This is a genomic window from Streptomyces sp. PTY087I2 (genome assembly GCF_001687325.1).
Lineage (GTDB): Bacteria > Actinomycetota > Actinomycetes > Streptomycetales > Streptomycetaceae > Streptomyces.
Window position 1 is genome coordinate 55,983 of sequence record NZ_LZRD01000016.1, and the last position, 57,671, is coordinate 113,653.

The window sequence follows — 57,671 nt, forward strand, 5'->3', positions numbered from 1 at the left end:
CCCGGGACCCCGCTGCCGGAGTGAGCGCGTGCGGCCCGCCGCCGGGATGCGGCGGGCCCCGGCCCCGTACAGCGTGGGGGAGTGGTGCAGCAGCGCAGAGCCAAGTGGATCCCGTTGGGGGTCATCGTGCTGGGCGTCGTGCTGGACCTGGTGACCCCGACGGACGTCACCTCCGCGCCCCTGCTGATGGCCGCCCCGGTCGCCGCCGCGCCGCTGCTCGGCCTGCGCGGCATCGTCGCGATCGGGGCGCTCGCCATGGCCGTCCACGCGGTCCTCGCCTGGAACGACGGCACCTTCGGCTGGCAGCGCGGCGTCGCCAACCAGCTCACCCTTCTGGCCGTAACCGTGCTGGCCGTCCTCATCAACCGCTCCCTGGAGGGCCGGGACGCCCGGACCCGGCGTGCCCGGCATATCGCCGCCGTGGCCCAGAGCGCCGTCCTGCCCCGGCCCCCGTCGCGCCTCGGGGAGCTCAGGATCGCCGCCCGGTATGTGCCCGCCGAGGACGAGGCCATGATCGGCGGCGACCTCTACGTCGTCCAGGACACCCCGCACGGCGTGCGCGTGATGGTCGGGGACGTCCGCGGCAAGGGCCTGGGCGCGGTCAGCGCGGTCTGCGCGGATCTGGGGGCCTTCCGGTACGCGGCGGACGAGGCGGAGGACCTGCCCGGCCTCGTCGCCGCGCTGGAGCGGGCCCTCCTGCGCGAGGGCGGCCGGCGCGGCGGCCAGGAGGAGGACGAGGGGTTCACCACCGCGCTGATCGCCGAGTTCGCCGATGACCTCGGCACCGTACGGGTCGTCAACCGGGGACATCCGCCGCCGGTCCTCCTGGACGCCCAGGGCCGGGCCACCGTCCTCGAACCCTCCGAGGAGGCGCCCCCGCTCGGCATGAGCGGCCTGGGGACCTGGTCGTGCCCGGTCGACACGTTCCCGTTCCCGCCCGGCGCCACCCTCATCTGCTACACGGACGGGGTCACCGAGGCCCGCGACGAGTCCGGGGTCTTCTACGACGCGTCCGTCCGGCTGCCCTTCCTCGTCCACCACCGCGCGCTGGTCGGCTACCCGGCCTCCCCGGCGCAGATCCTCCACCTGCTGATCGAGGACGTCGGCCATCACACCGGGGGCCGCATCCAGGACGATCAGGCGCTCCTCGCCCTGCACCGCCCTCCGGTCCCTCCGCACGCGTAGCGTCCGTCCCTGTGCGCTTCGGCGTCCGGTACGTGTTTGAGGCGTCGATCGTCGGTCACCCGCACGGAAGACACGTACGGCAACCGACTTACGACGTCACGACATCGGGAGTGAGCAGAGTTGAGCAGCACGGAGAACTGGCGTCTGCACGCCGCCTGCCGCGAGGAGGACCCGGACCTGTTCTTCCCCATCGGGAGCACCGGCCCCGCGGTCGTCCAGGCAGAGGAGGCCAAGGCCGTCTGCCGGACCTGTCCCGTCCGGGCCGCCTGCCTGGAGTGGGCCCTGGAGAACGGCCAGGACTCCGGCATCTGGGGCGGTCTGACCGAGAACGAGCGACGCGCCCTGAAGCGCCGCAGCCGCAGGTGGGCGGAGGCCCGGGGACGCGGCACGGCCTGACGCGTACCGCCGTGAGGCCTCTCCGCCGTCCGGAGCCGTGTTCGTGATCCGGGAGCGAATGGGTACACGATGAGCCATGGACACCACCGTTTGGCTCGTTCTCGGCGCCGTGGCCGCGCTGATCATGCTGGCCCTGGCCGTCGTGCTGCTGGTGCGCGTCTTCCGGGCCAGGAAGCTCCTGGTCGACGCCGGGATCCCGCTGCGCAGCAAGGCGCTCGTCTGGGCCGCCGTCATCTACACCGTGTCACCGGTCGACCTGCTGCCCGACCCGATCTACCTCGACGACATCGGCTTCCTGCTGGTCGCCCTGCGCTCCCTGCACGCGGCCGCGTCGGCCGCCGGAGTGCGTACGGGAGGGGGTACGCGGGCGAAGACCCCGGTGGCCCCGGCGAATCCGGCGGAGGGCCGCCCCGACGCCGTGGGCTGAGAGGACGGTCTTTCCTCGCCGGCTACCGGCTCAGCCGAAGGCGGGGGCGCCCGGCGGGGCCGTTCCCGCGCCGGGATCCTCCGGGGCCTGGGTGTCCGGGGCGGGCGGCTGCGGGGCCGACTGCGAGTCGGGCGAGCCCGGCGGGTCCTGCGGCGCGGGCTCGGTCCCCGGGTCGTCGGGCGGCGGCTCCGAGGTCGCCGGGTCGTCCGGCGGGGGTTCGGAGGTCGCCGGGTCCTCACCGGGCTGCGACGTCCGGTCGTCCGGCGCGGGCTCCGACGGGGTGGTTCCGGACGAGTCGGGGCAGGGGTCCGATCCGGGCGGGCACGGAGACTCGGAGGCGTCCTTCGGCGGATCCGTCTTCTTGTCGCCCTTGCCCGTGTCGCCGGCCGGCCGCTTGAACCAGTCGCCGTTCTCCGGATCGACCATCACGAACTCTTTCACCGGCTTCTCCGACGGCTCCACCACGACCACGTCGGAGGCCCGGTAGCCCGGCCACGCCTTGCCCGTCTGCCGCGGATCGTCCTGCGCGACGGGCGGCAGCAGCGGGTTCCCGCACGCGCACCGCACCCTGGGGACGCCCCGGTCGTCGACGAGGACCGCCGTACCCGCCTGGAGCACGGCCTGATAGGCGTTGGCCTCGCCGTCCCGGTAACCGTGGTTGGTGACCCGGGTGTCCAGGCGCAGCGTCACGGGGGTGAGCCCGCGCAGATAGCCGGGGACGGCGGACGGCTCGATGTCCTGGACCGAGGCGAACGCCCGGTTCTTGTCCGGCGCCGCCCGCAACACCTTGACCTGCTGCTCCACATCGCAACTGGAGACCTTCTGCGTGCCCCCGTACAGCCCCGGAGCCGCGCCGTCCACGCCCCGCGTCACCTGCGCGCCGGTCTTCGACGGGCTCGGCGCGACGGAGGGGCTGGCGGTCCCGGGCTCGGGGGCGTCGCCGTCCGCCGTGGACTCCGTGAACGGATCCGGCCCGGACTCGCCCGCCGCCTGGAGGAAGACCTCGCCGCCCTCCTTCGACCCGCCGCCGTCGTCGGGCCGGGTCAGCACGACCACCAGCACCACCGCGGCGACCAGGGCCGTCGCGATCGCGGCGATCCGGGGCACCGAGCGCCACCAGGGGCGGTCGGGGCGGGGACCGGGGGCGGCGCCCGAGCCGCCGCCCGGGCCGCCGGGACCACCGCCGGAGCCGCCCTCGCCGCCCCCGTCACCCGAACCGCCCGAGCCACCGGGGCCGTTCGGCCCACCGTGGTCGCCGCCGCTGGGCGGGCCGGGCGGCGGGCCCGAAACGGTCGGCGGGGGCGGGGTGGGGCCGGACTCCGAAGGGCCCGAGAGCGGGCCGGACGGCGGTCCTGTGGGGCGGCCGGATGGCGGCGGTTGGACACTCACGGGCTCTGCTCCCCGTTGTCGGGACCACCCCGGAGGCTCCCGCCCGACCCGGTTCCGTACCGGAGCCATAGCGTGACAATCCAGGGCATTTCGCACCATTGTCTGCTCTGCCCCGGCGGTCCCCGCAAGCGGAGGGAGGACCCGGTTCCCCGGGGAGCGGAGCGTACGGTCCCTGCTTAGCGTGGCAGGCGTGAACGTCCGCGCGAGCAACGACGAGAACAGCGCACCCGCCCCGCACGGCTGGCGCCACGCCCTCCTCGCGGTCCTCACCGGCGTACTGGCCATGGTGGTGACCGCGGCCCTCGGCTTGTGGGCCGCCGGTGCCGCCGGGCTGCCCGGCGGTGCGTTCCCGGCCGTCGTCGCCGCGGTGGTGGTGATGGCGGCGGGCGGCTCGGTAGGGCTGTCCGGGGACGCCGGTTCCCTCGTGGGGACGCAGGCCGACCTCTCGGTCCTGCCGCTGTCGGTCACCCTCGTGGGCGCGCTCCTCGTCGGCCGGGGCTTCCTCCGTCCGCTGCACCACCGGGCCGTCGCCGGAGGCCGCGAACTGGCGGGCTGGGCGGGCCGTGTCGCCGCCCTGTGGATCGTCGCGCTGATCGTCCTCTCGCTCATCGCCCGGCACACCTTCACCCTCTCGGCCGATGACCTCACCGGCAGCGAAGCCGGGGATCTCCTCGGCGCGGACCCGAAGGTCGGATTCCGCGCGGAGATCCCCCTCACCCTGGTCTTCGGGCTGCTGTGGCTGGCCGGGGTCCTCGTGCTGGCCCTGATCGTCTCGCGCCGCGCCCCGCTCCCCGGCCGGCTGCTGCGCTTCCAGGAAGCGGTGCGCCCGGCGGCGTACGCCATGGTCGTGCTGCTCCTCGCGTGCGTCGCGCTGGGTGTCGTCGCCGGGATCATCGTGATGATCACGCGCGGACACCCCGCCGAGACCGCCGCCGTTCTCCTCCTCGGACTGCCCAACCTGGTCTGGCTCGCGCTTACCCTCGGCCTCGGCGCGTCCTGGGAGGGCAAGGTCGAAGGCCCCTTCGGGCTGCCCATGCCCCAGGTGCTCGACACCGTCCTGCGCACCCCCGACCTCTCCACCCTGAACCTGAGCACCCTCGCCGAACAGGACGGACGCGTCCGCTGGCTCGTTGTCGTCGTCGCCGTGCTGGTGCTGGCCGCCGCGTTCCTCATGGCGGCGAGGTCGCCCGCCCGGACGCGGCTGTGGCAGCACGCGGTCCATATGGCGGTGGCGCTCACCCTGACGGTGCTGTTCATCTGCCTGACCGCCCGGGTCTCCGCCCACTACGGGCTGTCCCTCCTGGGCCTGGGAGACCTGGGCGGCGGACTCGGCGGGGAGGTGTCGCTGCGCCCGAAACTGTGGACGGCGCTCGGGTTCGCGGTGCTGTGGGGCCTGGTCACCGGCTTCCTCGGCGGCCTCGCGGCCACGCGGGTGCGTCGGCGCGGCGAGGTGGTGGACCCGGAGCCAGGACCTGGCTCCGGCTCCGGCACTGGCTCCGGCTCCGACGCCTGAACGGCCGCCGGTCCTGGACGTCTGAACGGCCGTCGCTCCTTCGCTCAGCCGCTCCCCGGGAAGACCGGGGCGGCCCAGCGCGGCGGGGCGGGCGGTGGTTCGGGGGTGGCCGACCAGGAGCCGGCCGGTGCGTCCACCCGGGTCGCCGGGTGCTCGCCGGGCCCGATGCCCGCCGCCGCGGCCCGCAGCGCGGCGACGAACCGCAGGCAGGTCTCGTAACGGTCCTCCGGCGACTTGGCGAGCGCCTTCGCCAGTACGCCGTCGACGGTGGCGGGCAGCCCGGGCCGCAGCCCGCTCGGCGGGGTGGGCGGGTCGTACTGGTGGGCCCAGAGCAGCGCCATGTCGTCGTCCCGCTGGAAGGGCGGCGCCCCGGTCAGGGTCTCCTGCACGACACAGGCGAGGCTGTACACGTCACACCGCCCGTCCACCGGCCGCCCGGAGATCTGTTCCGGCGCCACGTAGTCGAGGGTGCCGACGAACTGGCCGACCGTGGTGAATCCGGTCAGCGACAGCGACTTCTTCGTCAGCCCGAAGTCCGTCAGATACACGTGCTCCGGATGGTCGCTGTCGGTGCCCGCCGCCACCAGGATGTTGCCGGGCTTCACATCCCGGTGCACCAGGTCGTGGTCATGGGCGGCGTCGAGCGCGGACGCGACCTGGGCGGCGATCCGGACGGCGGCGGTCAGGTCCAGCGGCCCGCGCCGGTCGATCAGGACGCGCAGATCCGCGCCCGCGACGAACCGCATGGCGATGTAGAGCAGCCCTTCGGTCTCGCCCGCCTCGAACACCGGCACGATGTGGGGGTGGTCGATCGCGGCCGCCACCCGCGACTCGTGCGTGAACCGCTGCCGGAAGGTGTCGTTACGGGCCATCTCGGGGGCGAGCAGCTTCAGCGCGACGATCCGGTCGAGACGCAGGTCCTTGGCGCGGTAGACCACGGCCATGCCGCCGCGCCCGATCTCGGCCTCCACGAGATAGCTCGCGATCCGCTTGCCGACGAGATCGTCCCCGCGCCCGGTGGGCAGCTCGGCATCGTGCGACGGGGGAGGCGGCGGCGCCATCGCCCGTCACCGCCCGCCATCGCCGGACGCCCCGCCGCCGCCGGACGGTTCATCGGGCCCGGCGACGGTGATGGCCCGGGTGGGTTCGGGGCCTGCGGGCGGCGCAACGGGTGTGCGGTCCGCTTCGTCGGGGGTGACCACGCGGGTCGGTTCCGGCCCTGTGGGCGGTGCGACGGGGGCGGATGCGGCTTCGTCGGGGGTGACGAGGCGGGTGGGCTCGGGCCCTTCGGGTGGTACGACGCGTGTCGGCTCGGGCCCGTCGGCGGTGACGACGCGGGTCGGTTCGGGGCCGTCCGGCGAAACCATACGAGTCGGTTCGGGACCATCAGGCGAAACCGCACGGGTCGGCTCAGGGCCGTCCGGCGGAACCATACGGGTCGGTTCGGGGCCATCAGGCGAAACCGCACGGGTCGGTTCGGGCCCCTCGGGCGGGACCACGCGCGTGGGCTCGGGTCCCTCCGGCGGGACCACGCGCGTCGGTTCGGGCCCCTCCGGTGGCACCGCACGTGCCGGTTCGGGACCCTCACCTCCCGCCACCCGAAAAGGCTCCGGCGTCTCCGTCTCCCCGGACGCGGATGCCGGTGCCGCCGCTCCCGGGCCCGCCTCCGCCGCGTACGTGCTCAGGCGGGTCCCGTCGCAGAAGACCCACCGCTCGTGCTCGGCGTCGTACAGCCACACCGACTCCCCGTCCACCACCATCCCCACCCGCAGCCCCCGCGTCCGCTGCCGGAAGCCCTCGCCGTCGCTGCGGCCCTCGGCCAGGTCCTGGGCCGCCCGGCGGTACTGGCTCAGCGACTCCTCCGCCCTGGCCAGCAGCGGTCGCGGGTCCGCGGTGCGGGCTAGCGGCGCCCCGGGGGCCGGCGGCGTCTGCGGTACGGAGACGAGGAGGCGGCCGTCGACCCAGGCCGACCAGCCGTTGGAACACGCGACGTACGCCCAGTCCCCGCGCCGGTCCTGCACCTGGACAGGAAGCAGCGCGTCCAGCGGATCGGTGGGGCGGGCGACATCGGGCGACTCCCACGCGGGCAGCCCGTCCGGCGGGACGACGTGCGTGGGGCGGAATTCCGGGGTCGGGGTCGCCATGGAACCACCTCACTTCCGCATGACCGCGGGCTCGTGCCGCCTCAGCAGTTTCGCGACCACGTATCCGAAGAGGAGCGAGAGAACGACCATCATGCCCATGTTGAGCAGCCAGACCCCCGCCGAGTGATCGAAGAGCGGATCGGAGGTCAGCTCGCCCGGCACGATCCGCGCCAGATCGATCGTCCCGGCCATCGCGCCGAGCGCCCACCGCGACGGCACCAGCCAGGACAGCTGCTCCACACCCGGGACACCGTGCAGCTTGAGCAGCGCGCCGCAGAAGACGACCTGGACGATCGCGAGGAGGACGAGCAGCGGCATCGTGACCTCCTCCTTGCGGACCAGCGCGGAGACCAGCAGGCCGAGCATCATCGCGGTGAAGGACAGCAGGGCCACGGCCAGCGTGATCTCCACGAGCGGCGGCATGAACACCCCTTCGCCGCCCGGCGCGCCGAGATCGACGCCCACCAGACCCACCAGGGTCAGCACCACGGCCTGGAGGACGGTGATGGTTCCGAGCACCACGATCTTCGACATCAGATACGCGGATCTGGACAGGCCGACGGCTCTCTCGCGCTGGTAGATCACCCGTTCCTTGACCAGCTCCCGTACCGCGTTGGCCGCTCCGGTCAGCACTCCGCCCACGCACAGGATCAGCAGGGCGTTCATCGCCGTCTCCTGGGTGAGCCGGCTGCCCGCCAGTGCGCGGGCCATCGCGCCCATGACGAACGGCAGCGCGATCATGATGATCAGGAACGTCCGGTCCGCGCTCAGCGCGGAGGCGTACCGGCGTACCAGAGTGTGCAGTTGCGCGCCCCAGTTACGGGTCTTGGGCGGTGGCGCGACCATCGCTCCGGGCGCGGCGGCCGGCAGATGCGGCTGGGCCGTGGCGTTGTCGATGTACTGCCAGCGGAAGGGCGAGCCGGCGTAGGTGGCCGCCCAGTCGCGGTCGCGGTCGTTCTCGAACGCCTCGAACGCCTCCGGCCACTCCTCGAAACCGAAGAAGGCGAGGGCGTCCTCGGGCGGGCCGTAGTAGGCGATGCGTCCGCCGGGCGCGAGGACGAGCAGCCGGTCGCAGACCTCCAGGCTCAGCACGCTGTGCGTCACCACGATGACGGTGCGCCCGTCGTCGGCCAGTCCGCGCAGCATGTGCATGACCGACCGGTCCATGCCGGGGTCGAGCCCCGAGGTCGGCTCGTCCAGAAAGAGCAGCGAAGGCTTCGTCAGCAGTTCCAGGGCCACGCTCACCCGCTTGCGCTGGCCGCCCGAGAGCGAGTGGATCGGCTGGTCGGCGCGCTGTTCGAGGCCGAGTTCCTGGATCACCTCGGTGACCCGCGCCTGCCGCTCGGCCTTCGCGGTGTCCTGCGGGAAGCGGAGCTCGGCGGCGTAACCGAGGGCTTTGCGCACGGTCAGCTGCGCGTGCAGGATGTCGTCCTGCGGGACGAGGCCGATGCGCTGGCGCAGCTCGGCGAAGTCACGGTAGAGGTCACGGCCGTCGTAGAGCACCGTGCCCCGGTCGGCCGGGCGCTGGCCGGTGAGTGCGTTGAGCAGCGTGGACTTGCCCGCGCCGCTGGGGCCCACCACGCCGAGCAGGCACTTCTCGCCGACGGGGAAGGAGACCTTGTCCAGCAGGGTCTTGCCGTCCTTGCCCGCGCGGCCGACCGTCACCTCCAGGTCCTGGACGTCCAGCGACACCTCACCGGTGTCCACGAACTCCTGGAGCGAGTCGCCGACCAGGCAGAACGCCGAGTGGCCGATACCGACGATGTCTCCGGGACCGACGGGGCCCCGGGCGACCGGCTGACCGTTGAGGAAGGTTCCGTTGTGGCTGCCGAGGTCGACGATCTCGTACGTGCCGTCGGCCAGCGCCCGCAGCTCGGCGTGGTGGCGCGAGACGACCAGATCGTCGATGACGAGGTCGTTCCCGGCGTCGCGGCCGATCCGTACGGTCTTCGCGGGCAGCGGCCGTACCGTCGTCGGCTGCCGGAACGTGCCGGTCGCCCCGGGCATCGAGACGGAGGAGGGACGGTCAGCCGCGGCGGAGGGCGCGGGAGGTTCCCGGCCCAGCAGGAGGGCGCGTGGTCCGTCGCTCGGATTGCCGAAGCGGATCTCGCTGCCCGCGCCGACGTCCGAGGCGTGGATGCGCCGGCCGGCGGTGTACGTGCCGTTCGTGCTGTCCTCGTCCTCGATCGTCCAGTGGCCGTCCTCGGGATGCAGGATCGCGTGGTGCCAGGAGACCCGGTCGTCGTCGATGACGATGTCGCTCCCGGGATCGCGCCCGACATGGTAGTCCCGGCTCGGACTCATCACCGTGGAGCCCAGATCGGTCTCCAGAACGAGTTCGGGCGCAGTCGGCGTCGCGGGCCGCTCTCCCATGCCTGAATTCTATCGATACGTACCGATCGCCGCCCGCCGTCGAGGTTTTCGCCGCCCCGGACTGCTTTGAATTCAGCGCGGCAGGGCTTCTGTGTGGCTCGTACGCCGCTTCGGCCTCCGTGTGGCACGTACGCGCTTCGGCCTCAGCGCGGCACGGTGGCCAGGATGACCTTCCCGCCGCCCACCGTCTCGCGGACCCGTACCTCCTGGGCCAGCCGCTGGACCATCGGCCAGCCGAATCCCCCGGTCCGGCCGGTCAGGTCGGGCGTCCGGTCCTGCGGGTGCGCCGGGCTCGGGTCGGTGACCCGGACATGGACGCCCCTGCGGTCCGCGGTCAGCCACAGCGCGGTGACGGCCCCCGCGTGCCGGACCGCGTTGGTGACCAGCTCCGAGACGAGGAGCAGGAGGTTCTGGACCGTGTGCGAGGTCGGCGCGGGATGCAGCCGGGTGACGAAGGCGCTGACGGCGTCCCGTGCGTCGGCGGCCTTCTCCGGCCGGCAGACGAAATCGGTACGGGTCTCGCCGTCCGGTGAAAACGTCATCAGAATGCGGTCGTTCATAGCGTTCACCCCGTCGCGTGAGCTTTCTGGCTGGAGTTCGGGTACCCCCGGAACGGCATTTCATGAAACCGGCGGCGGAAGGTCATGGAAACCAGCGGCGGAAGGCACGCGCAGCCCCGCTTGCACCACCCCGACCGGCTCAGTCCTCGCTTCCGAGCCGGTCCCGCTGGATCCGGCGCGCGAGGGCCCGGCGCACCGCGGCGGACCCGGTGCCGGCCGCCCCGGTGGCCGCCGTCTTCGCCGGTACGTCGAGCCCGCGGCCGATCGCGTCGTACGCGCTCCGGTGGCTGCCGGGCAGTTCCGCCCGACGCTCCCTCAGATCCTTCTCGACGAGGCGGCGCAGCGCGTCCACGTTCTGCGGCGTGAACCGCTTGCGGCCCCGGCCGAGCGCGTCGGTGAAGCGCGTGCAGTGCGCGCTGTCGTCCAGGGTCGCGGAGATCTCCTCCGCCAGGCCCCAGAGCCGCCCTTCCAGCCAGGGGGTGTCGTGCTGCTCCAGGGCGATGTCGGGTGGGGGAGTCGGCCCGCCCGGCCGGGCCTTCGCGACCTGCTTGGACACCGCGGGCTGGCTCATGCCGGTGAGCCGGGCGATCCGCTCCTGGGTCCAGCCGAGACCGGCGAACAAGGTGATCATCTCGCTGCGCAGCCGGCGCATCTCCTCGCCCGCGAGGATGACCTCGTTCATGTCGGAGAACAGTTCCCGGGCCTGTTCCTCCGTCAGGAAACCGGAGGGGTGAAGCGCGTCTTCCTCGTCTGTCATACCACGGTTATACCGCACCGCGGCAAGGTCTTATAACCTAGTTGTATAACGTGGTTATGGGGCTTAGGGTGGCCGCCATGCCCACCTTTCGCGCCCCTGACGGAACCCTGCTCGCCCATCGCGCCATCGGCGCCGGAGGGCCCATGATCTGCCTGCCCGGAGGGCCCACGGGTGCCGACTATCTCGGCGACCTGGGCGGGCTGGCCGCGTACCGCCGGCTGATCCTCCTCGATCCGCGCGGCACCGGACGCTCCGCACGCCCCGAGCGGGCCGGCTCCTACCGCTGCGACCGCCAGGTGGGCGACGTCGAGGCGTTGCGCGTCCACCTCGGGCTCGATCGGATCGACCTCCTGGCCCACTCGGGCGGCGCGAACCTCGCGATGCAGTACGCCGCTTGCCATCCGTGGCGCGTCGGCAGGCTCGTCCTGATCGGCCCGGGCGTCCGGGCGGTAGGCGTGCCGATCGACGGCGACATGCGCCGCGCGCTCGCGCTGCGCCGCGAGGGGGAGCCGTGGTTCCCGGCCGCCTTCGCGGAGCTGGAGGCGATCATCGACGGGGGAGACGGCGACTGGGAGGCCGTCGCCCCTTTCCTCTGGGGCCGCTGGGACGCGGAGGCCCGGCGGCATCACGCGGCCGCGCGCCCGGACAACGCCGAAGCCGTCGCGGGATTCGCGGCCGACGGGGCCTTCGATCCTGCGGCCACGCGGACGGGGCTCGCCGGCTTCGAAGGGTCCGCCCTGCTGCTCGCCGGAGAGTTCGACCTGAACAGTCCGCCGCGTGCGGTGGCCGCGTGTGCGGAGCTGTTCCGCCGTGGAACCTTCGTCGAGCAGCCCGGGGCGGGGCACTGTCCGTGGATCGACGACCCCGGCCGCTTCGTGGCGGCGGTCGCATCGTTCCTGGTGTGAGGCCCGTCGTTTCTATCGTTGAAAATTCCGCGTGCACGACCGTTGTGCAGTGTTTGGTGTTGTGGCTCAATGTTCGACTATGTGCAGTGCCTCGCAGGTTGGAGGCACCCCCGGCTCTTCGACGAGGACGACGCCTTGAGACGACAACACCCGCGCCCCCGTGCCCTGTTCAGGGCCCTGACCTGCGCTGCGGCGCTGCTCATACCGGTCGGTGCCACCCTGGTCCCGACGGCGGCCGCCGCACCCGCCGTACCGGCCGAAGCCACCGCGAAGGCCTTCACGGCCGACGACCCGGTCACCGATGTCCACGGGCTGAAGGGCGAGTACTTCAGCATGTCCGCCCCGGGCGCCCGTGACTTCGCCGAGCTCGGCGCCACGACCCTCGACCCGGACGTCAACTTCCCCGGACTCACCGGTACGTTCGAGTCGGCGACCGGGAAGACCGAGCACACGACGGCCCGGTGGACCGGACAGATCGAAGCCCCCGAGACCGGCGAGTACACCTTCTCCGCCATCGGCGACAACGGGTTCCGGCTCTTCCTCGACGGCAACGTTGTCATCGATCACTGGGAGCCGGACTGGGACAAGGAGCAGCACAGCGAGCCGATCGCCCTGAAGGTGGGGGAGAAGCACGACTTCAAGCTGGAGATGTTCCAGGACACCGGCGGCGCCAGCATGTTCCTGCGCTGGCGGAGCGACACGATCGAGAAGCAGATCGTCCCCGAGTCCGCGTTCACCCCGCCCGCCGACTTCGAGGTCTACCCGGTCGCCCTGAGCGTCGCGCAGAACGGCAAGCGCCTCCAGGCCACCTTCAGGGACCGGGTCGCGGACTACCGGAAGGTGAAGGAACACCTCAAGATCGAGGTCGACACCTCCCCGATGCCGGTGAAGTCGGTGAACCGGGCCTCGGGCAACCCGAACGCGCTGATCGTCGAACTCGCCGCGCCCGTACAGAAGGACCAGCGCGTCAAGGTCGCCTACGACGGCAAGGGCGGCCTGAAGTCCGGGTCCGAGACCGTCCCGGAGATCGGCCGCACCGCCAAGAACCTCTCCACACACCGCCTCACCACCACCTGGGGCGACAAGCTGGACAAGAACCACCCGCTGCCCGAGTACCCCCGGCCGCAGCAGATCCGCGACCAGTGGAAGAACCTCAACGGCCCCTGGGAGTTCGCCGGGGCCACCGAGGGCGAGCAGCCGGTCTTCGGCAAGAAGCTCGACGAGAAGATCATCGTGCCGTTCCCGGTCGAGTCCCAGCTCTCCGGCCTGGAGCGCGACGAGGACCACATGTTCTACCGCAAGCTCGTCACCGTGCCGAAGAACTGGTCCATCGCCAAGGGAGGCAAGGACAAGAACGGCAAGGACAAGCGGCTGAAGCTCAACTTCGACGCCGTCGACTATCGGTCCACCGTCTGGGTCAACGGCACCAAGGTCGCCGAACACACCGGCGGCTACACCGGGTTCAGCGCCGACATCACCGACGCGCTGAAGGGCAGCGGCCCCCAGGAGATCGTCGTCGCGGTCACCGACACGACCGGCCCGAACCAGCCCAAGGGCAAGCAGTCCACCAACCCCGGCGGGATCGTCTACACCCCGACCTCCGGCATCTGGCAGACCGTGTGGATGGAGCCGGTCGCCCCCGCCGCCATCGACTCCCTGACCACCACCCCGGACATCGACACCGACCGCCTCGCCATCACCGTCAACTCCGCGAAGGCGTCCGCCGACGCCCGGATCACCGCCGTCGCCCGCGACCGCAAGGGCAAGGTCGTCGGCACGGTCAGCGGCCCCGCCAACCGCGAGCTCGGCCTCCAGCTCAAGAACCCGCACCTCTGGTCGCCCGACGACCCCTACCTGTACGACCTCGACGTCTCCCTCACCGACGGCCGCTCCAAGGACAGCGTCGAAAGCTACTTCGGCATGCGGCAGTTGAAGGTCGACAAGGTCGGCGGCTACCAGAAGCTCGTCCTCAACGGGAAGCCGTTCTTCTCCCTCGCCATGCTCGACCAGGGCTTCTGGCCCGACGGGCTGTACACCCAGCCCAGCGACGCGGCCCTCACCTTCGACCTGAAGGCCCAGAAGGACCTCGGCTTCAACGCCGTACGCAAGCACATCAAGGTCGAGTCGCCGCGCTGGTACTACCACGCCGACCGGCTCGGACTGCTGGTGTGGCAGGACTTCGTCAACGCCGACATCGACAACGACGCCGGCAAGAACGCCTTCCTCACCCAGGGCAAGGAGTTGATGAAGCAGTTCCACAACTCCCCCTCGATCAGCGGCTGGATCGTCTTCAACGAGGGCTGGGGCGAGTGGGACCGCACGGAGACCGGCAAGATCGCCGAGGATGTCAAGGCGCTGGACCCGTCCCGCGTGGTCAACGCGCACAGCGGCGTCAACTGCTGTGCCTCCAAGGGTGATTCCGGCAAGGGCGAGATCATCGACCACCACGACTACGTGAACAACGACCCGGCCTTCCCGGACGACAAGCGCGCCGCGATGGACGGCGAGCACGGCGGCTTCACGCTGCGGACGCCCGGTCACATGTGGCCCGGGGCCCCGGCCAACATCTACTCCGGCGTCGCGGACAAGGCCGCTCTCACCGCCAAGTACGTCGACAACACCCGTACGTACTACCTCGCGGCCGCCGGAGCCGAACTGTCCGGCTCCGTCTACACCCAGGTCAGCGATCTGGAGAACGAGCTCAACGGGCTCTGGACGTACGACCGTCGGGAGATCAAGGTCGACCCGAAGAAGGTCCGGGAGATCAACCGCCAGGTCATCGCGGCCGGAGCCGACGCCGGTGAGCGCGACGCGCTGAAGGGCGGCGGTTCCTGGTCGCTCGACGAGAACAAGGGCACGACCGCCCGCGACAGCGGCCCCAACAAGGCCCATCTCACCCTGGAGGGCGGCTCGTCCTGGGCCCCGGGCGTCACGGGCTCGGCGCTGAAGTTCGACGGCGAGGGGAGTTACGCGCAGAGCGCCGGCCCGGTCGTGGACACCACCAAGGACTACACCGTCTCCGCGTGGGCCTCGCTCGACGCCGTACCCGGCAACTACGCCACCGTCGTCAGCCAGGACGGCCGGCGGACCGAGAACCCCTTCTATCTCCAGTACGGCCAGGGGGCGTTCGCCTTCTCCACCCCGGGCGGCAAGCGCGCCCGCCTGGAGACCGTCCCGGAGACCGGGAAGTGGTACCACCTGGTCGGGGTCCGCAAGGGTGACGAGATCACGCTGTACGTCGACGGGAAGCCCGCCGCCACCACCGAGGCCGGTCCGGCCGATGTGAGCACCGGCCCGCTCTCCGTCGGGCGGGCCCGGTACGACGGCGCCGAGGCCGACTTCTGGGACGGCTCCGTCGATCAGGTCGAGGTGTACGACAAGGCCCTGACCGCCGAGGAGGTGTCCGCGCTGAACGGCCGTCAGAAGCCGTAACCCGCAAGGACGCAGAGTCCCTCCCGGCGCGCCCGGAATCCCCGGGCGCGCCGGGAGGGAAGTGGACCCGCCGCGGCGTGAATGGTTCTCCAACCCGCGGACCATTCAGGTCTGTTGCCGTCATTCCGGAGACGTACAGGAGTGGGGCCCCCGGGGGGATACGCAGACGTGCACAGATCCGACAAGATCCTCCTGTCCGAACATGCGACCGGAAGGATCGATATCGTGCGCAGACGACGTCTCGCGCCCCTGGTGGCCGTGAGCGCCATGGCGACGCTGGCCCCGGCGTTCGCCGCCTCGACGGCCACCGCGGCCCCGGCTGCCGCCCCCTCGGCCGGGACCCCCTCGGCCGTCCCCTCGCCCGCCGCCAAGAGCGTGCTCGACCGGTACGCGAAGCAGAAGCCCACGTGGAAGCGGTGCGATGCCGAAACCCCGGCGGCGTACCAGTGTGCCACCGTCAAGGTCCCGCTGGACTACCGGAAGCCCGGAGGCAAGCGGATCGACCTGGCGATATCCCGGATCAGAACCGCGGACCCCGGCAAACGGCGCGGCATCCTGCTCTCCAACCCCGGCGGCCCCGGCGGCGACGGGCTGTGGATGCCGCTGTTGATGAAGGAGGAGCTGCCCAAGTCCGTACTCAAGAGCTACGACCTGGTCGGGTTCGACCCGCGCGGCATCGGCCGCTCCAGCCCGGTCTCCTGCAACCTCACGCCGAAGCAGGAGAACTGGCTGCGGCCCTACAAGGCGGAGACGTACGCCAAGGACGTCGCCTGGGCGCGCACGGTGGCGGACAAGTGCCGCAAGAAGACGGGGGACCGGCTCCCGCACATCACGACCCGCAACACCGCGCGCGACATGGATCTGGTCCGGGCGATCCTCGGCGAGAAGAAGATCTCCTACGTCGGCTACTCCTACGGCACCTATCTGGGGGCCGTCTACGCCCAGCTCTTCCCGAAGCGCGCCGACCGGTTCGTCCTGGACAGCGCGGTCGACCCGCAGCGCGCCTGGCGCGGGATGATCCAGTGGTGGGCGGAGGGCGCGGAACCCGCGTTCGACCGGTGGACCGAGTGGGCCGCCGCGCGCTCGAAGACGTACGGCCTCGGCAACACCCCGAAGAAGGTCGACCGGACCTTCTGGGATCTCGTCGCGCGGGCCGACAAGGACCCGATCGAGGTGGACGGGCAGCCCACCAACGGCGACGACATCCGCCAGGGGATGCGCGCGCTGTCCTTCACCCCGCAGGCCGCGTCCGAGGCGGTCGTGGAGCTGAAGAAGGCCGCGCAGGGCAAGCCCGCCTCCGCGAAGAAACTCGCCCGCATCACCGAGGGCGGCGGCACCCCGGCGCCCGAGTGGGCCGGAAAGGCCGCGCTCGCCGCCGAGACCCCCGCCGACAACATGACGGCCGGCTTCTGGGCCGTGGTGTGCGGCGACAACTCGGCCGCCTGGTCCCGCAACCCCGAGAGCTACCGTCGGGACGCCATCGCGGACAAGGGCCGCTACCCGCTCTTCGGGGACTTCGCATCCAGCATCAAGCCCTGTGCCTTCTGGGGGAAGTCCGCCGAGCCGGTGACCGTGGTGAAGAACAAGGTCGGCTCCCTGGTCGTCCAGAACGAGTGGGACTCGCAGACCCCGCTGCCCAGCGGCCAGGCCCTGCACGCCCAGCTGAAGGGCTCGAAGATGGTCACCGTCCTCGGCGGCGAGGGCCACGGTGTCTACCCGAGCGGCAACACCTGCACGGACGGCGCGGTCAACCGCTACCTGGCCACCGGCAAGCTGCCCGCGAAGGACGTGACCTGCAAGGCGACCGCCACGTCGAACGCGCAGGCCCGCCAGAACGAGAAGCCGGACGCGCTCCCCGGGTCCCCGGTCCCGGAACGCGCCCCGAACCGCTTCTGATCCGCTGAGCCCGGCCGGGCACCACCCGGCCGGGCTCCCCAGGTGAGAACCCACAAGGGGCCCGGCGCCGACGGAGAGACCATTCCCCGTCGCCGCCGGGCCCCTGCCCGTTCCCCCGGTCAGGTCACGGCGCCCACGGCGCGTCCACCGCCCACGTCGTGTCCTCGGTGAACAGCGCCGGGCTGTCGAAGGGCTGCCCGCCGCCCGGAGTGGCGAGCCACACCTCGGAGTCGATGTGCCGCAGATAGCTGCCGGGCAGATTGGCGCTGGTGAACCGCACCCCGCCGCTCCCCGCGACCGCGCACCACGTCGCATCCGCCTTGAACAGCGCGGAGTTGTCGTTGGCGTCGCGGCGCACCCGGAACTCCCGGTGGCGCAGGAACTCACCGGGGTAGTTCCGGGACTCGAAGGAGTAGCAGTTGCTGTTGGCGAGCCCGGTGACGATCTTCCAGGTCGCGTCCGCCTTCAGCACGGCCGAACTCCCGTTGTCCACCACCTCGGTGAAGGCCAGCCCGTCGTAGTGGCGCAGGTGCTTCGTGGTGTGCCCGGGGGTGGTGACCCGCAGCGACTTGTTCTGTCCGGTGGGGAGGTCCACCGGCGGGGCGGGGTTGCGGGACGCCTCGATGAGGGCCTGGTTGGCGGCCTTCACCCGGGCCGTGTCGACCTTCACGACCTGGCGGTCGTACGTCAGCAGCCCGTTCGCCTCGTTCTCGACGTCCGTGATCTCCGTGTAGACCGACGCCGAGAGCCCGGCGGGCAGTTGGCCGATCCGGATGGCGTCCAGCAGCCCGACGAACCGGTTGTTGAGCGCCGGGATACTGGGCTGATCCTCGTAGCTGAAACCGCCGCCCGGATACCACTCGTGGCCCGGCACCTTGTAGCCCAGCCCGCCGAACTCGCCCAGCACGGCCGCCCGGGTGGCGCTCGGCGCGGTGTTCCCCGGGCCGACGTAGATGTGGTTGTCCACCACGTCGCCGTTACCGCCGTCGACCGAGCCGCAGCAGTTGACCCCGCTCATGTTGTTGACGAGGCGCGAGGGATCCTGGGCCTTCACCTCGTCGGCGATCCTCGCCTGGTCGTACTGCCCCCAGCCCTCGTTCTGGTTGACCCACATGACCACCGAGGGCGAACTGCGGTGCTGGTCGATGATGGTGCGGTACTCCGCCTCCCACTGGGTGCGGGCCGGCCCGTCCGGCACCTTGCCGGTGTCCATCGACGGCATGTCCTGCCACACCAGCAGACCCAGCCTGTCCGCCCAGTAGAACCACCGCTGCGGCTCCACCTTGATGTGCTTGCGGACCATGTTGAACCCGAGGTCCTTGTGCGCCTGGAGGTCGTATTTCAACGCCTCGTCGCTCGGCGCGGTGTAGATGCCGTCCGGCCAGTACCCCTGGTCCAGGGTGCCCGTCTGGAACACGAACTTCCCGTTCAGCACCGGCCGCAGGATGTTGTCCACCTTGGCGATCCCCACCGACCGCATGCCCGTGTAGCTGCCCACGGTGTCGGTGACGGCCGAACCGTCGAGGAGATCTGCCTTCACGTCGTACAGGAACGGATCCTCGGGCGTCCACAGCCGGGGGTCCGGTACGGAGACGGAGATCTCGCCGCTCACCGCGCCCGTCGCCGTGCCCACGACCGTACCGCCGCTGGAGACGGTGATCCGGGCGCTCCGGCCCGCCGCTCCCGCCGTCTGCACCTTCACCCGCAGGGTGCTGTCCCCCAGGTTCGGCGTCATGTCGAGGCGGGTGATGTGGGCGGAGGCCACCGGCTCCAGCCAGACCGTCTGCCAGATGCCGGAGGCCGCGGTGTAGAAGATCCCGCCGCCCGGATGCGGCTGCACATCGTTGATGCGCTGCTTGCCGACGGCCTGGCCGCCGGTCTGGCTCGGGTCGTAGACGGAGACCACGACCGTGTTCGTACCGCCGTTCAGCTGCGGAGTGATGTCGTACGCGAACGAGTCGAACCCGCCCTTGTGCGCGCCGACCTCGGTGCCGTTGACCCAGACCGTGGTCTGCCAGTCGGAGGCCCCGAAGTGCAGTTTCACCCGGCGGCCGTCCCAGTTTGCGGGGACGGTGAAGGTCCGTTTGTACCAGAGCTTGTCGTTCTCGGTGATCCGGCGCTGGATGCCGGAGAGCGCGGACTCGGCGACGAACGGGACCCGGATCTGCTCCGGGAACGTCGCGGGCTGCCCGGCGTCACGGCCGGTGACCGCGAAGTCCCAGATGCCGTTGAGGTTCGTCCAGTCGGGCCGGGTCAGCTGCGGACGCGGATACTCCGGCAGCGGGTTGTCCACCGGCACGTCGTTCGTCCACGGCGTCGTCATGGGCGCGGGCTTCGGCTCCCAGGCGGCGGGCGCGGCGGCGGCCGGGGAGGTGCCGGTCCCCACGAGGGCGGTGGCCACCAGGGCGAGCAGGCCGGTGGCGGCCGTTAATCTCCGCCACCAGGTGCGGCGGCGGGGTGCGGGTGCTGGTCGCATGTTGAACATCCCTTTCTACGGTCGTACGGGGCTGGGTGGGCGGTACATCGGGGAAGGGAGAGCTCAGAGCAGCAGCCGCCACAGATGGTCGGCCGTCCCGTTGTCGTCGTACTGCACGACGTGCGCGCTGTCGGCCGTGGACATCCCGTCCACGCCGAGCACCTTGTCCGAGTTCCGGTTACGGATCCGGTACCAGCCGTCCCCGTCCGGGACGAGCTGCCACAGATGGTCGGCGGTGTCGTTGTCGTCGAACTGGACGACGTGCGCGCTGTTCTCGGTGGACATCAGGTCGACGCCCAGCACCTTGCCGGAGTGCTGGTTGCGGATCCGGTACCAGCCGTCGCCGTTGGCGATCAGCCGCCACAGATGGTCCGCCGTGCCGGTGTCCCCGAACTGCACCACGTGAGCGCTGTTCGCGGTCGACATGCCGTCCACGCCGAGCACCTTGCCGGAGTGCCGGTTCGCGATCCGGTACCAGCGGTCCGCCAGCCACGGTTCGGCGTCCGGAGCCGCCGTCGGGAACGACGTGATCCGCAGCCGGGCCGCGCCCATCGGGACGAGCGTGACCTCCTCGACCGGCTCCGTCGAGCGCGCCGGACTCGGCTGGAGGGGCGCGACCACGTGCTCGTCGTCCGCCGTCCACTCGGGGATGCGGCGGGCGCGCGCGGTCATCGTGAGCGGGGTGCCGTCGAGCGTGAACGGGTTGTCGCCGGGGGCCCGGCCCTTGGAGCGGTGGCGCAGGGACGCGGCCGGGCGGGCGGTGTCCAGGACGAGGCCGTAGTTCCACGGGGTCGTGGCGTGGACCGCGTACTCCGGGAACGTGTCGCTGCCGCCGATCCGCTCGTACTCCTCCCCGATCCGCAGCGAGTACGTGAGCGGCCCATGGTCCACGCTGACGGAGCCGTGGTTCTCCGCCCAGGTGCGTACGGTGGTCCGCTGCGGCAGCCGCAGGGTGACCGTGTCGCCGCTGGACCAGGTCCGTTCGATCCGGGTGAAGGCCGGTCCGGCGGGCGCGGTGACCCGCTGTCCGTTGACCCGGATGTCGGGATCGGCACACCAGGCGGGGATGCGCAGGACCAGCGGGAAGGTGAGCGGTTTCGGTGCGGTGAGGGACAGGGTGACGGTGTCCGTGAAGGGGTAGCCGGTCTCCTCCGTGAACGTCACTTCCGTGCCGTCCGCGACCTTCGCCGTCACCTCGCTGGGCGCGTACATCGCCGCCGCGAGCCCGCCGTCGGGGGTGGCGAGCCACAGCTCCTCGGTGAAGTAGGGCCAGCCCATGCCGTAGTTGTGCGGGCAACAGCGGTACTGGTCCACGCCCGGCAGATACGCCAGCATCGCGAACGGGTTCTGGAACTGGCGGTCCCGCTTGGGCTCGTTGTCCAGGTCCACGCTGTTGGCGCAGGTGATGTAGTGCACCGCCTTGCCCGACGGGTCGAGCGAGGCCGGCAGCGAGTTGAACGCCAGCTCCTCGCAGCGGTCCGCCCACAGCGGGTCCCCGGTGATCCGGGTGAGCAGCTGGTGGCTCGCCATGAACTCGACGATCCCGCAGGTCTCGAAGCCCTGCCGGGGGTCGCCGTGCCCGGGCCGGGCGTTCTCGTCCCCGGCGAAACCGCCGCCGGGGAACTGCCCGTAGGCGTCCATGGCCTTCGCGTATGTGCCGTAGGTGTTACGGGTGTCGATGGCTGAGCCGCTGCGCAGCGCGAACTGGGCGGGCTCCCGGAAGCCCTGGGCGATGTTCACGTTGTGCGGGTTGACCAGGTTGTCGCCCCAGTCGGCCCCGTACCGGTGGATCTTGTCGACGAGGTCCAGGAGGAAGGCGTCGCCGGTGCGGTTGTAGAGCCACATGACGCTGTCCAGGCCGTCGCCCCAGCGCAGGGCGATCCAGCTGGTGTCGAAGGCGCCCGGACCCTGGGCGTTCATGTAGCGGAAGAAGCGGCTGAGGAAGGGGATGATCCGGTTGTCCTCGGTGTACTCCTGCCAGGAGCGCAGGGCCTGGATCAGGGGGAGGAACGGCCAGAAGTCGGGGCCGCCGTTGAGTGAGGTCCGCAGCGCCTCCGGGCCGAAGAAGCCGTCGCTCTGCCCGGTGGCGAGGATCGCGTCCATCCAGCGGCGGGTCGTGGCCAGCGCGGTCGCGTCACCGGTGACGATCGCGAGATCGGCGTAACCCCGCAGCCAGTACGGGACTTCCTCCCAGCCGCCCCGGTCCGGGCGGACCCAGCCGGTGGCCGTGAAGTCGAGGAAGTGCGAGAACTCCTCGTACCGGCCGCACAGCCCCTCCAGCTGGAGCTTCAGCTGCCCGGCCAGCCAGCCGTGCGCCGTCACCTTGCCCGGAGGCAGCTTCAGGAACGCGGTGGGGTGGAGCGGGGCGGCGTTGGGGGAGTAGTGGCCGCCGCGGGCGGCCGGCATCAGGTGGCGGTCGGGCGTCGCGGCGGTCGCCCACCGGCTCGCCGCGCCGGTGGCGACGGCGGTGGCCACCGCGGTGGTGAGGAACTGCCTGCGGTTCAGGGGCATCGGTGCGGCTCCTGCTCTCGGCCGCGGCCGCCTGTGCCGCGGCCGGGCTCGGTGGGGGTGGCTGCACGGCACGGTGGCCGTGCAGGGCGGGGCTGCCGGTGGTACGTGAGTGACCTGAGGTGCGGGGCGGAGCTGCGGGCCGATCGGCCGGCGCATGCCGAGGACCGCCGTCGCGCGGCGGGGCGGTCGGACGAGAGCCGTTCTTGCAACGTTAGAAATCTGGCGTCCGGCGGTATGACAGCACGGTGTCGGGCCGGTGTCCAGACCCCGCGCAGCGGCTGTCCGGCGCGGCGGGCCGCCGGTCGCGGAACGCCCCCGGTGGCCGTCCGACACTTTTTGGAAACGCATCGACAACGCTCTTGCCGCCCGTGCCGCGCCGCCTATATAACGTTGTAAACCGAGCCGCCGACAGGCTGCGCAGGCTCTCACGACCGCTGTTCCCGCAGGACGGAGCAGGGGTGTGAGGAATGCAGTGGTATCAGCTGCCCCGTGGCCGATGCCTCGTCCCGCATGCCCGACCGCACGCCGACGAGCGTGCCGTCAACCCGCCAAGGAGCGTTCCGCGCATGATGATCCAGCGTCGATCCCGTACCCTCGCCGTGGCCTGCGTCCTCGCCGCCACCACGCTGGCCGCCGCCGGCTGCGCCAAGTCGGAGACCTCCAACAACGCGGGCGGCGACAGCAGTCAGGCGGCTCAGGAGGCCAAGACCCCCGATTCCTCGTCCGGCGCGGGCTGCACGCTGGAGACCTACGGCGCGCCCAAGCTCGACCTGAAGGACGCGGTGGTCGGCTTCTCCCAGTCGGAGAAGGAGGCCAACCCGTTCCGGATCGCCGAGACCCAGTCCATCAAGGACGAGGCGAAGAAGATCGGCGTCAAGAAGCTGCTGACCACCAACGCCCAGTCCCAGCTGTCCAAGCAGATCAGCGACATCCAGGACATGCTGTCCCAGGGCGCGCAGTTCCTCATCGTGGCTCCGCTCAACTCCGACGGTCTGGAGCCCGCGTTGAAGGCGGCGGCCGCCAAGAAGGTCCCCGTCCTCACCATCGACCGCAAGGTCAACTCCACCGCCTGCAAGGACTACGTCGCCTTCCTCGGCTCCGACTTCGTCGAGCAGGGCAAGCGCGCCGCCGACGCGATGATCAAGGTCACCGGCGGCAAGGGCAAGGTCGCGATCCTGCTCGGCGCCTCCGGCAACAACGTCACCACCGACCGCACCAAGGGCTTCGTCGACCAGGTCAAGGCCGAGGCCCCCGGGCTGGAGATCGTCGCCCAGCAGACCGGCGAGTTCGCCCGCGACAAGGGCCAGCAGGTCATGGAGCAGCTCATCCAGTCCAAGCCCGACATCACCGCCGTCTACGCGGAGAACGACGAGATGGGCCTCGGAGCTCTCACCGCGATCAAGGCGGCCGGCAAGAAGCCCGGCAAGGACGTCAAGATCGTCTCGGTCGACGGCACCCGCAACGCCGTCCAGGCCCTGGTCAACGGCGAGTACAACGCCGTCATCGAGTCCAACCCGCGCTTCGGCCCGCTCGCCTTCGCCACCGCGCAGAAGTTCTACGCCGGCGAGGAGATCCCCGAGAACGTCATCATCACCGACCGCGAGTACGACGAGGCCAACGCGAAGGACTCGCTCGGCGGAGCGTACTGACCCGGCCGCCACTCCCACCGGAACCCGCACCGGCACTCCGACCGGCACTCCGGCCGCCGCCTCGCTCCTGGGCATCTCCCGGGCGACGCGGCGGCCCGGGACCGTTCCCGTACCACCGGAAGGCCAGGACTCATGGCACCCACCCACGCGACACCCCCGCACCCGGAGACCGCCGGGGCGGCCGGGGCCGCTGTCGCCGAACCCGACCCTGTACTCGAAGCCCGCTCCGTGAGCAAGCGGTTCCCGGGCGTCGTCGCCCTGGACGACGTCTCCTTCGCCCTGCGTGCGGGCGAGGTCCACGCGCTCGTCGGCGAGAACGGGGCCGGCAAGTCCACCCTCATCAAGGTGCTCACCGGCGTCTACCAGAGCGACGGGGGCGAGGTGCGCGTCAGCGGCGAACCCGTCCGCTTCGCCCGCCCCTTCGAGGCGCAGCAGGCCGGGATCTCCACCATCTACCAGGAGGTGAACCTCGTCCCGCTGATGAGCGTGGCGCGCAACATCTTCCTGGGCCGGGAGCCGAAGAACCGTTTCGGGCTCATCGACTTCCCCCGGATGAACCGCGAGACCACCGAACTCCTCGACGGCTTCGGTGTCCGCGTCGACCCCAAGCGGCCCCTGCACACCCTCGGCATCGGCACCCAGCAGATGGTCGCGCTCGCCCGCGCCGTCTCCGTACAGGCGCAGGTCGTCATCATGGACGAGCCGACCTCCTCGCTGGAGCCCCGCGAGGTCGAGACCCTGTTCCGGGTCATCGAGAGCCTGCGCGGCCAGGGCATCGCCGTCCTCTACGTCAGCCACCGGATGGACGAGCTGTACCGCATCTGCGACCGGGTCACCGTGCTGCGCGACGGCCGCCACATCCACACCGGCGAACTCGCCCCGCTGGAGCGCATGCAGCTGGTGTCGATGATGCTCGGCCGCGACATGGCCGAGGTCCGCCGCGACGGCCTGACCGGCTTCGCCGCCGAGGGGCACGACGCCGCCCGCACCCCCGTCCTCACCGCGACCGGCCTCGACCGCCGTCACCAACTGCACGACATATCCATGGAGTTGTACGCAGGTGAGGTGCTGGGACTCGGCGGGCTGCTGGGCTCCGGGCGCAGCGAGACCGCGAAGGCGCTGACCGGCGCGCTGCCCCTGGACGGCGGGGAGATCACCGTCGACGGCAAGCGCATCGGCCGCCCCACACCGGCCGCCGCGATCCGCGCGGGCATCAGCATGCTCCCCGAGGACCGCAAGGCCGAGGGGATCGTCCCCGGGCTCTCCGTCCGCGAGAACATCGTGCTCGCCGCCATGCCCCGGCTCTCCAAGGCCGGGATCGTCTCCCGCGCCAAGCAGGACCGCATTGTCGACATCTTCATGAAGCGACTGCGGATCAAGGCGTCCAGCCCCGAGCAGAAGGTCGGCGAACTCTCCGGCGGCAACCAGCAGAAGGTGCTCCTCGCCCGCTGGCTCTGCCTGGAGCCCAAGGTGCTGCTGCTCGACGAGCCCACGCGCGGCATCGACGTCGGCGCCAAGGCCGAGGTGCAGTCCCTCATCGACGAACTCGCCCGCGAAGGGCTCGCCGTCCTGCTGATCTCCTCCGACATCGAGGAGCTGATCGAGGGCGCCGACCGCATCGTCGTGCTGCGCGGCGGCGCGGTCGCCGGTGAACTCGCCGGCGACGAGGTGGACGAGAGCCGCCTGCTCGAAGTGCTCGCCGACCACACGCCCGACACCGTGCTCAGCGACCACACGCCCGGCGCCGTGCCCGGCGACCCCGTGCCCGACACCGGCGGGAAGGTCCCGGCCGGCCAGGAGGACCCCCGATGACCACCCAGGCCACCCTGCCACGCCCCGCGAAGCCGCTCGCCCGGCTCCGCGACCCCGCCTGGTACCAGGAGTACGGGGTGTACGCGGCCGTCGCCGTCGTCCTGCTGTTCAACGCCCTGTTCACCGAACACTTCATGACGGCCGACAACCTGCGCACCCAGCTCGTCCAGGTCGCGCCCATCGTGATCGTCGCGCTGGGCATGGCCCTGGTCATCGGCACCGAGGGCATCGACCTCTCCGTCGGCTCCACCATGGCGCTCGCCGCCGCCCTGCTGCCGCTCTACCTCGGTTACGGACTGGTCCCCGCGCTCCTGATCGCCCTGCTCGCCGGGGCCGTGGTCGGCGCGATCAATGGGACGCTCGTCTCGCTCGTCGGGCTGCAACCCATCGTCGCCACGCTCGCCCTGTTCGTCGGCGGCCGGGGCCTCGCCCTCGTCATGGCGGACGGCCAGCTCAAGCAGATCGTCAACCCGGACATCCTCGCGCTCGGCACCGGCTCCTTCCTCGGCATCCCGACGGTCGTCCTCATCGCGGGCATCCTCGCGCTGGCCGTCGCGTTCCTGGTGCAGCGCACCACCTTCGGCCGGCAGATCGTCGCCATCGGCGGCAACCGCTCGGCCGCCGCCCTGTCCGGACTGCCCGTCAAGCGCGTCCTGATCGGCGTCTACATCCTCTGCGGGGTGATGGCCGCCCTCGCGGGCATCCTCGCCACCGCACGGCTCACCGCCAGCGACCCGTCCTCCCTCGGCACCCTCATGGAGCTGTCCGCCATCACGGCGGTCGTCGTCGGCGGCACCCCGCTCAACGGCGGCTCCATCCGGGTGCTCGGCACCGTCGCCGGAGCCCTGCTGATGCAGCTGCTGCGCGCCACCCTCGTCAAGCACGACCTGCCCGACTCCACCGCACAGATCGCCCAGGCGGCCATCATCATCGCCGCCGTCTACGTCGCCCGGGAGCGTAGGTCCCGATGAACAAGACCACCACACCGGCCACCGTGCCCCCGGCCGAGGCCCCGGCGCCGCTCAAGAGCGCCCCCTCGCGCCCCGAACCCCGCCCCGAGCGCTCCACCGGCTCCCGCATCGGGGAACTCGTCCAGCGCCAGGGCGTCCTCGCGGTCCTGCTGACCGTGATCCTCATCGCCTCGTTCATCTACCCGACGTTCGCCAGCCTCGACAACGCCCGGGGCGTCACCGTCCAGGCCTCGTTCCTCGCGATCGTCGCGCTCGGCATGACCCTGGTCATCATCACCGGCGGCATCGACCTCTCCGTCGGCTCCGTCTTCGCCCTCGGCGGCGTCCTCGCCGCCTGGGCATCGCCATGGGGCTTCTTCGCCGCCCTGCTCGTACCCCTGGTGGTCTGCGGTGCGATCGGCCTGGTCAACGGGCTGCTCATCGCCCGCGCCAACATGGCCCCCTTCATCGTCACGCTCGCCAGTCTTCTCGCCGCGCGCGGCATGCTGCTCGCCTTCACCGACGAGGGCGCCACCACCTACCTGGTGCCCAAGGACTCCGCCTTCGCCGAGCTGGGCCAGGGCAGCGTCTGGGGCTTCGGCTACCCGATCCTCATCGCGCTGGCCCTCTTCGGGGCGGGCGGCCTCCTCCTCCAGCGGACCTCGTTCGGCCAGACGCTGTTCGCGGTCGGCGGCAGCAGCGACGCGGCCACCCTGATGGGGCTGCCCGTCGCCCGGACGAAGATCCTCGTCTACACCCTCAGCGGGCTGCTCGCCGGACTCGCCGGAGCGCTGAACGCCGCCCGCCTCTCCTCCGGCGTCACCATCGTCGGCGTCGGCATGGAGCTGGACGCGATCTCCGCCGTCGTCATCGGCGGCACCCTCCTCATCGGCGGAGCGGGCTCGATCAGCGGCACCCTCTGGGGCGTCCTGCTGCTCGCCGTGATCCAGAACCTGATCAACCAGATCGGCTCGCTCAACTCCTCGTACCAGTCGGTGGTCAGCGGCGGCTTCCTTATCGTTGTCGTGGTGGCGCAGCGTTACCTCGCGCGCAGCCGGAGAACCACCTGAACCGCATGGGCCGGGTCGAGTCGAACCAAGGGAAACAAGGAGTGCCGTGGGCGTCAGCCTCAAGGACGTAGCTCAACGGGCGGGCGTGTCCATCAAGACCGTGTCGAACGTGGTCAACAACTACCAGCACGTCACCCCGAAGATGCGGGCCAAGGTGCAGCAGGCGATCGACGAGCTCGGCTACCGGCCGAACCTCACCGCCCGCCATCTGCGCAAGGGCCGCACCGGCATCATCGCGCTCGCCGTCCCCGAGTTCGGCAACCCGTACTTCGCGGAGCTGGCCGGCGAGGTCGTCGACGCGGCCGCCCGGCACGACTACACCGTTCTGGTCGACCACACGGCGGGCCAGCGCGAGAAGGAACTGCTGGTCTGCCAGGGGTTCCGCTCCCATGTCATCGACGGGCTCATCCTCAGCCCCATCCACCTGGAGACCGAGGACCTGATGGCCCGCACCGAGACCGCGCCGCTGGTGCTGCTCGGCGAACGCGAGTACGAGGCCCCGTACGACCACATCGCCATCGACAACGTGGCCGCCGCCCGTGAGGCCGTCGCCCACCTCATCGCGCTGGGCCACCGCCGTATCGCCTTCCTCGGCTCCCGCACCGGGCAGGAGCGCCAGCCCGCCCACCTCCGGCTGCGCGGCTGGCGCGAGGAGCTGGCCGCCTCCGGCATCACCCCCGACGAGTCCCTGGTCGTCGTCACCGACGGCTACGGCCGCGAGGACGGGGCCGCCGCGATGGCCTCCCTCCTCGACCGGGGCGAGCGGCCCGACGCCGTGTTCGCGTACAACGACCTGATCGCGATCGGGGCCATGCGCACCATCACCGAACGTGGCCTCACCATCCCGGACGACATCGCCGTCGTCGGCTTCGACGACATCGAGGAGAGCCGGTACGGGGCCACCACCCTCACCACCATCGCCCCGGACAAGGCGGCCATCGCCCGGCTCGCCGTCGACAGCCTCGTCGAACGCCTCGCCGGCACCCCGGTCGCCGAACCCCGGCGCCCCCGCCCCGGCTACCGCCTCGTCGTCCGCGAATCCACCACGCCCCGCGAGGCCGGCGGACCGCCGAGCTGACGCACCCTCGCGAGGCCCCTTCCGCACCTCCCCCCAAGGAACTCCTCATGCCCACCGTGCACCGCAAACCGTTCGGCCGCGCCCACGGGCAGAGCGAGACCGACCTCTGGACCCTCGACTCCGGCACCGGCGTCCGGGCCGAGATCCTCACCTACGGCGGTGTCCTGCACAGCCTCACCGTGCCGGACACCGCGGGCGAACCCGGCCCGGTCGTCCGCTCCCTGCCCGCGCTCGACGACTACACCGACAAGAACCCGTACTTCGGGGCGATCGTCGGCCGGTACGCCAACCGCATCGCCCACGGCCGCTTCACCCTCGACGGCACCACGCACCACATCCCCGCCAACGACCGCGGCCACGCCCTGCACGGCGGCCCCGACGGCTTCCACACCAAGATCTGGGAAGCCACCGGGCACCGCACCGGCACCGCCGCCGTCCTCCGGCTCACCCTGCACAGCCCGGACGGCGACATGGGCTTCCCCGGAGCGCTCGACGTCACCGCCACCTACACCCTGGACACCGCCGGAACCCTCGCCGTCGACTACACGGCCACCACCGACCGCCCCACCGTCCTCAACCTCACCCACCACGCCTACCTCAACCTCGGCGACGACGACATCCTCGGCCACACCCTCCAGGCCGACGCCGACGCCTACCTCCCCGTCGACGCCGACTCCATCCCCGAAGGCCCGCCCGCCCCGGTGACCGGTACCCCCTTCGACCTCACCACCCCCCACCGCATCGGCGAACGCCTCGCCCACCCGGACGCCCAACTGGACCAGGCCGGCGGCTACGACCACTGCTGGATCCTGCGCCCCGCCGCCACCCCCGGCACCCTGCGCCGCGCCGCCCGCCTCACCGCCCCCGGCGACCGGCGCACCCTGGAACTGTGGACCACCGAACCGGGCCTTCAGATCTACACCGCCAACCAGCTCGACGGAGCGTTCACCGACGGCACCGGCCGCCGCCATCAACGCCACGGCTCCCTCTGCCTGGAGACCCAGCACCTCCCGGACTCACCCAACCGCCCCGACCACCCGAGCACGGTGCTGCGCCCCGGAGCCGTCCTGCGCAGCCGCACCGAATGGCGCTTTCCGCACCTGCGGGCGGGGTAGCCGGGCGGCCGGGCCGGTCAGGTCGGCTACTTCAGATACGGCCCCGCCACGCCGACCTTCCCGGGCGCGGCGTTCTTACCGCCGAGGTCCAGGACGTACACGCGCAGGTTGCCCTTGCCGGGGGCCGGTACGGAGAGCGTGCCCGAGGTGACCTCCTTGGTGTCGCCCGTGACGGCGTCCTTGTACGTGCCGTTCGGGACGCCGGTGTACGTGGCGCTCCCGGAGACCGTCACCAGGGCGAAGCTGTCCGTGCCGCTCGCGGTGTCGGTGTAGCGGCGCTTGTACGCCATGGAGCCGCTGATGCCCTCCGTGGAGTACTGGCCCATCTGGAGCGCGGGCACGGCACGGCGGATCTCGTTGAGGCGCTGGAGGTGGCGGGCCAGCGGGGCGGACAGGGTGTCGGCGACCTTGCCGGTGGCCGAGGAGACCTTGCCGAAGTCCGAGGCCGTGACCTCACCGGCCAGGTGGTCCCCGAAGTAGGCCCGCCCGGTCGTCGCCAGCGGGCACGTCGGACCGCAGTCGATCTGCTTGCCCTTCTGGAACTCGATCTCGGAGCCGTAGTAGAGCGTCGGAATGCCCCGGAAGGTCCACATCAGCGACATGTTCTCGGCCCAGGCGTCCGTACCGCCGGTGTAGCGCTCGCTGCTCTTGTTGGGGCCGTAGTCGTGGCTGTCGACGTAGACCACGTTGTACGTGGCGTCGTTGACCGCGTCGTCGGAGTCCTTGCCGTTGTGGAACGCGTTGTCGGCGTCACCGAAGTTCATGTGCATCCGCATGTCGATGATGTTCATCCCGGAGAACCGGCTGCGGTCGGGCGCGTGGTAGGCGTTGCCCTGGAGGAAGGCGTTGTCGGAGACGGGCTGGGACGCCGTGCCCTGCTGCTGCTCGTAGTCGTACATCTCCAGGGCGGCCTTCTCGTCGTCCGCGCTGTACTCCTTGCGCTCCTTCCACGTGAAGAACTGCGCCGAGTGGTTGACCGAGCCACGGTTCCACTTGTCGTTGACGAAGGCCGCGACCTCGCCGAAGACGAAGAAGTTCTGTGCCGCCTCCGCGCCGAACCGCTGCGTGACGCGCTCCTGGATCGCGGGCAGGAAACGGCGGTTCCAGGTGGTGCGGGGGATGTGCACCGCCGTGTCGAGCCGGAAGCCGTCGACGCCCATGTCGATGTACTTGTTGTACGCGCCGATCAGATAGTTCTGGACCTGGGCGTTCTCGGTGTTGAAGTCCGCGAGGTCGTCGTGCAGCCAGCAGGAGCGGGAGTCCTCGCCCTCCCAGTTGCCGATCCAGCAGGTGTGGTAGAGCGCCTTCGGGAACATGCCCGAAGTGGGGCTGGGCCACTGGCAGTTGTAGATGCGGTAGCCCTCCGGCGAGGTGTGCCCGGTGGGTGTGCCCCAGCCCACGCAGGTGTTGCCCGTCGGCTCGGCCGCGGACCACAGGTCGCCGTTGTAGTACGACTTCCCGGACTTGGGCTCGACGGTGAGGCCGTCGTACGTGAACCCGTCGTTCTGCTCGTCGTAGTACCAGCTCCACTGCGCGTCGCGCACGCCGTACGCCTTCGGGGTGAACAGGCCCTTCGCGCCCCACCGCGAGGAGTGGTTGTGGACGACGTCCTGGTAGATCTTCATGCCTTTCGCGTGGGCGGCGTTGATGAGGTCCTGGTAGGAGGCTCCGGCCGACTCCAGCCGTGGGTCCACCCGGTAGAAGTCGTAACCGTGGTAGCCGTGGTAGTCGTAGTCCGACCGGTTGAGGACGACCGGGGTGATCCAGATCGCGGAGAAGCCGAGCCCCTTGATGTAGTCGAGCTTCTGCACCAGCCCCTTGAAGTCGCCCCGGAACATGGGGTCGTCGTTGGCGGCGTTGCCGGACTTCTCGTGTTGGCTGCCGCCCCGGTTGTTCGTGGGGTCGCCGTCGTTGAACCGGGCGGTGAGCACGAAGTAGATCGGGTCCTTGCGGGGATCGGTGCCCAGCGGTGTGCCCGCGGCGGGGGTCGTGGGCTGCTCGCCGGTGGTGACGGAGGCCGGGGCGGACTCGGCCGAGACGTTCCCGGCGGCGTCGACGGCCCGCACGGTGTAGCGGTAGGCGGTCCTGGCCTCAAGTCCCGTGTCGGAGAAGACGGTCGAGGTGGTGTCGGTGACCACCGTGCCCTTCGTTCCCCCGGTCCTGGTGAGCTGATACTTCGTCACGCCCCGGTCGTCCGTGGCGGGTTCCCAGGTGACCACGACCGACACCCCGTCGGCGGCGGCCTTCACCCCGGTGGGCGCGGACGGCGCCTCGGTATCCGGTTCCTCGGCCGCGCACGGGTCCTTCGCCGAGGCCGTCACCGTACGGTCCTTCACCGTGGTGAGCCCGGTCGCCAGGGTGTAGTCGCTGCCGTTGTTGTTGTCCCAGACGCCGTTGCCGTTGTTGAACGCGGCCTGGAGCCCGGTGGCCGTCCCGAGGTCGACCGTGCGCTTCACCCAGCCCGTGCAGGCTGCTTCCATGCCGATGCCGGGGACGGTCGTCCACGCTCCGCCGTGCGGGCGGTAGTGGAGATTGACGGTGGACCAGCCGACGGTGGAGGTCGCGTAGTAGACGGACGCCGTGTTCGGCCCGTCGGGCGCCTCCGGCTCCTCGGGCTCCCCGGGACCCGCACCCGCGCACGGATCGCTGTGTGCCACGACCCCGTCCTGGACCGTGATGCTCCCGGAGCCCAGGTCGTAGTTCCGGCCCGCGTTGTTGTCCCAGGTGCCCGAGCCGTCGTTGAAGGTCGCCTTGAGGCCGGCCGCGCCGTCGAGCGGGACCGTCAGCTTGACCCAGTCGGCGCAGGCGGCCTCCATCCGCGTGCCGGGAACGGCGGTCCAGGAACCGCCGTCGGGGGCGTAATGCAGGTAGTACGCCGACCAGTCGCGGGTCTTCGTGGAGTAGAAGACGGTCGCCGTGGTCTCGGTGGCGGCCGAGGAGGCGACGGGTTCGCTCGTCGGCGCGGGGCGCGTCTGCGGCACGGCGGTGAGGAGTCCCAGCAGCCCGGCCGCTGCCACGGCCGCCGCGAGCGGACGTCGCAACAGCCGGTGAGGAGTGCGTCTCATGCGTGTCTCCAGGGGAGGGGAGAACCCTGACGCGCCTCGGGGTTCGGTGAGTGAACACGATCCGGCGGCAAGTTCTGCCGGAATGTTGCTGCAATTCCTTGCGGGGAGGAAGTTACCGGTGCATGACAGGTGCGTAAAGGGATCCGGCACCCCGGTCCACCCGGAATGGACGGCCGGGCCCGGTTGTTCGCACGGTCATGACCTTCTCCGTTGATGTGACCGTGCGCGGCTACGAACTCGACACCCAGGGCCACCTGAACCAGGCCGTCTACCTCCAGTACGCGGAGCACGCCCGCTGGGAGCTGCTGCGCGCCGCCGGACTGCCCCAGGAGAAGCTGCTGGCCGACGGAATCGGCCCGGTACAGCTGGAGGTGACGGTCAAGTACCGCCGCGAACTGCGCGGCGGCGAGCGCGTACGGATCACCTGCCGGTTCGACTACGGCACGGGCAAGACGTTCACGCTGGAGCAGCAGATCCTCAAGGAGGACGGCACGGTGGCCGCGGAGATCACCGGCGTCGGCGGCGTCCTCGACCTGACCGAACGCCGCCTCGTCCCGGACCCGCAGGGCCGCCTGGCCGCGCTGGCGGGAAACCCGGATCTGCTGACGGGCTGACGTCCTGCTGGACACCCAGGGAGGGGGATGCGTGACCGAGGGAAGCAACGAGCACGACGCTGCCCGCGTCACCGAGGTGGAGGGGCGCGAGCTCATGCGGAAGCGGCCCAGCATGTACGTCGGATCCACCGGCGTACGCGGCCTCCACCAGTTGGTGTACGAGGTCGCGAGCCGGTCGGTGAACGAGATCCTGGCGGGTGGCGGCGGCTGCGTCGATGTCACCCTCACCCGGGACGGCGGCATCCGGATCGCCGACGACGGGCCGGGCATCCCCTTTGAGCTGGTGGACGGAGCCCGCACCGGCGACGGTCTGGAGGCCCTGTTGACCAGGCCGGACACCGGACTTCGGCCCGACGGCCGCAACACCGTCCGCTGGAGCGTCTACGGCATGGGACCCTGTGCCGCCACCATCATGTCGAGCCGCCTCACGGCCGAGGTGCGGCGCGGGGGCGCGCGCTGGGTCCAGGAGTACGCGCGCGGCGTCGCACTCGCCCCGCCCGCCGCCGCGGGGCCGGCGACGGACACCGGGACCACGATCGCCTTCTGGCCCGACCCCGACATCTTCGACACCGTGGACTGTTCGTTCGCGGTGCTGGCCAGGCGGGTGCGGGAGGTGGCTCTGCTGAACCGCGGGCTCACCCTCTCGCTGAACGACGAACGCCCCGCGGGCGGGACCCGGTCGGTCAGCTTCCGGTATCCGGACGGAGCCGGGGACTTCGTCGCCCTCCTGGACGCCGAGACCGAATGGGGGCTGCCCGAGGTGATCGCATTCGAGTGGGAGAACGAACGGATGGCGGGGACCGCGGAAGCGGCGCTGAGCTGGCGAAGGGCCCGTGAGGAGCGAGTCCGGTCCTTCGCCAACAGTGCGCCCACCCCTGAGGGCGGCACCCATGAGGACGGTTTCCGTACCGGAGTGGCGGCCGCGCTCACCGAGCACGCGCTACGGCACGGGCTCCTGAAGGCCGATGATCCCGAGCTCGGCGCCGACCGAGTCGGCGAGGGGCTGACAGCGGTCGTCTCGGTGAGACTGGACAGCCCGGAATACGAGGGCTCCACCCGCGGTCGGCTGGGCGGAGCCACAGTGAGCGACAGCGTCGAGCAGGGCGTCCGGGAGCACCTCGGCAGTTGGCTCGACCGCCACCCGGAAAGGGCAGCGGCCATCATCGGGCGCATCACCCGGGACACGGACCCGGACGAACGCTGATCGACCAGGCCGGCGCGCCCCGGCCGCCGATGCCGTGCCCGCGCTTCGAGCACACGGGCACGGCAGGTTCCCGGGGCCGCCCGGTCAGACGGGCGTGCCGACGACCAGGTGGTCGCCGGGGATGCCGGCCTTGCCCGGGGCGTAGTAGTCCTTGATCCCGGCGACCCACGTCTCCACCCGGATCCGGTCCCCGTCGGTCGGCTCGAACGCGTCGAAGAGCGCGTCGATGTTGGCGGGCTCGAAGCCGATGGCCCGCATCAGCGCCATGAACAGCGGGCGCTCGATCAGCCCGTCGCCGTCCGGGTCGCCCAGCGCGGCCAGCGCCTCGGCGAACACGGCGATGGTCGCGTCGAACCGTTCCGGCGACAGCACACAGGCGCTGAACTCCTCGAAGCTGATCTCGCCGTCGCCGTTCTCGTCGAGCTCGGTGAGCAGGGTCGTCCAGTACCGCCGGAACGCTCGCCGCATCGCGTCCTTCGCCGCCTGGTCCGAGGCGTGCGCCTCGCGGACGACGCGCTCGGCCATGAGATCGAAATCGTCCTGCTCCAGGACGCCGTTGGCATGGGCGTCGAACAGGGAGAAAACGAGCGCGACCCGCCTGGTGGCCTCAGTGCCCATGAATCCGTCACCCTTCTCCGCACGTCATGTTCCACCGGCCACGGCCCGGTTGCCGGGCCGGCCCACCCACTGTCCGGCCGGGCGACGGCACACGGGGCCGAAAGGGTGAGCCCTTCACCTGAAGGACGTACCCGGCCCCGCGTAAACGTCGAGTCGAGGCAGACGGAGGGGCCACCGGATCCCGCACGCCCCCTCCCGGGCATGATCCCGACGGAAAGGCCTACCCTGGGCGGATGTGCCACCCGTCCGCCGCGAGCCGTTCCCGTACCGTTCAGGGCCGCCTCCCATGACCAGGGAGACCCGCTCGCTTCCCGCGCTCACGCCCGGCTCGGTGGAGACGCCGTTCGTCATCCAGGACTACGGCGAGGTCGTCTCCCACGACACGCACTGGGACGAGCACTCCCACCCCTTCCACGAACTGCTCTGGAACGAGCGCGGCGCCTCCACGGCGGTGGTCGGTGAACGCGTCTGGACCATCACCCCCACGCTCGGCCTCTGGATGCCCGCCGGCACCCTGCACGCCGGCGCGGCGAGCGCCGGTACCTGGCTCCGCGCCGGCTTCTTCGGCTTCCGCACCACCGCGTCGATCTCCGACATCCCGGTCGCCGTCGAGATCACCCCGCTGCTGCGCCTGCTGCTGGAACGGCTCGGCGAACCCGGCCTCGCTCCCTCCTCCCGGGCCGCGACCGAGACCCTGGTGCTCGACGTGCTCACCCCGTCGCCCCGCGAGCTGCTCGTCCGGATCCCGGTCTCCGACCTGCTGCGCCCGATCGCCGACGCGGTGCGCGAGGACCCCGCCGACCAGCGGACGCTGACCGACTGGGCGACCGCCCTCGGCGTCAGCACCCGTACGATCGCCCGCGCGTTCACCGCCGAGACGGACATGAGCTTCGTCCGCTGGGTCGCGGCGGTCCGCGCCCAGCACGCGATCGGCCTGCTGGCCCGCGGATGGGACGTGGAGAGCGTGGCCGAACAGGTCGGCTACCGCTCCGCGAGCGCCTTCGGCGCGGCCTTCCGGCGGACCACCGGGCTGACCCCGGGGACGTTCCGGCCCGAGGTCACGCCGTGAGCAGGCGGAGGCCGAGATCCGCCGCGTCGAGGCCGGCGAGGTCGCCGTTGCGTTCGGCCCACCGGCCCGAAGCGAGGTCCTCGCCGAGGCTGCGCACCGCACGCCCCTCCGCCTCCGGCCCGACCCTCGTCCACACCGACATCGCACGGCGCACCCGCTCCTCCGGATACGCCCCCGGCCGCCGCCAGTACGCCTCGAACAGGCCGTCGGCGCAGTCCCACGGGACGGGCACCGGCTCGGCGCGGGCGCCGATCGCATCGGCCATGCCGGCGAGCGAGGGGAGATCCGCGAGGACGCAGGTGAACTCGGGCAGGTAGTCGCGGGTGAGCCAGAACCGGTCCTGCCATCCCGGCTCGTCTGTGTCGAAGGTGAGCACCACGACGCGGCGGGCCACACGCCGCATCTCGCGCAGCCCCGCGATCGGGTCACCCCAGTGGTGAATGGTGGAGACGGCCATCGCGATGTCGAAGGAACGGTCCGCGAACGGCAGGGACTCCGCGGCGGCGTCGACGTACGCCGCAGCGCCGGGAGGCCGCTGCCCCCGCATGACCGCCGACGGTTCCACCGCGGTCACCCGGCGGTCGGCGGGCTCGTAGGAGCCGGTGCCGGCCCCGACGTTCAGCACCGTCCGCGCGTCCCCGAGCGCGTCCCAGATCTGCGCGGCTGTCCGGGGATCGGTACGCCGGGTCGCGGTGTAGGCGTCGCCGATCGCGTCGTACAGCCGTGCACCGAGCATGGTCAGTTGCTCCTCCGGTGTCACATCGAGCCCCTTCGCCCGTGTCCTGAGTTCCCTGTCGATGGCCGTCACCATCGCGTCGGCGCGATCACGGCGCTCCAGCAGCAGGCCGCGCAGCCGGTGAAGGTGCGCGACCGCGTCGGCCGACGGGTCGTCGACCAGCTCCGCGATCTCCCGCAGTCCGAAGCCCAGCCGCCGACAGGCCAGCACCTGACGCAGCCGTTCCACATCGCCCGCCGCATAGGCCCGGTACCCGGCCGCGGTCCGCGCGGACGGCCGGACCAGCCCGATCCCGTCGTAGTGATGCAGCGTGCGGACGCTCACGCCGGCCAGTTCGGCCACGCGTCCCACGGTCCAGTGTTTTCCCACGGCACCGACTGTGCGGCCTGACGCCACGTGAGGGGTCAAGAGCCTCATGTACCGCCGCCCCGACGCCCCGCCGATGGCGGATGTCCTTATCGCTACAGCACCTGTCTCGATCAGTTGATTGCGACACCCGCACCTCCTCTCATAAGGTGCGAAGGCAAGCCTTACCTAAGCCGCTCTGCCTCCGCAGTGCACCCCTCCACGACGGCGGCCCATGCCCGGACGTGCGGGAAGCGGCACCCCGACCCTCCGGAAAGCCGGGTACACACCCATGTCCTCACACCGCCTTCGCCTGCTCGTCGTGGCGGCCGCCCTCGTGGGCGTCTCCGCCTGCGGCGGGACCTCCGACACCGGGAACAAGGCCGACGAGAGCCGCTCCGGCGGCGCGTTCCCCCTGACCGTCGAGCACGCCCTGGGCAAGACCACCATCCCCGCCAAGCCCAAGCGCGTCGCGACCGTCAACTGGGCCAACCACGAAGTGCCGCTCGCGCTCGGCGTCGTGCCGGTCGGCATGGCCGCGGCCAACTTCGGCGACGACAACGACGACGGCGTGCTGCCCTGGGTCGAGGAGAAGCTCGACGAGCTCAAGGCCAAGACGCCGGTCCTGTTCGACGAGACGGACGGCATCGACTTCGAGGCCGTCGCCGACACGAAGCCGGACGTCATCCTCGCCGCGTACTCGGGTCTGACCAAGAAGGACTACGAGACCCTCAGCGAGATCGCCCCCGTCGTCGCCTACCCCGACGCCCCCTGGGCGACGCCGTGGCGCGAGATCATCCGGACGAACAGCAAGGCGATCGGGCTGGCCGACGAGGGCGAGAAGCTGATCAAGAAGCTCGACGGCGACATAGCCAAGACCGCCGCCAAGTACCCGCAGCTCAAGGGCAAGTCGGCGATGTTCATGACGCACGTCGACCCCAACGACGTCAGCGAGGTCGGCTTCTACACCACGCACGACACCCGTACGCAGTTCTTCCAGGACCTCGGGATGAAGATCCCCGGCTCCATCGCGAAGGCGTCCGAGGGGACGGACAAGTTCGCCCTCACCAAGAGCGCCGAGCAGATCGACGCCTTCGACGACGTCGACATCATCACCGGCTACGGCGACGACACCGGTGAGCTGCTGAAGACCATCACCAAGGACCCGCTGCTCTCGAAGATCCCCGCCGTCGGGCGCGGCTCCACCTACCTCCTGCCCGGCAGCAGCCCACTGGCCACCGCCGCCAACCCGACGCCGCTGTCGATCGGTTACGTGCTGGACGACTACGCCGCCGCCCTCGCCAAGGCCGCGGACAAGGTCAAGTGACCACGCTCGACACCCGCACCCCGCCGAACGCCGTCACCACCAGGCGCCCGGCGGGCGTGCGCCTGCTGTGGGTGCTGCTCTCCGTGCTCGCTCTCGCCGCCGTCATGGTCGCCTCCGTCGCCTTCGGCTCCCGCGACGTGCCGTGGTCCGACGTCGTCGCGGCGTTCGGCGGCGCGGACGACACCCTGGGGCAGGCGGCCGCGACCAAGCGCATCCCCCGTACGGTCCTCGCCGTCGTCATCGGCGCGGCCCTCGGCCTCGCGGGCGGCGTCATGCAGGGCGTGACCCGTAACCCGCTCGCCGACCCGGGCATCCTCGGCGTCAACATGGGGGCCTCCCTCGCCGTCGTCACGGCCGTCGCGTTCTTCGGGCTCACCTCGCCGACCGGCTACATCTGGGTCGCCATCGTGGGCGCGGCCCTGTCCGCCCTGTTCGTCTACACCGTCGGCACACTCGGCAGGGGAGGGGCCACCCCGCTCAAACTGGCGCTCGCCGGGGCCGCCACATCCGCCGCCTTCGCCTCGCTCGTCAGCGCCATCATCCTGCCGCGCAACGACATCGCCGGAAGCTTCAAGCTCTGGCAGATCGGCGGCGTCGGCGGCGCGTCCTTCGAACGCATCGCCCAGGTCGCGCCGTTCCTCGTCGTCGGCTTCACCGTCTGCCTGCTCTCCGCCCGCGCCCTCAACTCCCTCGCCCTGGGAGACGAGCTGGCTGCAGGTCTCGGTGAACGCGTCGCCGTGGCACGGGCGGTGGCCGCCCTCGGAGCCGTCCTGCTGTGCGGAGCGGCCACCGCCGTCGCCGGACCGATCGGCTTCGTCGGCCTGGTCGTCCCGCATACCTGCCGCCTCCTCGTCGGCGTCGACCACCGCTGGCTCCTGCCGCTGTCCACCGTGCTCGGCGGGGTGCTGCTCACCGCCGCCGACGTCGTCGGCCGGATCGTGGCCCGCCCCTCCGAGATCGACGTCGGCATCGTCACGGCCCTGATCGGGGCCCCGTTCTTCATCTACATCGTCCGCCGACAGAAGGTACGTGCCCTGTGAGCGCGCCCGTCCTCACCCGGCCCGCCTCCGTCGAGGCCGCCACCCGCCGCCGCGTCCGGGGCGCTTCGCGCCGCCGCCGGGTCGTCCTGGTGCTGGTCCTCCTCGTGGCCGCCGCGTTCGCCGTGACCCTGATGGCGGGCCGCACCTACTACCCGCCCGGCGACGTGCTCCGGGTGATCCTCGGCGAGCAGGTTCCGGGCGCGTCCTTCACCGTGGGGCGGCTGCGACTGCCCCGCGCGGTCCTCGCCCTGGTCGCCGGATTCAGCTTCGGCCTGGCCGGCGTCACTTTCCAGACGATGCTCCGCAACCCGCTCGCCAGCCCCGACATCATCGGCATCAGCTCCGGGGCGAGCGCGGCCGCGGCCGTCGCCATCGTCACCCTCTCCCTCGGCGAGGTGCAGGTCTCCGCCCTCGCCATCGCCGCCGGACTCGGCGTCGCCCTGCTGGTGTACTCGCTGGCGTTCAAGGGCGGTGTCGCCGGCACCCGGCTCATCCTCATCGGCATCGGGATCTCCGCGATGCTCGACAGCATCACCTCCTACGTCCTGTCCCAGGCCGCCGAATGGGACCTCCAGGAGGCCATGCGCTGGCTGACCGGCAGCCTCAACGGAGCCACCTGGGACCAGGTGCTCCCGGCCCTCGCCGCGGCCGCCGTCCTCACTCCGCTGCTGCTGGGCCAGGCCCGTAACCTCTCCGCGCTCCAGCTCGGCGACGACACCGCCTCCGCCCTCGGCGTACGCGTGGAACGCACCCGGATCACCGTCATCGTCGCCGCCGTCGGGCTGATCGCCTTCGCCACGGCCGCCGCCGGACCCATCGCGTTCGTGGCGTTCCTCTCCGGGCCCATCGCGGCCCGGATCACCGGAGCAGGCGGCTCCCTGCTCGTGCCCGCCGGGCTCGTCGGCTCGCTGCTCGTCCTCGTCGCCGACTTCACCGGCCAGTTCGCCTTCGGCGAGCGCTACCCCGTCGGCGTCGTCACCGGCGTCCTCGGAGCGCCCTACCTCGTCTACCTGATCATCCGCACCAACCGGGCGGGAGGCTCGCTATGACCACGCACCACCGACTCACCGCCGAAGGACTCACCCTCGGCTACGGCGACCGCACCGTCGTCGACTCCCTCGACCTGGACGTACCGCCCGGCCGGATCACCGTCATCGTCGGCGCCAACGCCTGCGGCAAGTCGACCCTCCTGCGCTCCATGTCCCGGCTGCTCGCGCCCAGGGCGGGCCGCGTCGTCCTGGACGGCAAGGAGGTGCACCGGCTGCCCGCCAAGGAACTGGCCCGTACCCTCGGACTGCTGCCCCAGTCGCCCGTCGCCCCCGAGGGCATCACCGTCTCCGACCTCGTCGGCCGCGGCCGCCACCCGCACCAGGGGATCTTCTCCCGCTGGAACGAGAAGGACGACGCCGCCGTGGCCGCCGCCCTGGAGGCCACCCACACCGAACCGCTCGCCGAACGCGCCGTGGACGAACTCTCCGGTGGCCAGCGCCAGCGCGTGTGGATCGCCATGGCCCTCGCCCAACAGACCGATCTGCTGCTCCTCGACGAGCCGACCACCTTCCTCGACGCCAGCCACCAGATCGAGGTCCTGGATCTGCTGACCGACCTCAACCGCTCGCGCGGCACCACCATCGTCATGGTCCTGCACGACCTCAACCTCGCCGCCCGGTACGCCGACCACCTGATCGCCCTCGCCGACGGCGGCCTCCACGCCTCCGGCACCCCGGCCGACGTGCTCACCGAGGAAACCGTCCGGGCCGTGTTCGACCTCGACAGCCGCATCATCGAGGACCCCGTCTCCGGACGGCCCCTGATGCTCCCGATCGGCCGCCACCACGTCCTCGACCGGGCCGAGGCGCTGCCCGCCGGGGAGTCGGCCGGCTGAGCGCCGGGGCGTGCGCCCCTCTGATCGGCTGACTGCTATGTGCCACTGACATGTTTCGGAGAGTGACGGGGCACACAGGGTGAGGTCTGGTGCCGGGTCCCGGTCCGGCGCGCCCATTCCTCGAAGCGGTCATTGGGAGAAACCTCGGTGGAGAACACCTCGGTGCGACACAAGGAAACCGTCCGGAGCTGTCCGTTCGACTACGCGCAGCAGCTCGAGTTCGACCCCCAGCTCAGGCAATTGCTGACCGAGGAGCCGGTGTCCCGTATCCGGATGGCGTACGGCGAGGGCGAAGCCTGGCTCGTCACCCGCTACGAGGACGTCCGGACGGTCACCACCGACCGGCGGTTCAGCCGCAGCGCCGTCCTCGGCCGTGACTTCCCCCGGATGACCCCGGAGCCGATCGTCCAGGCCGGGGCCATCAACCTCATGGACCCGCCCGCCAGCAGCCGGCTCCGCAGCCTCGTCGCCAAGAGCTTCACCCCGCGCCGCGTCGAGCAGATGCGCGGCGGCACCCAGCGCGTCGTCGACCGGCTGCTGGACGAGATGGCCGAGGAGGGCGCACCGGCCGACTTCGTCGCCCGCGTCTCCTCGCCGCTGCCGCTCATCACCATCTGCGAGGCGCTCGACATCCCCGAGGCCGACCGCCCCTGGCTCCGCGCCCACGCCATGACCATGATGAACGTCGGGGCCGCCGGCAAGGAGGACGCCGTACGCGCCAAGGCGGAGCTGCGCGGCTACTTCCAGGAACTGACCGCCGACCGGCGCCGCTCCCCGGGCGACGACCTCATCAGCACGCTCGCCACCGCCCGGGACGGCGCCGAACTCCTGGACGACGACGAACTGGCCGTCATGGCGATGGTCCTGCTCATCACCGGCCAGGACACCACCACCTACCAGCTCGGCAACATCGCCTACACCCTGCTCACCCGCCCCGAACTCCTCCACTCCCTCCAGGCCGAACCGGCGCGGCTGCCCCGCACCCTGGAGGAGCTGCTGCGCCACATCCCCTTCCGCAAGGGCGTCGGCATCCCGCGCATCGCCCTGGAGGACGTGGAGCTCGGCGGCGTCCTCATCAAGGCCGGAGATGTGGTGCACGTGTCCTATCTGACGGCCAACCGGGACGCCGCGAAGTTCGACCGCCCCGACGAGCTGGACCCCGACCGGCCGTCCATCCCCCACATGACGTTCGGCTGGGGCGCGCACCACTGCCTGGGCGCGCCGCTGGCCACCATGGAGCTCGAAGTGGCCTTCTCCACGCTGCTGACCCGCTTCCCGGCCCTGCGTCTGGACGTGCCGCCCGAGGACATCGAGTGGAACACGACGTCCATCTGGCGCTACCCGCTCGCCCTGCCCGTCACCTGGTGACGAGAGCCTCCGCTCCGAGATACGAGGAGAACCCATGGCGACCCTGTGCAGACCCGCCATCGCAGTGCCCGAGCACATCATCACCATGCAGCAGACCCTGGACCTGGCCCGCGAGACCCACGCCGGGCACCCGCAGCGCGACCTGGTCCTGCGGCTCATCCAGAACACCGGCGTCCAGACCCGGCACCTCGTGCAGCCCATCGAGGAGACCCTGAAGCACCCCGGATTCGAGCTCCGCAATCGGGTGTACGAGGCCGAGGCCAAGAGGCGGGTGCCCGACGTCGTCCGGCAGGCCCTCGCCCACGCCGAGACCGACCCGTCCGAGATCGACCTGATCGTCTACGTCTCCTGCACCGGCTTCATGATGCCCTCGCTGACCGCGTGGCTCATCAACACCATGGGCTTCAGGGCCGAGACCCGCCAACTGCCCATCGCCCAGCTCGGCTGCGCGGCGGGTGGCGCGGCCATCAACCGCGCGCACGACTTCTGCCTGGCCTACCCCGAGGCCAACGTCCTCATCGTCTCCTGCGAGTTCTGCTCGCTGTGCTACCAGCCCACCGACATCGGCGTCGGCTCGCTGCTCTCCAACGGGCTCTTCGGGGACGCCCTCTCCGCCGCCGTCGTCCGGGGACAGGGCGGCACCGGGATGCGGCTGGAGCGCAACGGCTCGCACCTGGTGCCCGACACCGAGGACTGGATCTCCTACGCGGTCCGCGACACCGGGTTCCACTTCCTGCTGGACAAGCGGGTCCCCGGCACCATGGAGATGCTCGCCCCGGTCCTCCAGGACCTGGTCGACCTGCACGGCTGGTCCGTCCCGGACATGGACTTCTTCATCGTCCACGCGGGCGGGCCGCGCATCCTGGACGACCTCTGCCACTTCCTGAAGCTGCCGCCGGAGATGTTCCGCTACAGCCGGGCCACCCTCACCGAACGCGGCAACATCGCCAGCTCCGTCGTCTTCGACGCGCTGGCCAGGCTCTTCGACGACGGCGGTGCCGCCGAGTCCGCGCAGGGCCTCATCGCCGGCTTCGGCCCCGGCATCACCGCCGAGACGGCCGTGGGCAGCTGGACCAGCGGCGGCCTCCACCCCTCGGTCGAGGCCGGCCTCGACGAGCTGGAGCTGACCGCTGGCGTTGCGCTGTCCGGTTGAACCGGCTAAGGCGACCGGCGGGCGGGGACGAAGGAACGGATGTTCGCGCTTCGCGGATGCACTCGCTCCGCGAACGGATCCCCATCCCGAGGAGAATGCATGCGCCTGCCCGCCCGATGGGCCACGGCCGCCCTGCTGCTGATCGCCCCGATGATCGCCATCCCCGCCCCGGCCTCCGCCGACAGCGGACCGGAAGGGGTCGAGGTGGAGCAGTCCACCCGGGCCGTACCCGGGCAGTACATCGTCACGCTGGAGCCCGAACTCTCGCCGGACACCGTCCTGCGGGAGCTCGGGCTCAGCCCGATGTTCCGTTACGGGAACGTCCTGCACGGCTTCGCCGCCACGCTCACCGCCGCCGAACTCGAAGCGGTACGCACCGTTCCCGGTGTCCTCGCCGTCGAGGAGAACGCCGAAGTGGCGGTGGAGGCGCCCCGGGCGGGAAGTCTCTTCCGGGCCCCCGCGGCCGGCTGGGGCACCGACCGCATCGACCAGCGCACCCTGCCGCTGGACGACACCTTCACCACCACCGCCACCGGCGACGGAGTGAAGGTGTACGTCGTCGACACCGGGATCGACGCCGCGCACAGCGAGTTCGGCGGCCGGGTCGTGAACGGGTACGACGCCGTCGGCGACGGCCGCCGCGGCATGGACTGCAACGGCCACGGCACCCATGTCGCCGGCACCGCGGGCGGCGCGACCTCCGGCGTCGCCCAGGACGCCTCGCTGGTGAACGTACGCGTCCTGAACTGCGAGGGCCGGGGCACCTGGGCCGGCATCCTCGCCGGGTTCGACTGGGTCGCCAAGGACGCCGAGCGCACCAAGGCCCCCGGTGTGCTGAACGCCTCGCTCGGCGGGGCCCGCTCCAGCGCGGTCGACGCGGCGGTCGAGGCCGTCGCCGACGCGGGCGTGCTGCCCGTCGTGGCCGCCGGGAACGACGACCGGGACGCCTGCGACGTCTCCCCGGCGGCCGCCGACGGCGTGGTCACGGTCGGCGCGAGCGACCGGCAGGACCGGGAGACCTCCTTCAGCAACTGGGGCTCCTGCCTCGCGCTGTACGCCCCCGGGGCCGACATCGTCTCCGCCCGGCTCGGCGGCGGCACCGTCTCGCTGAACGGCACCTCCATGGCCAGCCCGCACGTCGCGGGCGTCGCCGCGCTCTACAAGGAGGAGAACCCCTCGGCCTCGCCCGCCGCCGTCGCGCGGTGGCTCGACGACACGGCCACCCCCGGCGTGCTCTCCGGCCTCGGCCAGGGCTCGCCCGACCGGCTGCTGTACACCGGCGGCCTCTGACGATCCGTCCGACGGCCTGTCCGGCCCCGAGTGACGGGGCCGGACAGGCCGTCCGGCTGTTGTCGGAACGGTGGACGGTCTCTCATTTCTCTGCAACTCTCTGACGGCACAACGCAAAACAGGCCGCAGCATACGCAGAAATCCGTGTTCCCTGGCTGCGGTCACAGAGCCGCGCCCTCGGCGCGCCCCGCGCCGAGGCCGAAGATCGGGGAGCTATGAGAGCCCAACGCTGGAGATGGCGGGCGATATGCGCCGTCGTCACGACCAGTCTTCTGATGATCGGCATACCGTCGCTCGCCGCCGCGGCGGCCGACGGCCCCAACCTCGCCGCGGGCCGGGCCGCGGCCGCGAGCAGTGCCCACGCCGAGTACGGCGCGGCCAACATCACCGACGGCAACCGGTCGACGTACTGGGAGAGCGCCGGGGGCGGACTGCCCCAGTGGGTCCAGACCGACCTGGGCGCGGGCACCCGCGTCGACGAGGTGAAGCTGACCCTGCCGGCGGGCTGGGAGACCCGCACCCAGACGCTGTCCCTCCAGGGCAGCGCGGACGGCACCAGTTTCGCGACCCTGAAGAACTCCGCGACGTACACCTTCGCCCCGGGAGCCGCGAACGAGGTCACCATCGCGTTCCCGGCCACCCTGACCCGCTTCGTCCGCGTCAACATCACCGCCAACACCGGCTGGCCGGCCGCCCAGCTCTCCGAGCTGGAGGTCCGGGGCGCCGGGGACTCCTCGGCCGATCTCGCCGCGGGCAAGCCCCTCACGGCCAGCAGCAGCAACGGCTCGCAGACCCCGGCCAACGCCAACGACGGCAACCGCGACAGCTACTGGGCGAGCCGCGACGACCAGTTCCCGCAGTGGATCCAGGCGGATCTGGGCGCGTCGCTGGGCGTGGACCGGGTGGTGCTGCGGCTGCCCGACGGCTGGGCGGCACGCAGCCAGACGCTGAAGCTCCAGAGCAGCGCCAACGGCACGGACTTCACCGACCTCACCGCCTCCCAGGCCCACCGCTTCGACGCGGCGGGCGGACAGTCGGCGACGATCAGCTTCGACGCCACGACGGCGCGGTACGTCCGTGTCCTGTTCACCGCCAACACCGGGGCGGAAGCAGCCCAGTTGGCCGAGCTGGAGATCTACGGGCCCACCACCGGCGACACCCGGGCGCCGACCGCGCCGACGGATCTCGCGTTCACCGAGCCCGCCACCGGCCAGATCCGGCTGACCTGGAAGGCGTCGACGGACGACAAGGGCGTCACGGGCTACGACGTCTACGCGAACAACACCCTGCTCACCAGCGTGGGCGGCGACGTCACCACGTACACCGACACCCGCCCGGCCGGAGAGAGCGTCAGCTACTTCGTCCGCGCCAAGGACGCGGCGGGCAACGTCTCCGCGAACAGCAACACCGTCACCCGCGAGGGCGAGACCGGCGACACCCAGGCCCCCACCGCCCCCTCCGCCCTCGCGTTCACCGAACCGTCCAGCGGTTCGGTGAAACTGACCTGGCAGGCGTCCACCGACGACAAGGGCGTGACCGGCTACGACATCTACGCCAACAACGTGCTGCGCGGCAGCGTCGCGGGCGACGTGCTGACGTACACGGACACCCAGCCGGCGTCCACCACGGTCAGCTACTTCGTGCGCGCGAAGGACGCGGCGGGCAACGTCTCCGGCGACAGCAACACCGTCACCCGCAACGGGCAGAGCGGATCCGCGTCCAACCTCGCCGTGAACAAGCCGATCACGGCCTCCTCCGTGGTCCACACCTACGTCGCGGAGAACGCCAACGACAACAACACCTCCACCTACTGGGAGGGCGCGGGCGGCAGTTACCCCAACACGCTCACCGTGCAGCTCGGCTCCAACGCCGACACCGAGAACGTCGTCGTCAAGCTCAACCCCGACAGCAGCTGGGGACCGCGCACCCAGCGCATCGAGGTCCTGGGGCGGGAACAGAGCTCCTCCTCCTTCAACTCCCTCTCCGCCACGAAGGATTACGACTTCAGCCCCGCGTCGGGCAACACGGTGACCATCCCGGTCTCCGCCCGCGTCGCGGACGTCCGGCTGAAGTTCACCGCCAACAGCGGCTCCGGCGCCGGCCAGGTCGCCGAGTTCCAGGTTCTGGGCGCCCCGGCGGCCAACCCCGACCTCCAGGTCACCGGCATCACCGCCGCGCCCGCCGACCCGGTCGAGACGGACGAGATCACCCTGACCGCGACCGTCCGCAACGCCGGAGCGCTCGCCGCCCCGGCGAGCGAGGTCGAGCTCCGGCTCGGCGGCACCAAGGTCGCCACCGCCTCGGTCGGCGCACTGGCGTCGGGCGCCTCCACCGAGGTCAGCGCCTCCATCGGGGCGCGGAACGCGGGCAGTTACGAACTGAGCGCGGTCGCCGATCCGGCGGACGAGGTCATCGAGCAGAACGAGACCAACAACACCTACACCAGCGCCTCCCCGCTCGTCGTGAAGCCGGTCTCCAGCTCCGATCTGGTGGCCGCCGCGGTCACCACCTCGCCGTCGGCCGCCTCCGCCGGTGACACGGTCACCTTCTCCGTCGCCCTCAAGAACCAGGGCACGGTGGCCTCGGCGGGCGGTGCGCACGGCATCACGCTGACCCTCGTCGACAGCAAGGGCGCCACGGTGAAGACCCTCACCGGTGCCCACAACGGGGCCATCGCGGCGGGCGCCACCACGGCACCGGTCTCCCTCGGCACCTGGACCGCCGCCAACGGCTCGTACACCGTACGGACCGTGATCGCGGCCGACGCCAACGAACTCCCGGTCAAACGCGAGAACAACACCTCCACCCAGGCGCTCTTCGTCGGACGCGGCGCCAACATGCCGTACGACATGTACGAGGCGGAGGACGGCACGACCGGCGGCGGCGCCCAGGTCGTCGGCCCGAACCGGACCGTCGGCGACATCGCGGGCGAGGCCTCCGGGCGGAAGGCCGTCACCCTCAACAACACCGGAAACTACGTGGAGTTCACCACCCGGGCCTCGACCAACACCCTGGTCACCAGGTTCTCCATCCCCGATGCCCCGGGCGGCGGCGGCATCGACTCCACCCTGAACGTCTACGTCGACGGCGAATTCCTCAAGGCGATCGACCTCACCTCCAAGTACGCCTGGCTGTACGGGAACGAGACCGCGCCCGGCAACTCCCCGGGCTCCGGCGCGCCCCGGCACATCTACGACGAGGCGAACGTGATGCTGGGCAGGACCGTCCCGGCGGGATCGAAGATCCGGCTCCAGAAGGACAGCGCCAACACCTCCACGTACGCGATCGACTTCATCAACCTGGAGCAGGTCGCCCCGGTCGCCAACCCGGACCCCGCCACGTACACCGTGCCGGCCGGCTTCACCCACCAGGACGTCCAGAACGCCCTGGACAAGGTCCGTATGGACACCACCGGCACCCTGGTGGGCGTCTACCTCCCGGCGGGGGAGTACAGCACGGCGAGCAAGTTCCAGGTGTACGGCAAGGCCGTCAAGGTGGTCGGGGCCGGACCCTGGTACACCCGCTTCAACGCCCCGGCCACGCAGGACAACACCGACGTCGGCTTCCGGGCCGAGGCGAGCGCCAAGGGGTCGTCGTTCGCGAATTTCGCGTACTTCGGCAACTACACGTCACGGATCGACGGACCCGGCAAGGTCTTCGACTTCTCGAACGTGTCGGACATCGTCATCGACAACATCTGGAACGAGCACATGGTGTGCCTCTACTGGGGCGCGAACACCGACGACATCACCATCAAGAACTCCCGTATCCGCAACATGTTCGCCGACGGCATCAACATGACCAACGGGTCCACCGACAACCTCGTGACCAACAACGAGGCGCGGGCCACCGGTGACGACAGCTTCGCGCTCTTCTCGGCGATCGACGCCGGGGGAGCGGACATGAAGAACAACGTCTACGAGAACCTGACCTCGATCCTCACCTGGCGCGCGGCGGGCATCGCCGTCTACGGCGGGTACGACAACACCTTCCGCAACATCCATATCGCCGACACCCTGGTGTACTCCGGGATCACGGTCAGCTCGCTGGACTTCGGCTACCCGATGAACGGATTCGGGACCGAACCGACGACGATCGAGAACGTCTCGATCGTGCGCGCGGGCGGTCACTTCTGGGGAACGCAGACCTTCCCCGGCATCTGGCTGTTCTCGGCGTCCAAGGTGTTCCAGGGCATCCGCATCAACAACGTCGACATCGTCGATCCCACCTACAGCGGGATCATGTTCCAGACGAATTACGTCGGCGGACAGCCCCAGTTCCCGATCAAGGACACCGTGCTCAGCGACATCTCCATCTCGGGGGCGCGCAAGAGCGGTGACGCGTTCGACGCCAAGTCCGGCTTCGGGCTGTGGGCCAACGAGCTGCCGGAGGCCGGACAGGGCCCGGCCGTCGGTGAAGTCACCTTCAACGGACTGAAGTTCAGCGACAACGCCCAGGACGTCAAGAACACGTCGCCCGACTTCACGATCAACATCAACCCGTAAGTCAGGAGGGGAGTGTTGAAGTGATCGCGAAGAGGTGATCGCAAGGGGGTGCTTCCCGATGGCCGGGAAGTGCCCCCACTGCGTGCGTTCCTTGCATGGATAAGTCAATTGTTTGCGTTGCTTGCGCTAGCCTTGCGGCATGACGCGACGACTTGCTCAGGTTGCCAAGAAGGTTGGGGTCAGCGAGGCCACGGTGAGCCGGGTGCTGAACGGCAAGCCCGGGGTGTCCCGGGCCACCCGGCAGTCCGTGCTGACGGCCCTGGACGTCCTCGGCTACGAGCGCCCCACCCAGCTGCGGGGCGAGCGCGCCCGGCTCGTCGGTCTCGTCCTGCCCGAACTACAGAACCCGATCTTCCCCGCCTTCGCCGAGGTGATCGGCGGCGCCCTCGCCCAGCAGGGGCTCACCCCCGTGCTGTGCACCCAGACCAAGGGCGGGGTGTCCGAGGCGGACTATGTGGACCTCCTGCTCCAGCAGCAGGTCTCCGGCGTGGTCTTCGCCGGCGGCCTGTTCGCCCAGGCCGACGAGGCGCACGAGCACTACCACCGGCTCGCCGAGCGCCGGATCCCTGTCGTGCTGATCAACGCCCCCATAGAAGGGCTCGACTTCCCCTGTGTCTCCTGCGACGACGCCGTCGCCATCGAGCGCGCCTGGCGCCATCTGGCCTCCCTCGGCCACGAGCGCATCGGCGTGGTGATGGGCCCCTCCGACCATGTGCCCTCCCGCCGCAAACTCGCCGCGGCCAGGGCCGTCGCGTCGGCCACCGGCGGCGAGCTGACCGAGGCGCACGTCGAACGCTCGATGTTCTCCCTGGAAGGCGGCCAGGCGGCGGCCGCCCGGCTGCTGGAGCGAGGGGTCACCGGCATCATCTGCGCCAGCGACCCCCTGGCGCTCGGCGCCGTCCGCGCGGCCCGCAGGCGCGGTCTCGGCGTGCCGTCCGACATCTCCGTCGTCGGCTACGACGACTCGGCGTTCATGAACTGCACCGAACCCCCGCTCACCACCATCCGCCAGCCCATCGAGGCCATGGGCCGGGCCGCCGTCGAACTGCTCTGCGCGGGCATCCACGGCGGATCGCTCCCGCCGGACGAGCTGCTGTTCGAACCGGAGCTGGTGGTCCGGGGCTCCACCGCGAAAGCGCCCCGCTGAGTCCGGGCCGCCGGTCCATCCGCCGCCGTCGGGGTACGCCAGGATCGCGGGGCGCGTGCGGCTGCGGCACAGTGGGGCACATGGACGACCTCAACGCACTCGCCGAGGAACACCTGACCGCCGCCCGCGCCTCCGCACACGGCCGCAGCGCCCACCTCGTGCTCCAGCAGCCCCCCTTGCGGCAGACGGTGATCGCCCTCACCGGGGGGACCGCGCTCGACGAGCACAACGCGCCGCCCGCCGCCTCGCTCCTCGTCCTGCGCGGCAGCGTCCGCCTCACCGCCGCGTCCGGCGACGCGGAACTGTCCGCCGGCACCCTGCACCCGATCCCGCAGGAACGGCACGGGCTGCTGGCGCTCGGCGACGCCGTGGTCCTGCTCACCGCCGTCAACGACTGACCGGCCGCCGATCGCCGGGGCACCCCCAGGTGTGCTCCGGCCGCGACGTGGCAGGAGAGGATCGAGCGGGGTCGGCGCGTCCGGGAACGGGCAGGTCACCCCGCCCGCCTCGTCCGCCCACGTCCCCGGAGTACCAGCTTGCCCACCCAGACCGCGTCCGCCGCGGACAGCACCGCCCCCGCCGACGGACACGCCGCGCCGCCCCGCTCCTGGCTCACCGCTCTGCGCCGTACCCCGGTCTCGCTGTGGAACGACGACATCACCGACTGGGCCGCCGCCCTGACGTACTACGCCATCCTCGCCCTGCTCCCGGCGCTCCTGGTCACCGTGTCCGTGATCGGCCTGGCCAACCCCGACGCGACCAGCGCCCTGATCGCCGACATCACCGCGTTCGCGCCCGCCGAGTCCGGTGAGGCGCTGCGCAGACCGCTGGAGGCGGCGACCGAGCAGCGCTCCGCCGTCTGGCTGCTCGTCGGGACCGGCTCCGTGAGCGCCGTCTGGTCCGCGTGCAGCTACCTCGCGGTCTTCCGCCGGGCGATGCACGCCATGCACGGCGTCCGGGACAACCGCCCGCCCCTGCGCCAGGCGCACATCATCGTCGTCTCCGCGATCGGCCTGCTCCTCCTCCTGATGACCAGCGCCTTCGCCCTCGTCATGACCGGCCCGCTGGCCCGCTGGCTCGGCCGCCGCATCGGCCTGCCGCACGAGGGGGAGACCCTGTGGGCGGCCCTGAAGTGGCCGCTGCTGCTCTGCCTCGTCGCCTGCCTGATCATGGTCCTCTTCAGCACCGGCCCCCGCTCCGCGCGGGGCGTCCGCCAGGGCCTGCCCGGCGGGATACTCGCCGCGTTCTGCTGGCTCACCGCATCGGCCCTGTTCGCCCTCTACGCGACCCAGGTCGGCAGCTACAGCAGGCTCTACGGATCGCTCGCCGGGCTCGTCGTCTTCCTGATCTGGGTCTGGTTCGCCAACCTCTCGCTGCTGGCCGGAGCCCAGTTCAACGTCGAGCTGCGGCGGCCCGAACCGGAGCGGGGCCCCGGCACGGACGCGAAGGAGACCGGCGCGCCCGGAGGCGGGTCCGGCACGGTCGCGGAGGGGCCCGTCACGGCCGCTGACTGAGGCGGCCGTTTGCTCGCCGGGCGGAGGGGTGTGGCGGCGACGAGCTGGGCAGGTACACGTGTACGAACTCGCACGAGCAGTACGGCAGTCGGCGGCAGAGGGGCGTGTGTGACGTGACGGAACAGAGCGAATGGCGGTTCTCCGACGACCGGGGTCAGCAGTCGACGGCGCCCCGGCCGCCCGGGCGGGTGCTGGCCTACGTCCAGGCCGGGGCGACCCTGTGGGACCTCGGAATCCGGCCGGTGGGGATCTTCGGCTCCGACCACGACGGCCCCGACCCCGACACGGCGAAGACCGGAACCCTGCCGCTGGCCGAGGTCGAGTACGTCGGTGCGGGCAGCGCCCTGGACGTCGAACGGCTGCTGAGTGCCGAGCCGGACCTCGTGGTGGCCGTCAGCTACGGCGGCGGCCATGTCTACGGGCTGGCCCCCGAGACGGCCAAGCCCCTGGAGGAGCGGGTTCCGGTGGTCGTCCTCGACGTCAGCCAGGCCCGTACGTTCGGAGAGATCGGCGACCGGTTCGCCGAACTGGCCCGCTCGCTCGGCGCGACCGAGCGGCCGGACGCGGACCAGGACCTCGACGCAGCCCGGGAGCGGCTGCGCGCGGTCGTCGCCGCCACCTCCGCCGACGCGCCCCGGGTGCTCGCCCTCTCCCCGGCCGGCCCGGACCAGGCGCATGTCGCACGCCCCAAGATGTGGCCCGAGCTGCGCGTCCTCACCGAACTGGGCGTCCGGCTCATCGAGCCTGCCGAAGGCCCGGGAGCCAACTGGTCCACGCAGAGCCGCGCCGACACCTTCGCGCTGCGCCCCGAGGTGATCCTGACCGACATCCGCGCCCACGCCGCGCCCCTGGAAGAGCTGCGGGGGAGCGAGGACGCGTCGGTGCCCGTCGTCCCGTGGAACCCCGAGCCCCTCTACGGGCCCCGCGACCATGCCCGCTTCCTGGGCCTGGTCGCGGACGCCCTGGAGGCGGCGCGGGCGAGCTGAGTCCCGAAGCCCCGGGTTTCGCGGGGCATTCCCGGGTTCTACGGGGCGGGGACGAGGCCGTCGGCGACCAGCCCGGCGAGCACCGCCTCGCCCAGCGCCTGCACGGCGGAGGCCGGGCGGACCATCACGGTGAACTCCTTGATGCGTCCGTCCTCGGCCAGGTGCAGCAGGTCGATGCCGTGGATCTCCTTGCCGGCGACCGTCGCCCGGAAGAGCAGGACCGCCGACGGGGCCTCGGTCCCGTCGGCGCTCGTCCGAGAGGCTCCCACGAACTCGCCGACGTAACGGAAGTCCTCGAAGGTGCGCAGCAGGACGCCGAACAGCCCCAGCACCGCCGGCCGCCCCTCGAACGGGGTGAACTTCACCGGGCTGTAGAGCCGGATGTCCTCGGTGAACAGATCGTCCAGGGCGGCGAGGTCGCGGTTGTCGACGGCGGCGCGGAAGCGGTCCACTGCGGTGGTCATGTTGCCCTCCTTGATGAGGCGCGCCCCTGCTGAGGAGCGCCGCATAGTCATGAAAGTGACTAGTCACTTTCATGACTACCATGAGGGTCGGGGTTCCGGACAGGGGTGGACGGGGATCCGCCCCGGCCCGGCTGAGAGGGAGGCGGTCCGATGGCGTTGCGCCACGCGGTGCTGGCAGCGCTGCTCGACGAGGAGCTCAGCGGCTATCAGGTGACGAAGGCGTTCGCAGCGGGCGTCGCGAACTTCTGGCACGCCCTGCCGCAGCAGGTCTACGCGGAGCTGGCCAGGCTGGAGAAGGAGGGCCTGGTCGCCGGGCGCGAGGTCGTCCAGGAGGGGCGTCCCAACAAGCGGCTGTTCCGCGTCACCGGGGAGGGGCTGGCCGAGCTGGAGAGCTTCGCGTCCGCCGCCGCCAAGCCCGCCTTCCTCCGGGAGGACCTGCTGGTCCAGGTCCAGGCTGCCGACCACCTCGACGTCGACGTACTGACCGAACGGCTCACCGAGCGGTACGCGTTCGCCGAGGCCAAGGCCGCGCTGTTCGAGGAGCAGCTGCGCACGATGCGCGGGGAGCTGGACGAGGCGGAGTTCCTGCGCAGCGGCGCGCGCGTCGGCCCGTATCTCACCTGCCGTCGTGGGCGGGACTTCGAACGCGCCAACCGCGACTGGTGCCGGGACGTGATGGAGGTGCTGCGGGCGCGGCGGGCGGCCCGGGAAGAGGCCTGACGCCCACCCCTCCCAACTTTCCCAAAAAAATTCTGCAAAAATTCTTTGGGAAAGTGCTCCCGCCGTTCTACGCTGCTGCCATGGACAGCGAAGACAGAGGTCGCGTACTCGATCCGGCGCAGGACGGGGCCGCCCTCAAGGCCCTCACCCACCCCCTGCGCCTCACCCTGCTCGGGCTGCTGCGGCAGCACGGCCCGGCCACCGCCAGCGAGCTCGCCGCGAGGACGGGGGAGTCCTCGGCCTCCACCAGCTACCACCTGCGGGTGCTCGCGAAGTACGCGTTCGTCGCCGAGGCCGACCACCGCGACAGCCGGGAACGCCGCTGGAAGTCCGTGCACGACATGACCTCGTGGAGCAACGAGGCGATGCGCCGCACCCCCGGCGGCAGCACGATCCTCAGTGTTCTGCACCGCCGACAGATCGAGCACCTCCAGCAGTCCCTGGACCGCCATGAAGCGGACCTGGACAGCGGCCGGCTGGGCCAGGAGTGGCAGGAGCCGTCGGGCGTCAGCGACTCCATGCCCCGGCTGACCCCCGAATCGCTCGCCGAGCTGTGGGAGGTGTTCCGCGCGAAGACGGCCGAGCTGACCGCCCGCGACGCGGAGGACCCCCGCGCCGAACAGGTCGTGCTGTTCACCGCGGGACTGCCGCTGGCCCCGGAGGCCACGGATGCCGGAGAAGGCTCATGACCGGCGCGCCGGCCCCCGCCGGGGTCTCCCCGGGCCACGGCGGCCTCGATGGCGCGACCGCGCGCCGCCGTTACGTCACGGTCTCCTTCCTCTTCTGGCTCCCCACCGGCATGTCCATCGCGACGGGCGTGCTCCTCTACACCGAACGCGGCATGGGTCTCGCGGCCATCGCCGGCTTCTACGCCGTGCACTCCCTCACGGCCGCCGCGATGGAACTGCCCACCGGCGGCCTCTCCGACGTCATCGGGCGGCGCCCCGTCCTGGCCATCGCCGGGCTGCTCAACCTCACCGCCTTCACCCTCATCGGCCTCGGCGCGGCAGGATGGGCCATCGCGCTCGGCATGGGCCTGATGGGTCTCGCCCGCGCCCTGTCCAGCGGACCCGCCGAGGCCTGGTACGTCGACACCGTCCACGCCCACGCCGGACCCGACGCCGATCTGCGTACGGGCTTGGCGCGCGGCAGCTCCGCCACCTCGGCCGCCCTCGCGCTCGGCACCGTGCTCGGCGGCGGGCTGCCCTGGCTGCTCGGCCTCGCCCCCGGCCTGGGGGAGTGGCTGGCCGACACGACCGGCGGCCTGGTCATCCCGCTCTCCGTGCCCGCCCTGCTCGGTGCGCTGGTCGAAGGCGTCTTCGTGCTCTACGTGCTGAGCGCCCTGCCCGAACCGCCCCGGCCCCGCACTACCCTGCGCCGGGTCGTGGGCGGCGTGCCCGAGGCCATCGCCGCCGGGCTGCGGCTCGGCGCCCGGGATGCCCTGATCCGGCGCATCCTGCTCACCGCGAGCGCCGCCGGCGCCGCGCTCGCGGCGCTCGAACTGCTCACCCCCGGCCGGGCCGCCGCCCTCATGGGAACGGCCGAGTCCGGGGCCCTGGTCTTCGCGGGGCTCGCCTGCGCCGGATACCTTTGCCACGCCCTGGGCGGCCAACTCGCCCCGCTCGTCGCCCGGTTCACCGGCAACAGTGAGCGCGCGGTGCTCACGAGCCTCGGATTCACGGTGCTGGGGCTGACCCTGCTCGGCCTCACCACGCACTCGATGAGCCCACTGGCCACGACCGTCGCCGTTACCGGCTACGGACTCGTCTACCTGGGCCTGGGAGCCGCGGGCCCCAACGAGAACGATCTGCTGCACCGCCGGGTCGACGCCTCCGGCCGCGCCACCGCCCTCTCCGTCCAGTCGCTCTCCCTGCAACTGGTCGCCGCCGGCGCCGGCCTTGGCGCGGGTGCCCTGCCGCCGGGGCCGCTGCCCTGGCTGCTGGCCGCCACGGCCGTACTGGCCGGCGCGCTGCTCTGGGTCCGCAGGGCCGCCCCGGCGAAGACGCCGACCCGCCCTGACACCGCGGCCGGGGGCCCGGTCGCCGCCCCCGTTCCCGCCGGACCGCTCCACGACACCGCACCCGAGGAGATCCGCCCCCATGCTCGACCGACTTGAGCCGCTGGTCATCGGCGAATGCGTCGCCGACATCGTCCGGCAGCCGGCCAAGGCCGACCGGGTCCACCCCGGCGGCAGCCCCGCCAACGTCGCGTACGGGCTGGCCCGGCTCGGCCACGACACCACCCTGCTCACCCAGTTGGGCGCCGACGACCACGGGCGGCTCATCCGGGACCATCTGGCCGCCGCCGGGGTCGAGGTCCGCACCGACGGCGCCATCGGGCCGACCCCCTCGGCCGTGGTCACCCTGGACGGCCAGGGGCATGCCACGTACGCCTTCGACGTCGGCTGGACCCTGGGCCCGGTGGTGCTCGACCGGACCCCGGGGCATGTGCACACCGGCTCGATCGCGGCCGTAGTCGAGCCGGGAGCGGCGACGGTCCTGGCCGCCCTGGAGTCGCTGCGGGCCGCCGCCACCGTCAGCTACGACCCCAACGTGCGGCCCGCGTTGATGGGCGAGCGCACCCGGGCCGTGGACCGCGTCGAGCGCTGCGTCGCGCTCAGCGACGTGGTCAAGGCCAGCGACGAGGACCTGCGGTGGCTGCACCCGGACGAGGAGCCCGAGCGGATCGCCGAACGGTGGCTGGCCGCCGGGCCCGCGCTCGTCCTCGTCACCCGGGGCGAGGCGGGCGCGTTCGCCCTGTTCCCCGGCGGCCGGATCACCATCGACGCCCCGGCGGTCGAGGTCGCCGACACCGTCGGCGCCGGCGACGCCTTCATGTCCGGGACGCTCCACGCTCTCGCCGCGCACGGACTCCTCGGCCCGGACGGCCGGGACCGGCTGCGCGCCGTGGACCGGGACACCGTCGCCGACGTCCTGCGCCACGCGGTCGCCTCCGCCGCCGTGACCGTCGCCCGGGCCGGGGC

44 protein-coding genes and 1 pseudogene (2 of these 45 cut by a window edge) are annotated in these 57,671 nt (G+C 71.4%); 33 read left to right on the forward strand and 12 right to left on the reverse strand.

Annotated features, from left to right (window positions below; all coding sequences use genetic code 11):
• From A3Q37_RS18790 to A3Q37_RS18805, 4 genes are all read left to right on the forward strand, one after another.
• A protein-coding gene (locus A3Q37_RS18790) for a Scr1 family TA system antitoxin-like transcriptional regulator (RefSeq protein ID WP_065486270.1) crosses the window boundary here: on the forward strand, positions 1–24 show its final stretch. Its footprint begins 810 nt before the window's first position; the window shows 24 of its 834 coding nt (coding positions 811–834); its start codon lies off the left edge, out of view; it ends in the stop codon at positions 22–24.
• A 57-nt stretch (positions 25–81) separates the two neighbouring features.
• On the forward strand, positions 82–1,185 hold the full coding sequence (locus A3Q37_RS18795) for a PP2C family protein-serine/threonine phosphatase (protein ID WP_065486022.1): 1,104 nt from the start codon (positions 82–84) through the stop codon (positions 1,183–1,185).
• A gap of 120 nt (positions 1,186–1,305) precedes the next feature.
• Complete coding sequence (locus A3Q37_RS18800; protein WP_065486024.1) at positions 1,306–1,581, forward strand: WhiB family transcriptional regulator; 276 nt, start codon at positions 1,306–1,308, stop codon at positions 1,579–1,581.
• A 76-nt stretch (positions 1,582–1,657) separates the two neighbouring features.
• Complete coding sequence (locus tag A3Q37_RS18805; RefSeq protein ID WP_065486026.1) at positions 1,658–2,008, forward strand: YkvA family protein; 351 nt, start codon at positions 1,658–1,660, stop codon at positions 2,006–2,008.
• A gap of 30 nt (positions 2,009–2,038) precedes the next feature.
• Here the strand turns inward: A3Q37_RS18805 and A3Q37_RS18810 are convergent, their stop codons facing one another.
• A complete protein-coding gene (locus A3Q37_RS18810; protein WP_255311855.1) occupies positions 2,039–3,397 on the reverse strand; it encodes a DUF6777 domain-containing protein in 1,359 nt (452 codons plus the stop codon).
• 190 nt (positions 3,398–3,587) lie between these two features.
• On the opposite strand from A3Q37_RS18810, the gene A3Q37_RS18815 reads away from it, so the two are divergent.
• On the forward strand, positions 3,588–4,910 hold the full coding sequence (locus A3Q37_RS18815) for a streptophobe family protein (protein WP_065486029.1): 1,323 nt from the start codon (positions 3,588–3,590) through the stop codon (positions 4,908–4,910).
• 44 nt (positions 4,911–4,954) lie between these two features.
• Here A3Q37_RS18815 and A3Q37_RS18820 read toward each other — a convergent pair whose 3' ends face one another.
• The 5 genes and pseudogenes from A3Q37_RS18820 to A3Q37_RS18840 all read right to left on the reverse strand — a co-directional run bounded on the left by A3Q37_RS18820 (position 4,955) and on the right by A3Q37_RS18840 (position 10,744).
• Complete coding sequence (locus A3Q37_RS18820) at positions 4,955–5,971, reverse strand: serine/threonine-protein kinase (protein WP_065486031.1); 1,017 nt, start codon at positions 5,969–5,971, stop codon at positions 4,955–4,957.
• Positions 5,972–6,565: 594 nt separating this feature from the next.
• A pseudogene (locus tag A3Q37_RS18825) lies at positions 6,566–7,054 on the reverse strand (hypothetical protein); the annotation flags it as partial.
• A gap of 9 nt (positions 7,055–7,063) precedes the next feature.
• Positions 7,064–9,427 carry an FHA domain-containing protein gene (locus A3Q37_RS18830; protein WP_065486035.1) on the reverse strand — a complete coding sequence of 788 codons (2,364 nt, stop codon included), beginning with the start codon at positions 9,425–9,427 and terminating at the stop codon, positions 7,064–7,066.
• A 143-nt stretch (positions 9,428–9,570) separates the two neighbouring features.
• Entirely contained in the window at positions 9,571–9,987 is a 417-nt protein-coding gene (locus A3Q37_RS18835; protein WP_065486038.1) for an ATP-binding protein, read from the reverse strand.
• 139 nt (positions 9,988–10,126) lie between these two features.
• Complete coding sequence (locus tag A3Q37_RS18840; protein ID WP_065486041.1) at positions 10,127–10,744, reverse strand: sigma-70 family RNA polymerase sigma factor; 618 nt, start codon at positions 10,742–10,744, stop codon at positions 10,127–10,129.
• A 77-nt stretch (positions 10,745–10,821) separates the two neighbouring features.
• Here A3Q37_RS18840 and A3Q37_RS18845 point away from each other — a divergent pair, with 77 nt between their 5' ends.
• The 3 genes from A3Q37_RS18845 (at position 10,822) to A3Q37_RS18855 (ending at position 16,977) form a co-directional block, all read left to right on the forward strand.
• Positions 10,822–11,649: an alpha/beta fold hydrolase gene (locus tag A3Q37_RS18845; RefSeq protein WP_065486047.1), complete on the forward strand. Its 828-nt coding sequence runs from the start codon at positions 10,822–10,824 to the stop codon at positions 11,647–11,649.
• A gap of 69 nt (positions 11,650–11,718) precedes the next feature.
• Positions 11,719–15,081: a LamG-like jellyroll fold domain-containing protein gene (locus tag A3Q37_RS18850; RefSeq protein ID WP_065486053.1), complete on the forward strand. Its 3,363-nt coding sequence runs from the start codon at positions 11,719–11,721 to the stop codon at positions 15,079–15,081.
• 267 nt (positions 15,082–15,348) lie between these two features.
• A complete protein-coding gene (locus tag A3Q37_RS18855; protein WP_255311858.1) occupies positions 15,349–16,977 on the forward strand; it encodes an alpha/beta hydrolase in 1,629 nt (542 codons plus the stop codon).
• Positions 16,978–17,101: 124 nt separating this feature from the next.
• On the opposite strand, the gene A3Q37_RS18860 is transcribed toward A3Q37_RS18855, so the two are convergent.
• Complete coding sequence (locus A3Q37_RS18860) at positions 17,102–19,453, reverse strand: glycoside hydrolase family 2 (protein ID WP_065486278.1); 2,352 nt, start codon at positions 19,451–19,453, stop codon at positions 17,102–17,104.
• Positions 19,454–19,516: 63 nt separating this feature from the next.
• Positions 19,517–21,964: an RICIN domain-containing protein gene (locus A3Q37_RS18865; RefSeq protein WP_065486058.1), complete on the reverse strand. Its 2,448-nt coding sequence runs from the start codon at positions 21,962–21,964 to the stop codon at positions 19,517–19,519.
• 566 nt (positions 21,965–22,530) lie between these two features.
• On the opposite strand from A3Q37_RS18865, the gene A3Q37_RS18870 reads away from it, so the two are divergent.
• The 6 genes from A3Q37_RS18870 to A3Q37_RS18895 all read left to right on the forward strand — a co-directional run bounded on the left by A3Q37_RS18870 (position 22,531) and on the right by A3Q37_RS18895 (position 29,638).
• Entirely contained in the window at positions 22,531–23,613 is a 1,083-nt protein-coding gene (locus tag A3Q37_RS18870) for an ABC transporter substrate-binding protein (RefSeq protein ID WP_065486060.1), read from the forward strand.
• A gap of 132 nt (positions 23,614–23,745) precedes the next feature.
• A complete protein-coding gene (locus tag A3Q37_RS18875; protein WP_065486067.1) occupies positions 23,746–25,425 on the forward strand; it encodes a sugar ABC transporter ATP-binding protein in 1,680 nt (559 codons plus the stop codon).
• Positions 25,422–26,396, forward strand: coding sequence for an ABC transporter permease (locus A3Q37_RS18880; RefSeq protein ID WP_030082376.1), 975 nt, complete (start codon positions 25,422–25,424; stop codon positions 26,394–26,396). The genes A3Q37_RS18875 and A3Q37_RS18880 overlap by 4 nt, the downstream gene beginning before the upstream one ends.
• Complete coding sequence (locus tag A3Q37_RS18885; RefSeq protein ID WP_065486069.1) at positions 26,393–27,445, forward strand: ABC transporter permease; 1,053 nt, start codon at positions 26,393–26,395, stop codon at positions 27,443–27,445. The genes A3Q37_RS18880 and A3Q37_RS18885 overlap by 4 nt, the downstream gene beginning before the upstream one ends.
• A 46-nt stretch (positions 27,446–27,491) precedes the next feature.
• Positions 27,492–28,523, forward strand: coding sequence for a LacI family DNA-binding transcriptional regulator (locus A3Q37_RS18890; RefSeq protein ID WP_065486070.1), 1,032 nt, complete (start codon positions 27,492–27,494; stop codon positions 28,521–28,523).
• A gap of 47 nt (positions 28,524–28,570) precedes the next feature.
• Positions 28,571–29,638 carry an aldose epimerase family protein gene (locus A3Q37_RS18895; RefSeq protein ID WP_065486074.1) on the forward strand — a complete coding sequence of 356 codons (1,068 nt, stop codon included), beginning with the start codon at positions 28,571–28,573 and terminating at the stop codon, positions 29,636–29,638.
• Between the two features lie 26 nt (positions 29,639–29,664).
• On the opposite strand, the gene A3Q37_RS18900 is transcribed toward A3Q37_RS18895, so the two are convergent.
• Positions 29,665–32,703 (reverse strand): carbohydrate binding domain-containing protein, encoded by a 3,039-nt coding sequence (locus A3Q37_RS18900; RefSeq protein ID WP_065486077.1) that lies wholly within the window; start codon positions 32,701–32,703, stop codon positions 29,665–29,667.
• Between the two features lie 197 nt (positions 32,704–32,900).
• Here A3Q37_RS18900 and A3Q37_RS18905 point away from each other — a divergent pair, with 197 nt between their 5' ends.
• Positions 32,901–33,317 (forward strand): thioesterase family protein, encoded by a 417-nt coding sequence (locus A3Q37_RS18905; protein ID WP_065486081.1) that lies wholly within the window; start codon positions 32,901–32,903, stop codon positions 33,315–33,317.
• Positions 33,318–33,348: 31 nt separating this feature from the next.
• Positions 33,349–34,521 carry a hypothetical protein gene (locus A3Q37_RS18910; protein WP_065486085.1) on the forward strand — a complete coding sequence of 391 codons (1,173 nt, stop codon included), beginning with the start codon at positions 33,349–33,351 and terminating at the stop codon, positions 34,519–34,521.
• A gap of 84 nt (positions 34,522–34,605) precedes the next feature.
• Here the strand turns inward: A3Q37_RS18910 and A3Q37_RS18915 are convergent, their stop codons facing one another.
• Positions 34,606–35,139, reverse strand: coding sequence for an EF-hand domain-containing protein (locus A3Q37_RS18915; RefSeq protein WP_065486089.1), 534 nt, complete (start codon positions 35,137–35,139; stop codon positions 34,606–34,608).
• A 286-nt stretch (positions 35,140–35,425) separates the two neighbouring features.
• On the opposite strand from A3Q37_RS18915, the gene A3Q37_RS18920 reads away from it, so the two are divergent.
• A complete protein-coding gene (locus tag A3Q37_RS18920; RefSeq protein WP_065486092.1) occupies positions 35,426–36,208 on the forward strand; it encodes an AraC family transcriptional regulator in 783 nt (260 codons plus the stop codon).
• On the opposite strand, the gene A3Q37_RS18925 is transcribed toward A3Q37_RS18920, so the two are convergent.
• Positions 36,198–37,295 (reverse strand): MerR family transcriptional regulator, encoded by a 1,098-nt coding sequence (locus tag A3Q37_RS18925; protein WP_065486096.1) that lies wholly within the window; start codon positions 37,293–37,295, stop codon positions 36,198–36,200. The genes A3Q37_RS18920 and A3Q37_RS18925 overlap by 11 nt on opposite strands.
• A gap of 286 nt (positions 37,296–37,581) precedes the next feature.
• Here A3Q37_RS18925 and A3Q37_RS18930 point away from each other — a divergent pair, with 286 nt between their 5' ends.
• The 12 genes from A3Q37_RS18930 (at position 37,582) to A3Q37_RS18985 (ending at position 53,504) form a co-directional block, all read left to right on the forward strand.
• On the forward strand, positions 37,582–38,616 hold the full coding sequence (locus tag A3Q37_RS18930; protein ID WP_065486097.1) for an iron-siderophore ABC transporter substrate-binding protein: 1,035 nt from the start codon (positions 37,582–37,584) through the stop codon (positions 38,614–38,616).
• Positions 38,613–39,656: an iron ABC transporter permease gene (locus A3Q37_RS18935; protein ID WP_065486102.1), complete on the forward strand. Its 1,044-nt coding sequence runs from the start codon at positions 38,613–38,615 to the stop codon at positions 39,654–39,656. Before A3Q37_RS18930 ends, A3Q37_RS18935 begins: the two co-directional genes overlap by 4 nt.
• On the forward strand, positions 39,653–40,705 hold the full coding sequence (locus tag A3Q37_RS18940) for an iron chelate uptake ABC transporter family permease subunit (RefSeq protein WP_065486105.1): 1,053 nt from the start codon (positions 39,653–39,655) through the stop codon (positions 40,703–40,705). Before A3Q37_RS18935 ends, A3Q37_RS18940 begins: the two co-directional genes overlap by 4 nt.
• Positions 40,702–41,541 (forward strand): ABC transporter ATP-binding protein, encoded by an 840-nt coding sequence (locus A3Q37_RS18945; RefSeq protein ID WP_065486107.1) that lies wholly within the window; start codon positions 40,702–40,704, stop codon positions 41,539–41,541. Before A3Q37_RS18940 ends, A3Q37_RS18945 begins: the two co-directional genes overlap by 4 nt.
• A gap of 132 nt (positions 41,542–41,673) precedes the next feature.
• The gene (locus A3Q37_RS18950) at positions 41,674–42,909 is read left to right on the forward strand and encodes a cytochrome P450 (RefSeq protein ID WP_176711455.1); all 1,236 of its coding nucleotides are present in this window, start codon (positions 41,674–41,676) and stop codon (positions 42,907–42,909) included.
• Between the two features lie 19 nt (positions 42,910–42,928).
• Positions 42,929–44,062, forward strand: a complete 1,134-nt coding sequence (locus A3Q37_RS18955; RefSeq protein ID WP_255311859.1) for a type III polyketide synthase — start codon at positions 42,929–42,931, stop codon at positions 44,060–44,062.
• 99 nt (positions 44,063–44,161) lie between these two features.
• The gene (locus tag A3Q37_RS18960) at positions 44,162–45,352 is read left to right on the forward strand and encodes a S8 family peptidase (protein ID WP_065486113.1); all 1,191 of its coding nucleotides are present in this window, start codon (positions 44,162–44,164) and stop codon (positions 45,350–45,352) included.
• Positions 45,353–45,567: 215 nt separating this feature from the next.
• On the forward strand, positions 45,568–49,857 hold the full coding sequence (locus tag A3Q37_RS18965; RefSeq protein ID WP_065486115.1) for a discoidin domain-containing protein: 4,290 nt from the start codon (positions 45,568–45,570) through the stop codon (positions 49,855–49,857).
• Positions 49,858–49,996: 139 nt separating this feature from the next.
• Positions 49,997–51,004: a LacI family DNA-binding transcriptional regulator gene (locus A3Q37_RS18970; protein WP_065486119.1), complete on the forward strand. Its 1,008-nt coding sequence runs from the start codon at positions 49,997–49,999 to the stop codon at positions 51,002–51,004.
• An 80-nt stretch (positions 51,005–51,084) separates the two neighbouring features.
• Positions 51,085–51,402 (forward strand): cupin, encoded by a 318-nt coding sequence (locus A3Q37_RS18975; RefSeq protein ID WP_065486280.1) that lies wholly within the window; start codon positions 51,085–51,087, stop codon positions 51,400–51,402.
• 138 nt (positions 51,403–51,540) lie between these two features.
• Entirely contained in the window at positions 51,541–52,518 is a 978-nt protein-coding gene (locus A3Q37_RS18980; RefSeq protein WP_065486120.1) for a YihY/virulence factor BrkB family protein, read from the forward strand.
• 113 nt (positions 52,519–52,631) lie between these two features.
• Positions 52,632–53,504, forward strand: a complete 873-nt coding sequence (locus tag A3Q37_RS18985; RefSeq protein WP_065486285.1) for an ABC transporter substrate-binding protein — start codon at positions 52,632–52,634, stop codon at positions 53,502–53,504.
• Positions 53,505–53,542: 38 nt separating this feature from the next.
• Here the strand turns inward: A3Q37_RS18985 and A3Q37_RS18990 are convergent, their stop codons facing one another.
• Positions 53,543–53,968 (reverse strand): nuclear transport factor 2 family protein, encoded by a 426-nt coding sequence (locus A3Q37_RS18990; RefSeq protein ID WP_065486121.1) that lies wholly within the window; start codon positions 53,966–53,968, stop codon positions 53,543–53,545.
• Between the two features lie 150 nt (positions 53,969–54,118).
• On the opposite strand from A3Q37_RS18990, the gene A3Q37_RS18995 reads away from it, so the two are divergent.
• From A3Q37_RS18995 to A3Q37_RS19010, 4 genes are all read left to right on the forward strand, one after another.
• A complete protein-coding gene (locus tag A3Q37_RS18995; RefSeq protein WP_065486122.1) occupies positions 54,119–54,688 on the forward strand; it encodes a PadR family transcriptional regulator in 570 nt (189 codons plus the stop codon).
• Between the two features lie 80 nt (positions 54,689–54,768).
• Positions 54,769–55,377 carry a helix-turn-helix domain-containing protein gene (locus tag A3Q37_RS19000; protein ID WP_065486123.1) on the forward strand — a complete coding sequence of 203 codons (609 nt, stop codon included), beginning with the start codon at positions 54,769–54,771 and terminating at the stop codon, positions 55,375–55,377.
• Positions 55,374–56,804, forward strand: a complete 1,431-nt coding sequence (locus A3Q37_RS19005; RefSeq protein ID WP_065486125.1) for an MFS transporter permease — start codon at positions 55,374–55,376, stop codon at positions 56,802–56,804. The genes A3Q37_RS19000 and A3Q37_RS19005 overlap by 4 nt, the downstream gene beginning before the upstream one ends.
• Positions 56,788–57,671 carry the 5' portion of a carbohydrate kinase gene (locus A3Q37_RS19010; RefSeq protein WP_065486127.1) on the forward strand. 49 nt of this gene lie beyond the right edge of the window, so 884 of the gene's 933 nt are visible here — the first part of the coding sequence; its start codon is at positions 56,788–56,790; its stop codon lies off the right edge, out of view. The genes A3Q37_RS19005 and A3Q37_RS19010 overlap by 17 nt, the downstream gene beginning before the upstream one ends.

Bases quoted from the DNA above. Each gene is read 5' to 3' on its own strand.
- A3Q37_RS18805 (WP_065486026.1), top strand. From the start codon at position 1,658: ATGGACACCACCGTTTGGCTCGTTCTCGGCGCCGTGGCCGCGCTGATC.
- A3Q37_RS18820 (WP_065486031.1), bottom strand. From the start codon at position 5,971: ATGGCGCCGCCGCCTCCCCCGTCGCACGATGCCGAGCTGCCCACCGGG.
- A3Q37_RS18830 (WP_065486035.1), bottom strand. From the start codon at position 9,427: ATGGGAGAGCGGCCCGCGACGCCGACTGCGCCCGAACTCGTTCTGGAG.
- A3Q37_RS18835 (WP_065486038.1), bottom strand. From the start codon at position 9,987: ATGAACGACCGCATTCTGATGACGTTTTCACCGGACGGCGAGACCCGT.
- A3Q37_RS18840 (WP_065486041.1), bottom strand. From the start codon at position 10,744: ATGACAGACGAGGAAGACGCGCTTCACCCCTCCGGTTTCCTGACGGAG.
- A3Q37_RS18845 (WP_065486047.1), top strand. From the start codon at position 10,822: ATGCCCACCTTTCGCGCCCCTGACGGAACCCTGCTCGCCCATCGCGCC.
- A3Q37_RS18850 (WP_065486053.1), top strand. From the start codon at position 11,719: ATGTTCGACTATGTGCAGTGCCTCGCAGGTTGGAGGCACCCCCGGCTC.
- A3Q37_RS18855 (WP_255311858.1), top strand. From the start codon at position 15,349: ATGGCGACGCTGGCCCCGGCGTTCGCCGCCTCGACGGCCACCGCGGCC.
- A3Q37_RS18860 (WP_065486278.1), bottom strand. From the start codon at position 19,453: ATGCGACCAGCACCCGCACCCCGCCGCCGCACCTGGTGGCGGAGATTA.
- A3Q37_RS18865 (WP_065486058.1), bottom strand. From the start codon at position 21,964: ATGCCCCTGAACCGCAGGCAGTTCCTCACCACCGCGGTGGCCACCGCC.
- A3Q37_RS18870 (WP_065486060.1), top strand. From the start codon at position 22,531: ATGATGATCCAGCGTCGATCCCGTACCCTCGCCGTGGCCTGCGTCCTC.
- A3Q37_RS18875 (WP_065486067.1), top strand. From the start codon at position 23,746: ATGGCACCCACCCACGCGACACCCCCGCACCCGGAGACCGCCGGGGCG.
- A3Q37_RS18880 (WP_030082376.1), top strand. From the start codon at position 25,422: ATGACCACCCAGGCCACCCTGCCACGCCCCGCGAAGCCGCTCGCCCGG.
- A3Q37_RS18885 (WP_065486069.1), top strand. From the start codon at position 26,393: ATGAACAAGACCACCACACCGGCCACCGTGCCCCCGGCCGAGGCCCCG.
- A3Q37_RS18895 (WP_065486074.1), top strand. From the start codon at position 28,571: ATGCCCACCGTGCACCGCAAACCGTTCGGCCGCGCCCACGGGCAGAGC.
- A3Q37_RS18900 (WP_065486077.1), bottom strand. From the start codon at position 32,703: ATGAGACGCACTCCTCACCGGCTGTTGCGACGTCCGCTCGCGGCGGCC.
- A3Q37_RS18905 (WP_065486081.1), top strand. From the start codon at position 32,901: ATGACCTTCTCCGTTGATGTGACCGTGCGCGGCTACGAACTCGACACC.
- A3Q37_RS18915 (WP_065486089.1), bottom strand. From the start codon at position 35,139: ATGGGCACTGAGGCCACCAGGCGGGTCGCGCTCGTTTTCTCCCTGTTC.
- A3Q37_RS18920 (WP_065486092.1), top strand. From the start codon at position 35,426: ATGACCAGGGAGACCCGCTCGCTTCCCGCGCTCACGCCCGGCTCGGTG.
- A3Q37_RS18930 (WP_065486097.1), top strand. From the start codon at position 37,582: ATGTCCTCACACCGCCTTCGCCTGCTCGTCGTGGCGGCCGCCCTCGTG.
- A3Q37_RS18945 (WP_065486107.1), top strand. From the start codon at position 40,702: ATGACCACGCACCACCGACTCACCGCCGAAGGACTCACCCTCGGCTAC.
- A3Q37_RS18960 (WP_065486113.1), top strand. From the start codon at position 44,162: ATGCGCCTGCCCGCCCGATGGGCCACGGCCGCCCTGCTGCTGATCGCC.
- A3Q37_RS18965 (WP_065486115.1), top strand. From the start codon at position 45,568: ATGAGAGCCCAACGCTGGAGATGGCGGGCGATATGCGCCGTCGTCACG.
- A3Q37_RS18970 (WP_065486119.1), top strand. From the start codon at position 49,997: ATGACGCGACGACTTGCTCAGGTTGCCAAGAAGGTTGGGGTCAGCGAG.
- A3Q37_RS18975 (WP_065486280.1), top strand. From the start codon at position 51,085: ATGGACGACCTCAACGCACTCGCCGAGGAACACCTGACCGCCGCCCGC.
- A3Q37_RS18990 (WP_065486121.1), bottom strand. From the start codon at position 53,968: ATGACCACCGCAGTGGACCGCTTCCGCGCCGCCGTCGACAACCGCGAC.
- A3Q37_RS18995 (WP_065486122.1), top strand. From the start codon at position 54,119: ATGGCGTTGCGCCACGCGGTGCTGGCAGCGCTGCTCGACGAGGAGCTC.
- A3Q37_RS19000 (WP_065486123.1), top strand. From the start codon at position 54,769: ATGGACAGCGAAGACAGAGGTCGCGTACTCGATCCGGCGCAGGACGGG.
- A3Q37_RS19005 (WP_065486125.1), top strand. From the start codon at position 55,374: ATGACCGGCGCGCCGGCCCCCGCCGGGGTCTCCCCGGGCCACGGCGGC.